Source organism: Brachybacterium horti (assembly GCF_054777615.1).
The window spans coordinates 16,238-73,401 of record NZ_BAAHAM010000005.1; the positions used below are offsets into that span (position 1 = coordinate 16,238).

At 67.6% G+C, this 57,164-nt stretch carries 52 protein-coding genes (1 of these 52 cut by a window edge); 10 read left to right on the forward strand and 42 right to left on the reverse strand.

Annotated elements, in window-relative coordinates; translation table 11 throughout:
* From ACYVAP_RS15585 to ACYVAP_RS15620, 8 genes are all read right to left on the reverse strand, one after another.
* The coding region (locus ACYVAP_RS15585) for a hypothetical protein (protein ID WP_498861411.1) at nt 1-216 on the reverse strand (216 nt) is incomplete at its 3' end.
* 11 nt (nt 217-227) lie between these two features.
* Nucleotides 228-476 carry a hypothetical protein gene (locus ACYVAP_RS15590; RefSeq protein WP_498861412.1) on the reverse strand — a complete coding sequence of 83 codons (249 nt, stop codon included), beginning with the start codon at nt 474-476 and terminating at the stop codon, nt 228-230.
* Between the two features lie 16 nt (nt 477-492).
* Nucleotides 493-849 (reverse strand): hypothetical protein, encoded by a 357-nt coding sequence (locus ACYVAP_RS15595; protein ID WP_498861413.1) that lies wholly within the window; start codon nt 847-849, stop codon nt 493-495.
* Between the two features lie 111 nt (nt 850-960).
* A complete protein-coding gene (locus tag ACYVAP_RS15600; RefSeq protein ID WP_498861414.1) occupies nt 961-1,362 on the reverse strand; it encodes an antitoxin HicB in 402 nt (133 codons plus the stop codon).
* Between the two features lie 51 nt (nt 1,363-1,413).
* Nucleotides 1,414-2,346 (reverse strand): CPBP family glutamic-type intramembrane protease, encoded by a 933-nt coding sequence (locus ACYVAP_RS15605; RefSeq protein ID WP_498861415.1) that lies wholly within the window; start codon nt 2,344-2,346, stop codon nt 1,414-1,416.
* A gap of 5 nt (nt 2,347-2,351) precedes the next feature.
* Nucleotides 2,352-2,648, reverse strand: coding sequence for a hypothetical protein (locus ACYVAP_RS15610; protein ID WP_498861416.1), 297 nt, complete (start codon nt 2,646-2,648; stop codon nt 2,352-2,354).
* Between the two features lie 64 nt (nt 2,649-2,712).
* Nucleotides 2,713-3,105, reverse strand: coding sequence for a hypothetical protein (locus ACYVAP_RS15615; RefSeq protein WP_498861417.1), 393 nt, complete (start codon nt 3,103-3,105; stop codon nt 2,713-2,715).
* A gap of 237 nt (nt 3,106-3,342) precedes the next feature.
* Nucleotides 3,343-5,787 carry a hypothetical protein gene (locus ACYVAP_RS15620; protein ID WP_498861418.1) on the reverse strand — a complete coding sequence of 815 codons (2,445 nt, stop codon included), beginning with the start codon at nt 5,785-5,787 and terminating at the stop codon, nt 3,343-3,345.
* Nucleotides 5,788-6,375: 588 nt separating this feature from the next.
* Here ACYVAP_RS15620 and ACYVAP_RS15625 point away from each other — a divergent pair.
* The 3 genes from ACYVAP_RS15625 to mobF all read left to right on the forward strand — a co-directional run bounded on the left by ACYVAP_RS15625 (nt 6,376) and on the right by mobF (nt 11,532).
* Complete coding sequence (locus ACYVAP_RS15625; protein WP_498861419.1) at nt 6,376-6,711, forward strand: thioredoxin domain-containing protein; 336 nt, start codon at nt 6,376-6,378, stop codon at nt 6,709-6,711.
* A gap of 634 nt (nt 6,712-7,345) precedes the next feature.
* Nucleotides 7,346-7,831, forward strand: coding sequence for a hypothetical protein (locus tag ACYVAP_RS15630; RefSeq protein WP_498861420.1), 486 nt, complete (start codon nt 7,346-7,348; stop codon nt 7,829-7,831).
* Nucleotides 7,822-11,532, forward strand: a complete 3,711-nt coding sequence (mobF, locus tag ACYVAP_RS15635; RefSeq protein ID WP_498861421.1) for a MobF family relaxase — start codon at nt 7,822-7,824, stop codon at nt 11,530-11,532. The genes ACYVAP_RS15630 and mobF overlap by 10 nt, the downstream gene beginning before the upstream one ends.
* On the opposite strand, the gene ACYVAP_RS15640 is transcribed toward mobF, so the two are convergent.
* From ACYVAP_RS15640 to ACYVAP_RS15740, 21 genes are all read right to left on the reverse strand, one after another.
* Nucleotides 11,522-11,992, reverse strand: coding sequence for a hypothetical protein (locus tag ACYVAP_RS15640; RefSeq protein ID WP_498861422.1), 471 nt, complete (start codon nt 11,990-11,992; stop codon nt 11,522-11,524). The genes mobF and ACYVAP_RS15640 overlap by 11 nt on opposite strands.
* 54 nt (nt 11,993-12,046) lie before the next feature.
* The gene (locus tag ACYVAP_RS15645; RefSeq protein ID WP_498861423.1) at nt 12,047-18,451 is read right to left on the reverse strand and encodes a helicase-like domain-containing protein; all 6,405 of its coding nucleotides are present in this window, start codon (nt 18,449-18,451) and stop codon (nt 12,047-12,049) included.
* A 26-nt stretch (nt 18,452-18,477) separates the two neighbouring features.
* Entirely contained in the window at nt 18,478-19,005 is a 528-nt protein-coding gene (locus ACYVAP_RS15650; protein WP_498861424.1) for a hypothetical protein, read from the reverse strand.
* Nucleotides 19,006-19,957: 952 nt separating this feature from the next.
* Nucleotides 19,958-20,374: a hypothetical protein gene (locus ACYVAP_RS15655; RefSeq protein ID WP_498861425.1), complete on the reverse strand. Its 417-nt coding sequence runs from the start codon at nt 20,372-20,374 to the stop codon at nt 19,958-19,960.
* Between the two features lie 107 nt (nt 20,375-20,481).
* On the reverse strand, nt 20,482-22,368 hold the full coding sequence (locus ACYVAP_RS15660) for a hypothetical protein (protein WP_498861426.1): 1,887 nt from the start codon (nt 22,366-22,368) through the stop codon (nt 20,482-20,484).
* A complete protein-coding gene (locus ACYVAP_RS15665) occupies nt 22,365-23,006 on the reverse strand; it encodes a single-stranded DNA-binding protein (protein WP_498861427.1) in 642 nt (213 codons plus the stop codon). The genes ACYVAP_RS15660 and ACYVAP_RS15665 overlap by 4 nt, the downstream gene beginning before the upstream one ends.
* Before the next feature lie 142 nt (nt 23,007-23,148).
* Complete coding sequence (locus tag ACYVAP_RS15670) at nt 23,149-23,850, reverse strand: hypothetical protein (RefSeq protein ID WP_498861428.1); 702 nt, start codon at nt 23,848-23,850, stop codon at nt 23,149-23,151.
* Nucleotides 23,850-24,248 (reverse strand): hypothetical protein, encoded by a 399-nt coding sequence (locus ACYVAP_RS15675; protein WP_498861429.1) that lies wholly within the window; start codon nt 24,246-24,248, stop codon nt 23,850-23,852. Before ACYVAP_RS15675 ends, ACYVAP_RS15670 begins: the two co-directional genes overlap by 1 nt.
* Nucleotides 24,245-26,161, reverse strand: coding sequence for a type IV secretory system conjugative DNA transfer family protein (locus ACYVAP_RS15680; protein ID WP_498861430.1), 1,917 nt, complete (start codon nt 26,159-26,161; stop codon nt 24,245-24,247). Before ACYVAP_RS15680 ends, ACYVAP_RS15675 begins: the two co-directional genes overlap by 4 nt.
* Nucleotides 26,162-26,177: 16 nt before the next feature.
* Nucleotides 26,178-27,620: a putative type IV secretion/conjugal transfer ATPase gene (locus ACYVAP_RS15685; RefSeq protein WP_498861431.1), complete on the reverse strand. Its 1,443-nt coding sequence runs from the start codon at nt 27,618-27,620 to the stop codon at nt 26,178-26,180.
* A gap of 136 nt (nt 27,621-27,756) precedes the next feature.
* The gene (locus ACYVAP_RS15690; protein WP_498861432.1) at nt 27,757-29,295 is read right to left on the reverse strand and encodes an SCO6880 family protein; all 1,539 of its coding nucleotides are present in this window, start codon (nt 29,293-29,295) and stop codon (nt 27,757-27,759) included.
* Nucleotides 29,296-29,377: 82 nt separating this feature from the next.
* On the reverse strand, nt 29,378-30,301 hold the full coding sequence (locus ACYVAP_RS15695; protein ID WP_498861433.1) for a hypothetical protein: 924 nt from the start codon (nt 30,299-30,301) through the stop codon (nt 29,378-29,380).
* A 6-nt stretch (nt 30,302-30,307) separates the two neighbouring features.
* A complete protein-coding gene (locus tag ACYVAP_RS15700; RefSeq protein ID WP_498861434.1) occupies nt 30,308-30,574 on the reverse strand; it encodes a hypothetical protein in 267 nt (88 codons plus the stop codon).
* Between the two features lie 87 nt (nt 30,575-30,661).
* Entirely contained in the window at nt 30,662-31,246 is a 585-nt protein-coding gene (locus tag ACYVAP_RS15705; RefSeq protein WP_498861435.1) for a hypothetical protein, read from the reverse strand.
* Nucleotides 31,246-31,899, reverse strand: coding sequence for a hypothetical protein (locus ACYVAP_RS15710; protein ID WP_498861436.1), 654 nt, complete (start codon nt 31,897-31,899; stop codon nt 31,246-31,248). Before ACYVAP_RS15710 ends, ACYVAP_RS15705 begins: the two co-directional genes overlap by 1 nt.
* 421 nt (nt 31,900-32,320) lie before the next feature.
* Entirely contained in the window at nt 32,321-32,653 is a 333-nt protein-coding gene (locus ACYVAP_RS15715; RefSeq protein WP_498861437.1) for a hypothetical protein, read from the reverse strand.
* 77 nt (nt 32,654-32,730) lie between these two features.
* Nucleotides 32,731-32,910, reverse strand: a complete 180-nt coding sequence (locus tag ACYVAP_RS15720) for a hypothetical protein (protein WP_498861438.1) — start codon at nt 32,908-32,910, stop codon at nt 32,731-32,733.
* A 620-nt stretch (nt 32,911-33,530) separates the two neighbouring features.
* Nucleotides 33,531-34,451: a replication initiation protein gene (locus ACYVAP_RS15725; protein ID WP_498861439.1), complete on the reverse strand. Its 921-nt coding sequence runs from the start codon at nt 34,449-34,451 to the stop codon at nt 33,531-33,533.
* On the reverse strand, nt 34,451-35,194 hold the full coding sequence (locus ACYVAP_RS15730; protein ID WP_498861440.1) for a hypothetical protein: 744 nt from the start codon (nt 35,192-35,194) through the stop codon (nt 34,451-34,453). The genes ACYVAP_RS15725 and ACYVAP_RS15730 overlap by 1 nt, the downstream gene beginning before the upstream one ends.
* 133 nt (nt 35,195-35,327) lie before the next feature.
* Nucleotides 35,328-36,467 carry a hypothetical protein gene (locus ACYVAP_RS15735; RefSeq protein ID WP_498861441.1) on the reverse strand — a complete coding sequence of 380 codons (1,140 nt, stop codon included), beginning with the start codon at nt 36,465-36,467 and terminating at the stop codon, nt 35,328-35,330.
* Nucleotides 36,464-36,673 (reverse strand): hypothetical protein, encoded by a 210-nt coding sequence (locus tag ACYVAP_RS15740; RefSeq protein ID WP_498861442.1) that lies wholly within the window; start codon nt 36,671-36,673, stop codon nt 36,464-36,466. The genes ACYVAP_RS15735 and ACYVAP_RS15740 overlap by 4 nt, the downstream gene beginning before the upstream one ends.
* A gap of 218 nt (nt 36,674-36,891) precedes the next feature.
* On the opposite strand from ACYVAP_RS15740, the gene ACYVAP_RS15745 reads away from it, so the two are divergent.
* From ACYVAP_RS15745 to ACYVAP_RS15770, 6 genes are read left to right on the forward strand one after another with little or no spacing between them, the layout of a single operon-like run.
* Nucleotides 36,892-37,467 (forward strand): ParA family partition ATPase, encoded by a 576-nt coding sequence (locus tag ACYVAP_RS15745; RefSeq protein ID WP_498861443.1) that lies wholly within the window; start codon nt 36,892-36,894, stop codon nt 37,465-37,467.
* Between the two features lie 50 nt (nt 37,468-37,517).
* Nucleotides 37,518-37,748: a ribbon-helix-helix domain-containing protein gene (locus ACYVAP_RS15750; protein ID WP_498861444.1), complete on the forward strand. Its 231-nt coding sequence runs from the start codon at nt 37,518-37,520 to the stop codon at nt 37,746-37,748.
* A gap of 16 nt (nt 37,749-37,764) precedes the next feature.
* Entirely contained in the window at nt 37,765-39,048 is a 1,284-nt protein-coding gene (locus ACYVAP_RS15755; protein ID WP_498861445.1) for a D-alanyl-D-alanine carboxypeptidase family protein, read from the forward strand.
* 29 nt (nt 39,049-39,077) lie between these two features.
* Nucleotides 39,078-39,995, forward strand: a complete 918-nt coding sequence (locus tag ACYVAP_RS15760; RefSeq protein ID WP_498861446.1) for a hypothetical protein — start codon at nt 39,078-39,080, stop codon at nt 39,993-39,995.
* Nucleotides 39,996-40,046: 51 nt separating this feature from the next.
* Nucleotides 40,047-40,838: a hypothetical protein gene (locus tag ACYVAP_RS15765; protein ID WP_498861447.1), complete on the forward strand. Its 792-nt coding sequence runs from the start codon at nt 40,047-40,049 to the stop codon at nt 40,836-40,838.
* A 30-nt stretch (nt 40,839-40,868) separates the two neighbouring features.
* Nucleotides 40,869-42,386 (forward strand): MinD/ParA family ATP-binding protein, encoded by a 1,518-nt coding sequence (locus tag ACYVAP_RS15770; protein WP_498861448.1) that lies wholly within the window; start codon nt 40,869-40,871, stop codon nt 42,384-42,386.
* Nucleotides 42,387-42,879: 493 nt separating this feature from the next.
* On the opposite strand, the gene ACYVAP_RS15775 is transcribed toward ACYVAP_RS15770, so the two are convergent.
* Both ACYVAP_RS15775 and ACYVAP_RS15780 read right to left on the reverse strand, forming a co-directional pair.
* A complete protein-coding gene (locus tag ACYVAP_RS15775) occupies nt 42,880-45,633 on the reverse strand; it encodes a DNA methyltransferase (protein ID WP_498861449.1) in 2,754 nt (917 codons plus the stop codon).
* Between the two features lie 46 nt (nt 45,634-45,679).
* Complete coding sequence (locus ACYVAP_RS15780; protein ID WP_498861450.1) at nt 45,680-46,246, reverse strand: recombinase family protein; 567 nt, start codon at nt 46,244-46,246, stop codon at nt 45,680-45,682.
* Between the two features lie 275 nt (nt 46,247-46,521).
* Between ACYVAP_RS15780 and ACYVAP_RS15785 the strand changes: the two genes are divergently transcribed.
* A complete protein-coding gene (locus tag ACYVAP_RS15785; protein ID WP_498861451.1) occupies nt 46,522-46,932 on the forward strand; it encodes a helix-turn-helix domain-containing protein in 411 nt (136 codons plus the stop codon).
* 53 nt (nt 46,933-46,985) lie between these two features.
* Here the strand turns inward: ACYVAP_RS15785 and ACYVAP_RS15790 are convergent, their stop codons facing one another.
* The 11 genes from ACYVAP_RS15790 to ACYVAP_RS15840 form a co-directional block, all read right to left on the reverse strand.
* Nucleotides 46,986-47,843 carry a hypothetical protein gene (locus ACYVAP_RS15790; RefSeq protein WP_498861452.1) on the reverse strand — a complete coding sequence of 286 codons (858 nt, stop codon included), beginning with the start codon at nt 47,841-47,843 and terminating at the stop codon, nt 46,986-46,988.
* Between the two features lie 24 nt (nt 47,844-47,867).
* A complete protein-coding gene (locus tag ACYVAP_RS15795; protein ID WP_498861453.1) occupies nt 47,868-48,062 on the reverse strand; it encodes a hypothetical protein in 195 nt (64 codons plus the stop codon).
* A 13-nt stretch (nt 48,063-48,075) separates the two neighbouring features.
* A complete protein-coding gene (locus ACYVAP_RS15800) occupies nt 48,076-48,429 on the reverse strand; it encodes a hypothetical protein (RefSeq protein ID WP_498861454.1) in 354 nt (117 codons plus the stop codon).
* 423 nt (nt 48,430-48,852) lie between these two features.
* Nucleotides 48,853-49,431: a hypothetical protein gene (locus ACYVAP_RS15805; RefSeq protein WP_498861455.1), complete on the reverse strand. Its 579-nt coding sequence runs from the start codon at nt 49,429-49,431 to the stop codon at nt 48,853-48,855.
* A 90-nt stretch (nt 49,432-49,521) separates the two neighbouring features.
* Nucleotides 49,522-49,809, reverse strand: a complete 288-nt coding sequence (locus tag ACYVAP_RS15810; RefSeq protein ID WP_498861456.1) for a hypothetical protein — start codon at nt 49,807-49,809, stop codon at nt 49,522-49,524.
* Between the two features lie 32 nt (nt 49,810-49,841).
* Nucleotides 49,842-50,399 carry a hypothetical protein gene (locus ACYVAP_RS15815; protein ID WP_498861457.1) on the reverse strand — a complete coding sequence of 186 codons (558 nt, stop codon included), beginning with the start codon at nt 50,397-50,399 and terminating at the stop codon, nt 49,842-49,844.
* 26 nt (nt 50,400-50,425) lie between these two features.
* On the reverse strand, nt 50,426-50,929 hold the full coding sequence (locus tag ACYVAP_RS15820) for a hypothetical protein (RefSeq protein ID WP_498861458.1): 504 nt from the start codon (nt 50,927-50,929) through the stop codon (nt 50,426-50,428).
* 23 nt (nt 50,930-50,952) lie between these two features.
* Nucleotides 50,953-51,507, reverse strand: coding sequence for a DUF6349 family protein (locus tag ACYVAP_RS15825; RefSeq protein ID WP_498861459.1), 555 nt, complete (start codon nt 51,505-51,507; stop codon nt 50,953-50,955).
* A 22-nt stretch (nt 51,508-51,529) separates the two neighbouring features.
* On the reverse strand, nt 51,530-51,829 hold the full coding sequence (locus ACYVAP_RS15830; RefSeq protein WP_498861460.1) for a hypothetical protein: 300 nt from the start codon (nt 51,827-51,829) through the stop codon (nt 51,530-51,532).
* A gap of 102 nt (nt 51,830-51,931) precedes the next feature.
* On the reverse strand, nt 51,932-52,324 hold the full coding sequence (locus tag ACYVAP_RS15835) for an antitoxin HicB (RefSeq protein ID WP_498861461.1): 393 nt from the start codon (nt 52,322-52,324) through the stop codon (nt 51,932-51,934).
* Between the two features lie 208 nt (nt 52,325-52,532).
* Nucleotides 52,533-57,164, reverse strand: the 3' portion of a protein-coding gene (locus tag ACYVAP_RS15840) for a helicase-like domain-containing protein (protein ID WP_498861462.1). It continues 411 nt past the right edge of the window; 4,632 of the gene's 5,043 nt are visible here — the last part of the coding sequence; the start codon falls outside the window, past its right edge; the stop codon is at nt 52,533-52,535.

Genomic DNA, 57,164 nt, shown 5'->3' on the forward strand with positions numbered 1-57,164 from the left:
GGAGTCGGGGTGGGCGGCGTAGTAGTCGATGGTCTCGCTGAGCGGGCGCCGGCTCGCGTGCGGGATGCCGAAGCCGCTGAAGCGAACGCGGAGGATCTCGTCGGGGTGCGGGCGCTCGGGCACCTCCGGGTGCTCCTGGGTCCCCTCATTGGAGGCCCAGGGGCGGTACCGGGCGATCTTGCCGGTGGCGTCCCGGAGCAGTTCGCTGTAGGGCATGACGGGTCTCCTTAGATCGAGTCGACGATGAAGTGGGCGCCCAGCTCACGGGCCTTGACGTGCGCCATCGTCGGGCCGTTCGCTGCGCTGGTGGCGATGGTCCGATCGCACTCATCTCTCACCTCGACGCTGTGGGTGAGGTGCTCTTGGATGCTCGTCCTGCGGGGGAAGACGAGGGCGTAGGGGTGGGAGGCGCGCTCTCCCCGGCGGAGGCGCGCATCGTGCTCCGCGCGGGCGATCAGCGGCAGGATCTCGAACATCGTCGTTCTCTCCTCGTCACTCGGCCGAGGGCCAAGCGTCTGCGGGGATGAACTCGCGGGCGGCCTCACCCCAGGACTCGATCGCCAGCCCGAGCGTCTCGGCGACGGTGTGGGGAGCGTGGCCTCGACGCGCGGCCCGATCCCTCTCCGCCCGATCCTCTGGGCTCATGCGGAGGACGTGCAGTGCATGCCGGCGCCGGAGGACCATCGACTGGCACGGCTCACCGTCGTCGGACCAGCCGTGATAGGTCCGCATCCCCCACATCGTGCTGTTGGCGGAGTACCCGCAGGCAGGGCAGGTGAGTGGACGACAGACGTCAGCGATCTCGAACAGGTCCAGCTGCTCTTGGAGGTCGATCCCGGTAGCGCTCATGTCGCGAATCTAGCCCCCCTGCATTCTCGCGTCAAGGGGGGCTGAATCTCTTGGCGGTGGGACAGCAGAAGGCCCTCGCGAACATGGTCGCGAGGGCCCTTGGGGGAGGGGTCAGCGGGTGCCGCCCCCGATGCCTGCTTCCTTGAGGAGCTGGGAGGCTCGAGTACGCGAGATGCCCAACAGTCCCGCAATGTCGGCGCCCCGGTAGTCGGCGGCGTCCAGGCGGGCCACGAGAGCTCGAGCCTCACGTGCTGCCGCCTCCTGCATCTGGGACGCAGCGCGGGTGGTCTCCCGCGAAGCGCGCACCTCCGCTCCAAGCTCGACATCGGGGGGCAGGATCGTGACCTCCCAGTCGTCATGGGTGACTCCGGGCTCCACGGCATCAAGGAACTCTCGGACGCGCCGTGCCGCTCTGTCGAGCGTGGCGACCTGGACGGCGGGGGAGGGGTGACCGGGGATCTCCAGATCCCACCCCAAGCCCTGACGTGTCGCCATGACGGTGACTTCGGTCATCGTGCTCGCTCCCTCATGTCGTCCATCCAACGGTTGCAGTGTAGCCCCCCTTCACCGTTGCGCCTGGGGACGGCATCGACGGCCCTCGTGCGACTCCTGTTGCGAGTCGCTCGTCAGCTTGCGACCGATGAAGATCACCCCGAGCGTGAACCCGACAGCGACCAGGGTCCAGCGCAGTGCTGCCACCCCCAGGGCGAGATGCTCACCGAGGCCGACGCCGGCATAGGCGCGCAGGACCTCCTCGAGCCCGCCGAGGCCGTTGTAGAGCCCGTGCGCCAGCACCAGTGCGAACAGCTGCCCGGTGGTGCGGTAGATCGCGACCATCAGGGCCGCCCAAATCGTCAGGCCTGCCACGATGGGAATCCCGTAGTCCAGGTGGAAGGCGAGGCGCAGGGAGATACACGTGGCGTATACGGTCGCCCAGCCGTAGCCACCTGCGCGCAGGAGAACCACGGGGACCAGGAGAACGGCGACCTCCTCCATCGGTCCTGCCACCACGCTGTGCACCACCGCGAGGACGGCAACCACCAGCGGGCCCCCTGTTGTGGTGTCCCGGCTCAAGGCGGGACCGATGACGCCGGCGGCGGCGGCGTAGCTCCCGACGGCGAAGCTTCCGGTGATCACCGCCATGACCGCCGGCACCAGGATCCATGTGGACCGCCCCGGGCACGCGAGGATCACTCCGAGGGGGAGGAGGTTGCCGTGCGTGCGGCGATGCGCCGACCGCACGATCCACAGTGCGGCCACGCATAGGAAGGCCAGCAGCAGCTGGACCCACAGGTGCAGCAAGAGCCAAGTCAGGCGGTCGTCGTCCGAGCGCGGCGGCTGCCCGGTCGAGACCCCCCACCCCATCAGGCCCCACACTGCAGACCACACGGCCAAGCCGTACCCCGCGAGGTACACCACGATGACCAGCGACCAGGCGAGAACGGGATGAATCAGCCGCGGCGTCACCCGGGGTCCGCCGAGCACGCTGCTCTGCACGACGCTCAGAAGACCTCCCCAAGGGCCTGTACGTCAGCCCTCGCGAGGGCGCTGGCGCGCCGTGCCGCTCGGTCGAAGTTCCTCAGCGCCGTCGCCTCATCGTCGGTGGTGGAGTCGAAACCACCCTCGGCGTCGACGGGGAAGCACTCGAGGTCTCTGCCGTCGGCGAGATGGATCGCGAGCTTCAGCGCACGCATCTGGAGTCCCCGGGGGCCACGGATTGGGCGGACGCTCACGATCTGCTCGACGTTCACGAGCACGTGATCGTCAGCCGTCACGTCGGAGAGGCGGAGGAAGGTCATGTCGGAATCCTTGTTGAGGTGGGGGAGTGGGCGAGAAGGCCGGCAGTCGCGGCCCGGCAACGAGCTAGTCCCGCACCCCGAGATGCAGGCCCAGCGAGAACAGTCCGACGACAGCGGCGGCAACGACTCCAAGGAAGAAGTTCCCGAACCCGTCGGCGAGGCTGAAGGCGAGCATGCCCCACCATGCCGACACCAGCACGCTCGCGAGGACCCCCACGACCGGCAAGGCGAACAGTGCGTTGCCCAGGATGAAGGCGATGATGGCGAGCCCGATGACCGTCGGCCCCGAGAGATCGGTAGCGACGTAGACCAGAACACCCGCGGTGATGACGACCGCAAGGACCTCGAGGGCGACGACGCCCCGACTGGCCCGCCGCGACCGGTAGCCCTGGATCGCGTCGGCCCCGAAACGCCGAGCCTCGGCGCGGCTCATGGGCTGGTACTGGTTGCTGGTCATGGTGAGGGTCCTTCCTCGGTGCATCCCACCGTCTCAGGCAAGCATCACACGAGACCCAGCATGTGGTCACGTGGTTTTGTGGTTTTGTTTCGGATCGAGGAGGGGCTGGGCGCGTGATTGCCGTACCCGACAGGCGCGTCCCCGACCCCCGAGGACCGGGCGGCAGTAGCAGCCCGGTCCCGGTTCGGTGGTCCCGTCGGGGGAGGGATAGGAGGAGGTCAGGTCTCGATATCCGGCTCAGGACCAGGACGGCGTACCGGCGCTCGTGGGGCCCTGCGGGGGCAGCTGCGCCACAGCGTGCGGATCTGTCAGGCTCGTCGAGGGCGCCACCCGTCGCTCACTCTCAGCCGGAGCCTCCCGGCCACCCTGCGCGGCTTCGAGTGCCGCCTCGAGCCCGGACATCACACGGGACACCCCACCTTCGCTGATCCCGAGCCGCTCCTGCAGCGCGTCCGGCTCGATGCGATTGCCGATGGTGTCGTCCAGGATCAGCCCGTCGGCGGAGGACCACATCGCCGAAACGTAGGAGTCCAGGTTCCCGTCCAGCCGCTCGACCAGCGCCTGCCCCGGCGCGTTAGGGATGTCGTAGGAGACGACCAGGCCCTCATCGAACCCCTTCATGGCCTCACGCCACGCCCCAGCGAACCGGACCGCTTCGTAGGTCCGCGGCGTCGGAGACTTTCCGGGCTGCGTCAACGCCCGCTGCACCGCCGACTCATTGAGTCCACTGACCCCGTTGGTCTCCTGCACCTTCGCCGGTGTCGGAAAGTCCGGCACCCGGAACCCCTGGTGCCGGAGCGACCTCAGCACCTCCGCCGGCGCCTCCGACGGCACCGGCACCACCGCACGGTTGAGTGCGTCGAGGTACAGGTACTCCTCCTCGTAGGACCCGGGCGGTGTCCCTCCCGACGTGAAGCCGTGCAGGTACGAGTCCGACTCCCGCACCGCGTTCCGGACCGCGGTGTACTGGCCGGTGTCGAGCAGCGTGTGGAGATGCGCCGTCGTCTCGATCCACGCACCCAACGCTCGCTCCGGCGTGACCGTCCACTCCTCCTCTTCATCCGCCGCTGTCGCCGGGATGAGGGCTTCTGCGTGGGCGATCAGCGCGGCAGCGCGGTGCGGAGCGGCGGCGTGCAAGGCGTTCACCAGCAGTGGCTCCATCGCCTCGAGCTGCACATCGGTCGTCCCCAGGATGTCCGCCGCGATCCCCATGCCCACATTCAGTTCGCCGGCCTCGTCCCAGGTGACGAACTCCAGAGCGTCTTGCTCGGGTGCTTCGAAGGCGCCGATTCGGTCACCGATCTGCAACGGGCGCTCGAGATCGGACGGGGAAAAGGCGACCTCCTCGATCATCTCCTCCAGTCCAGCCTCCTTCGCCTGCGCGGCCCACTGCTCGGTGAAGGCTTGCTGCGCGGCGTCGAGATGCTCTTGCATGCTCCCGGACGGAGCCTGGCGACGCTCGTACTCCCGCACGAACGTCTCAAGATCGGCCTCGTGCGCGTCCACGTTGAGGCTGGGGTCCTGGGCGCGGGCGGCGATCACCTCCGGGTCGCTCTCGGGGTCGTACGTGGCCATCTCTGCCTCCAGGTTCTCCTGCATCTCGCGGTCGCGCGCCGCCTCGGCACTCGCCTCATACGCGTCCGCCTCACGAGCGGCTTGTTCCATCAGCGCGGCAGTCAGCTCCGTAGCGACACGGTGGTAAGTGTCGCCGATCGCAAGCTCTTCCTCCCACGGTTCGCGCGCAGCGTGGAACGCGATGCGGAGCGCGGACTCGGCTTCGCCGAGCACCTCCTCATCGACCGCCGCAAGCTCTGCGGCCCGACTGCGGGGGATCCTCTCCCGCCGGCCCTCGTCGTTGATCCAGTCGTACGCGAGATCCCCGGTGGACTGGTGGCGCACCTCGACGAAGTCGACGAGCTCGGCAGCGAGGGCCTCTCGGGAACTGCGGTACCTGACCAGATCAGGATCCACGCCTGATACCTGCGCCTGCCGCTTCCACTCGGCAGTGAACACGCCTTCAGCGCGTCTGGATGCCTCGAGTTCGTCCTTGTAGATCGCTTGGAGCCGTGCTTGCAGCGTCGCGACTCGCGCATCCACGGTGTCGGCCCCCTGCGCATTCGCTGCCTGAACAGCGCTCAGCACCGTCTGCCATGAGTCGTAGGCCAGAGTGGGTGGCTTGTACCCCGTGGCGCTGTATGCGGCATCCATCCACTGCGCTTCGCTGACGAACAGGTCCCGCTGCTCCGGGGCCGTCATGTCGATGGCCCCGGCGCCCCAGAGCGCTCCGTAGACCTTCTGCTCGACCTCGTTGCCGTGCCGCATGAGCCACTCCTGACTCGCGCGCGCCACATCGAGCTCGAGGTGCATCTCTCCGGCCGCGAACCCATGGCCCTCGGCTGCCACGGCCTGCGAGAGATGCATCTCTGCGAAGGCCTGCGACTGGTGGATGGAGGAGCGCACGTACCCCGCGGCGTCCGCGAGCTGCTCCGGCGTGAGGCTACCGTCCATCACCCGCCGATGATGGACGTCGTCATCCGGGAACTCGAGGTAGATCGCGAGGCCATCAGCCAGGTAGTCCTCCCCTCGAGTTCTCGGGAGACCCACTGGCCCCCCGAGGACGTCTCGCAGTGACTGCGCAGCTTCACGGAACTGCTTGAGGTTGTCGTAGACGGTGGTTGCCATGGGAATCTCCGTTCACCAGAGGGGGAGTTGATCTCGGTCGGTGGTCAGCAGTCCTTGCGCTTCGATCGCGTCGGGTCCTTCGCCGGCGAGTAGGGCTGCGCGGATCGCGAGAGCTCGCCCTCGTGCTCCGCGTGTGTCCCGCAGGGGGGATCCGAGACGGTGACGACGTGCGGCCCACTCGTTGCGGTTCTCTCGAGGTGTCGATGACCGCCAGTGGGCGGGGCGCTGGCACAGCGGGTTGTCGCACTCGTGGCCGACGAGGGCGGGCACGTCCTCGCCCGGATGCGCGATCGCCCATCCGAGCCGGTGCGCGACGATGACCCACCCCGGCTCGACCCAGAACCGTCCATGTCCGTTACCGGAGATCGCCCCCACCCACCACCAGCACGGCGACTCCGGGAAGGTCCGGATCTTGGCCTGGTAGCGGCGGCGCACGTGCTCGTCACGCGCCGCCGCGGCGACGTCTCGAGTGCTTCCTGTCATGCCCTTTCACCGGGGTGAGGGACTACGTCGCGGGTCTTCTATAGAAGGCTTCGAACGGGCAGTGCTGCATCGGTGGAGGGGCATCCCCAAGGAAAGGAGATTGTGATGACTGCGACGATTCAGGTGTGGGTGCAGGATGCTCCGGATGCGCATTGCCCGCAGTGTGAAGTGACGACGGACTTCCTGGAGCGGAACAAGATCCCGTTCGAGAAGCACGGACTGTCGGAGGCGACCCCCGAGCAGATGGACACGTTCCGGACGATCGGCCTCAGCGCTCCGGTGGTCCTTACCACCACCCACGGGAACTGGGCCGGCCTCCGACCCGAGAAGCTGCGTGAGGTGAAGAAGTCCTACCAGACCTCGAAAGCGGCGCCGCCGGGCGCTGGGCCTGCGATTCACCAACTCACTCCCACCGCCGGCGCTACCGGACTTTCGATGTGAGTGTCTTCCATCGCCCGCCCAGAAAGGGCCCTGCATCGGAGAGGTGCAGGGCTCTTTCATGTCGGCACCCCCGACCCGCGCCCCCTCACCTCACGCTTGTGCGGCCCCCTCGGTTCAGTCCGCCTTCCATCTCGACGTGCCCGCCCACGGCACCGAGCGGGCGCCCCGGGTTGTTGCGCTAGCACCGCGCGCGGCAGTCCTCGCGTGCACAGCACACGAGTCCCAGCCAGAAACGCCGGCCTGAACCCCCGAACCCCACAGGAGCCACCGCAGTGCACCACCACGACGACCATCCGCTCACCCCCAGCAGAGACCGACACCAGACCCCACCCGCATCATTCCCCCACACATCACCCCGCCCCATCCCACAGCACGCCGACCGCCACACGCCAACGACCACCGAGGCAGCCCCCAACAACGCACCTAACACCGACCCACACAGCACCCCCACCAGACCCCACCACAAGCAGCCGATCCAGCACCCACCATCATCTCCAGCACCCACGAGACGACCAGACATCCCGACAGCACGACACCCCCACCCAGTAACCCAAAGCCGACGGACCTCTGGCACCAATGCGTCCCCGGGGGGACAGAAGCGATCCGGCGCAGGGGCGGCTTCCGGTGAGGAGGCATGACGACGAGAGCCGAGACGACCTGCCCGATGTGCGGTGAGGACCTTCCATCGGGAAGGGACCTGTACTGCTCGGCACGATGCCGCGAGCGGGCTAAGAAGCAGCGTCAGCGGGCGCGTGCGGGAGGCGAGCACGTCGGGGTGCCGACCTCGGGCCGGCGCCGCGACGTCGAGGAGATCGAGGATCAGGCGATCCTCGCTCGCGCCAAGCGTGACGAGGCGCAGCGACAGGAGCTGGCGACGGCGCAGAGGGAGGCCGCCCGACTGGCGGCCGAGCTTGCGGCGCAGCGTCGTGAGGCCGCGAAGGCGCGCAAGGATCTCGGCAGGGAGAGGGCGGCGCGGCAGGGACTCGAGCGGGAGACCCGCTTCATGTCCGTGGCATTCGCCCGCACCGCGACAGCGCATGGGATCGCCGCTCAGGTCCCCCCGCCGATCCGAGCGCGCGTCTCTGCCTGGCTTCCGGAGAAGGAGAACCCGTGGCACTGAATGTGACTCGTATCAGCTCAGTGGATTATTTGCAGTCCACCGTAATGGTGGGCGATGCGAATGTGGGCGCGTCCATTACGGGGCGCGGACTGACCGCCTACTACACCGAATCTGGTAATCCGCCGGGGCGATGGTATGGGTCTGGCCTTTCAGGGGTGAGTGTTAGGCGGGGTGATGATATCGGCTCGGATGATGCCGTCTCTGTGTGGCAGAAGTTCAGGAATCCGCGAACGAACGAACGTCTCGGAAAGGCACCGCTCTCCGAGCGGAAGCAGGGAGTGGGGGCGAACGACAATCAGCTCGGAGAGGCCTCGGAGCAGGCTCGCCGTGATGTCGCCGGATTTGATCTGACGTTCACCGTTCCGAAGGACGCAAGCATCTTGTGGGCCTTGGGGACGCCGGACATCCAGGCCCGGATCGCGGCTTGTCACGAGCGGGCGCTGCACGCGACTCTCGACCATCTCGAGGACAACGTGCTGCAGTCGCGGGCCGGGCACGGCGGCGTGGCGGCGGTCGCCGTGAAGGGGCTCATCGCCGGGCAGTGGGACCACTGGGACACCCGTGACGGGGAGCCGCATCTGCACTCGCATGTCGTCGTCTCGAACCGAGTCCAGCGGGCAGCTGACGGGAAGTGGGTCACCATCGACAGTCGGTCGCTGTTCCGCTCGACGGTGGCCCTGTCGGAGATCCACCAGAACCTCTTCATGGATGAGCTTCGCCGCGAGTTGGGTGTGGAGTGGGTGGAGCGGGAAGGGGTGACATCCCGGGCCGCTGTGCCGGACATCGTCGGGATGCCGGCGGAGGTGCGCGAGGCCTTCAGCTCGCGGGCGGCGGCGATCGACCGGGAGCTTGCAGGGCGGGTGGGCCGCTTCCGGCGTGAGCGTGACCGGGATCCTTCGCGACGGGAGTTGCTGGACCTCAAGGCACAGGCGTGGAGGGCTACGCGGAAGCCGAAGAGCAAGCAGGTCCAGCCGCTCTCTGAGCGCTGCGAGCAGTGGCAGAACCGCGCGCAGTCCGTTGTGACGGATCCCGAGGCGCTCGTGGCGGGGTGTCTCGATCGGGGCCGCGATGTAGAGCTGTCCGGTGAGCTCTCCGGAAGCGTCCACGACGTGCTCGTGGCCCTGACGGTCGACTCCCTGGGCCAACGACAGCGCCCCGCGGACGGCGATGAGTCACCGGCAGGACCAGATGCGGAGGAGGACGCGGATCACGCGCGGCGTCTGCTCGATGTTTCCGCGCGTGTTCTCGGGGAGCTCGCGCGTGAGCGGTCCACATGGACTGCGGCGAACGTACGGGCCGAGGCCGAGCGGGTCATGCGGATGGTGCGTGCGGCCTCTCCGGACGTGCGGGACGCCGCCGTCGCCGCGATCACTGACGAGGTGCTCGAGCAGAGTGTCCAACTGACGCCCACCCGCTACCGCGTCGACACGGACGACGCGCAGGTCGCCCTGCGCGGGCGCTCGGTGTTCGACGACCTCCATCGCGTCCAGTTCACGAGTCTGGACACGCTGGCTCGAGAGGAAGCTGTCCTGACGGCGCTGCGCACCCCCCATGTCCTTGATGCACCGGGGGCAGAGGAGATTGAGATGCTGGTCAGCACCTACAACCAGGCGCAGATCGCCCACCGAGGACATGGACTGGCTGAGGACCAGGACGCTGCCGTCCGGGCGATCGTCGCTGCCGACTCTCGCATGTCTGTCCTGCTGGGTCCGGCGGGCACGGGGAAGACGACGACCATGGCGGCTGTGAGGGAGGTCTGGGAGCAGCTGCACGCGCCAGGGAGCGTGATCGGCCTGGCGACCAGCGCTCAGGCCGCGAGTGTGCTCGGCGAGGAGATCGACGCGCCGGCGCACACCATCGCAAAGTGGCTACACGAGAGCACGACAGGCCAGCAGGCCCGCGCTGACCGCATCGCCTCGCTGACGACAGCGCTCGCGGAGCTGGGCCCGGAAGAGCAGGCCCGGGCCGACGCCATCCGCCGGCAGATCGCCCGACACACCACAGCCACCGATGCTTGGCGGATGCGCGCCGGGCAGCTGATCGTCGTCGACGAAGCGTCGATGACGTCGACCGTGCATCTGCACGAGCTCGTTCGGCAGGCTGACGCCGCCGGCGCCCGGGTGCTCCTGGTCGGCGATCACCGCCAGCTCGACGCCGTGGAGGCCGGCGGGGTGCTCGGACTGCTGGCCGAGCAGCCTGAGGCCCTCGAGCTCACTTCCGTGTGGCGCTTCGCGGAGTCCTGGGAGAAGGACGCCTCCTTGGTGCTGCGCCAGGTGCGGGACGATGACCAGGCGGCGGAGCTGGTGGACACCTACGACCTGCACGGCCGCATCGTCGCCGGGGAGGACGAGGAGGTGGGGGACGCAGCCTTCGCCGATACCCGCCTCGCTCTTGCCGAGGGCCGCTCTGCGATCCTCATCGCAGCGACCAACGCCGTGGTCACAGACATCAACGAGCGATTCCTGTATGCCCGCAGGCACCTGGGGGAGGTCGATGCCAGTCGAACGGTCCCGCTACGAGGACACGCGGACGCGGGCATCGGGGAGCGCATCCTCGCCCGGCACAACGACCGCACGCTGCTTGATGAGCACGGGGACTTCATGCGCAATGGGACGACCCTCACCGTCGAGGCGATACACGCCGACGGGTCTGTCACGGCTATCAGGGACGGCTCCGAGGCACGGATCAGCATCCCGGCCAGCTACCTCGTCGCGCACACGGAGCTCGGCTACGCGACGACCGCCCACCGGGCGCAGGGCGTCACGGTCGACGAGGCCCGCCTGGTGCTTCCCACGACCGACTCGATCCCCGCGGAGCTGCTCTACGTGGGGATGACCCGCGGGCGGCACCTCAACAGCGCCTATGTCGGGCATGAGCCCGAGGAGGAGTCCGCGGGCCCTGGCCATCTGGTGGCCGCAGCGGAGGTGCCGACGTGGAAGGGGCGTCTGGTGTCGATGATGACCACGACAGGCGGTGAGCAGTCGGCGATCGCCACCCGCGACCGTATCGCCGAGGAGGCGAACACTCTCGAGCGGCTGCGCGCCGAGTACGAGTACCTCTCAGGTCTCGAGGACGTCGAGCCGTTGGTGCGGGTACTGGTGACCCGGCATGGCATGGACCGTACGGCCCTCGAGGAGTCGCCCGTGCTCGGCAGCTTCGCCGCCGCCTACCGGGCGGCCCGAGCGTCCGCCCCGGCTGCAGCCCACGCTGATCTGGTGCGGTCCGTCACCGGCATGGATGATGCTGATGACGAGGCTCGGCTTCGTGTTCTCACGGCTCGCCTGCGGAGTCACGTCCCCGCCCTCCCTGCCCGAACCCCGGGCACCGTCGCCGGACTCACCCCCCGCTACACCGGCCAGGATGCGGCTGTCCTCGACCTCGCGTCACAGGTCGAGTCCCGCATCGACGCACGTCTCCGTGAGATCGCGCGCAACGTCTCGGCCGCCCCCTGGGCAGGTGAACTCCGGGCCGATTCCGCCGTGCAGATCGCGGTCTACCGGGACCTGTACGGCATACGAGGCGAGTCCCCCGTGCTCGGTAGTCCTCCCAACGTCCGGGACACTCGTCAACGGGCACACTTTGACGCCCTGCTTCCCCTCGTCACCGGGCACGGCAATGCGGGGGCGGCGGAGGGCCCCCGGATCCCCACGCACGTGGCCCCGTCCCACGGGCACCGTCCCGTGCCGGCGCCTAAATCTTGATCTTGCCCCTCAGGACGCCCACGGCGACCGCGATGATCACGATCGCGGGGATCCACCCCAGGGGGATCCCCGCGAGGAATTCGGAGGATCCGTCGATCGCCTTCGCCACGAACATCGACGCCAGTGCAGTACCACCCGCGAGCAATCCCGGTGCCACGCCAACCCGCCAGGCGAGAAGTCCGACGATCGCCGCGGCGACCACGAAGACGATGTTCGCGATCCAGTTGCCCTGCGCGTCGCTCGCGCTCAGCGCGCGGTAGAACCGGAGCTCGGCAGGAACGACCGTCACCAGCGCCCCGGCGGCGAGGAGCAGCGCGCCGCTCCCCCGTTCGACGGCGATGCCCGCGATCAGGCAGAGCAGCAGCCCCACCATGAGCAAGAGGCCGTGCCCGATCGCGGCCCCCACCGTCATCTCCAGCACGTCCGGCGGCGCCTCCATCAGCTTCTCCAGGTCATCCATCCTCGGATCCTCCCGTGCTCATGTGGTTTCTTGGTCACCTGGTTTCTTGGTCTTTCATCGCACACCAGGACCGCTCCGTCGTTGATCAGGACCGTTGACCGGCGGAGGGGTGACTGTGGAGCGAGGAGTGTTGCTGATCGTCTTGTCCGCCGCCGGCACGTCTTGCGACATGCGGGAGGCCTCATGCCCCCCGGTGAGGTCGAACTGTGCAAGCACCGGCCCCACCTCGCCGTCAACCTTGACCAGGTCTTCGGTTCCGACCCGCAGTCCCCGCGACTTGTCACCCAGCTCCACCGTGGTGGAGCGCCACGTCTCCGACCTCCCGGGGATGCTCCTGGCCTCCTGTCGGAGAACCCCTGCGACCGGCACACCCTGGCTCCGCACGATCACCGTTGCACCGACGTGCTCGCTCAGTTCGCCAGCGGGAATGATCGAGACTCCGTCGATCGGTGTCCCCTGGTGTTGTGCGAGCCGCACGCGCTCCGGCGGGGTCAGCGCGCTGATGGCGCGGTCCTCCACGTTCACCACGGCGTCGGACTTGATCTTCCCCGTCTGCACAGTGCCGTCATCCGTGACGTAGCCAGTTTCCGCAGAGCGCGTGTACGCATCCGCCGGACTCACCACCGTCACCACGCGGTCCGTCTTCGCGTCCCGGTCGATCTCCTTGATCCGGACTCGATCTCCCTCCCGCAGCCTGTCCACTGCGATCGGACCATCGACGCCGACGGCAGCAAGCTCGTTCCCGCTCACCCTGATCGGGTCCTCAGCCTGAACGCGCCATCCTCGGACCGAGACCAGCTGGCCCTCCAGCATGGCCTGGCGCATGGTGCTGTCGACCAGCACCGCCCCGGCCATCTCCGGATGTGCGGTGTAGGCCTCGTCGACGGCAGCAGTGATGATCTGGCCCTCGTACAGCGCTCCCACAGGGAGCATCGTCTCGGCTGCTCTGCGGGCCTCCACCTGCTGGGGCGTCCAGCGATCCCGCACGATCACCACACCCCGTGGCACGACCCGCGCGTTCGCTGCGGCTGGATCCACGACGCGCACCATCTGCCCTTCCCGGGCGCCCGTCTTCTCGACCACGGCCTCAGCAGGGACCAACTCTCCTGCAAGCTCCACTGCGACGAGCACCGCGGTCCCGTCCTGCAGATCACGCGGGGCCACCAGGGCATCTCTCTCACCGAGGTCCACGCAGGCCTGTTCCCATGCGTTGAACGACGATCGCAGACGCGAGGCCAGCTCGACCTTCTCGTACGGGCGCAGGAACTCCTCCTCCTCGCCGCCTTCGGCGACCATGTACAGCTCGGTCCGGTCATCACGGACGAGCGTGTACTGCTCCTTTCGACCACGGATCCTGAACTCGTCCCCGACCCGCAGGTCACGCGCGGTGGCCGGAAGCGGAACCTTCCCTCGTATCTGCGATCCGAAGACCCGCTCCGACAGCTCTTCGTCGCTGGTCATCCCGAGCTCGGTGTCGATCTCGGACAGTCGCAGCTCCGCACTGCGCAGAGCGTCCGCGTCCGGGAACCCCTCGTCGGTCTCGACAAACGCTCGGATCTCTTCCGCCGTGGTGTTCCATTCCGCGATCCGGCGCCGCTCTTCCTGGATTCGCTCGGGAAGCTTCTCGAGCTGGTTGGTCAGGCGCACGCCGATGTTGGTCTTAGCGAGCACGTCCTGACTCGGCTCCATGTCGAAGCCGACCTCGTAGGCATCCCGCGCATGGACCCTCCAGCCCGTGCCCTGCCGGGCTCCCACGAAGTCGATTCCCTGGACGCGCACGACGAGGGGGTTCTCGCCCGCGTCGATCGCCGGCCCGGCGCTCCGGAGCGTGCGCCGGACTGCCTCCGCGAGCTCCGTCGCCGTCTCCGGCTGACTGCCGTCGACAGCCTCGACACCGGCGGCCGGCTGGACTGCGGCGAGAGTGTTCTCCAACCGTGGCAGCCCCTGCTCGGAGATGCTGATGTTCCTCTCCATCGTGCGCAGCCGGCCCCGCGCGGCGCCGAACTCGGTGCGGTGGACCGTCTCGAGACTCTGCAGCCGCATGATCTCGTTCAGCACCTCGACACGCTCCATGACCAACGGCGAGTCTGCGGCAAGTGCGGCCAGGGTCCGCGCCATCTTCTCCATCGACTCGTCGTCCTGCTCCACGGTGCGCTCCGTGGAGGTGCCGCTGGTGACCTGGGCGATGAACGCAGACTTCCGCTCGATCGTCTGCCAGGACATCACGTCCACCGTGCCGGTGGTGATGTAGGTGTGGATCTCCACTTCGCCGTTGGCATTGCCCTGCCGGATCAGCCTCCCCTCACGCTGCTCGAGCTGATCCGGCCTCCACGGCACATCGACATGATGCAGGGCCACGGCACGTCTCTGTACGTTGACTCCGGTCCCCATCTGCTGGGTTGAGCCGATCAGAACGCGCGTCCGCCCGTCACGACACCGTTCGAACAGGCGCGCCCGCGCGTCGTCGCTGTCCGCGTCATGGATGAACGCCACCTGCCCGGGGTCCACGCCACGCTGCTCGAGATCCTGGCGCAGGATCTCGTACAGATCGATCACCGCTCCTCCCGGCACCCCGTTGTCGAGGAAGATGAGCTGCAGGCCGCCGGTCAGCGGCTCTTGCACTCCATCGGCTGCGAGATACACGTTTCCGCTTGTCCGCGCGTGGATCTCTGCCACCACATCGGCGACCTGTGCAATGCGCCCACCATCCTCATCGGCGTCCATGCCTCGCATCCGCGGGTCCAGCGCGACCAGCTGCCCGTCCTTGATGATCTTGAGCATGTTGTCCTTGTTGGTCGGATCGCGCGTCTCCGCGCGCTCCTTCAAGGCCTGCCCGTACTCCTTGACCTGCTCGGACGCCGAACGGGTGTGGACCTGGCGCGCCCCTCCGACGAGCTCCGGCAGACCACCCGACACGACCCTCGCGACATCGTCCTTGGTCACCGTCGACATGAACACTCGGCTGGTGGACATCAGCTCGGGCAGGTTCGCGAAGGACCGCACGCGATCCTTCACCCTCCATGTCACGCCATCTCCCGCGATCTCGAGGCCCTGCCCGGTACGCGCGAACGCTCGAGCCCACTCCCTCAGCGAGTCGATGCCCTGCGCTTCCAGGACATCGGGCCGCAGGTAGCGCTGCATGACCCACAACTCGGCCATGTTGTTGGCGACGGGGGTTCCCGTGGCAAAGTCCACCACGTGCGGCACCATGCCTTCACGCCAGGTGCCGTCGCGCTTGGCGACCTCGATCCGGTGATCGCGCAGCACATGGATCTTCATGTCCAGGTCCGACGCGATCTGCGAACCCACATGGTTGAGGTCGGTCACGTCGGAGGACCGCGAGAGGTTCTTGTACAGGTGCGCTTCGTCCACGATGAGGTGGTCGCACCCGGTCTGCTCGAACGTCATCCCGACGTCCTTGCTCTCCAGCAGCTTCTTCGCACGGTTCTCGAGGGTCTTGATCTGCCCCTCGAGCGCCTTGATTGCGAACCGTGAGCCGTCCGCCCCAGCGAGGTCCGCCTTCGAGGCCCTCAACTCCGCAACCTCGTTCTCCACCCACTCATGTGCCAGCGCCGGCGCGACGCCCATCAGCTTGAATGTCGACTGGGGGACGATGACGATGTCCCAGTCCTGGCCCGCCGAGCGCGCCATCCAGGTCTGCCGCCCCAGCGGGCTCAGACCGGTGGGGACCGAGAGGATCTTCGCGGAGGGGTACCACTGGCTCGCCTCGCGCGTCACCTGGTCGACGATGTGGTTGGGAACGACCATCCACGGCTTCCTCGACCTCCCGGTGCGGCGCAGCTCCATTGCGCCCATGACCATCGTGCCGGTCTTCCCTGCGCCGACGACGTGGTTCAGCAGGGTCGCCGGCGAGTTGAGCATCCGTGCGACCCCCTCGCGCTGGTGGGGGTGTGGGGTGAACGCCGCGGACAGCCCCGGCAACTCGAGAGATGCACCGAGGGTGCTGAAATCCGCTTCCACCAGCTGGTTGAAGGTCCGGTTCCACTGCGTCTCTACTCGGGTGCGCAGCCCCTCATCCGCATGGACCCACCGCTGGAACGCCGCCGTGATCTGGTCGCACTTCTCTCGCGCGGCCGCCGTCTGCGGGCGGTCCAGGACCATCTTCCCTTCCTCGTCCCGGTAGCGGATCTGCACGGGCTTCTGGTTCATCACCGCCTCGAGCAGCTGGGTGGGCTTCCTATCCCTCGTCCCGAACCGGAACGCTGCTTCGGTGGAGAACGCGGACGCCGGCGGATGACTGATCTTCCACGTATCCATGACCTTCTCGAGCTTCGCCTCGACGTTGAAGGTCTCGCGCGCGAACCTCGCGTAGTCCGCCGCGTCCAGGACGTTCACGCCCGGAACGAGGTCGATCTGCTCGATGGCGATCCACTCCGGCTGTACGTCCCGCAGCGCGGTCACGTTCGACGAGAACCGCTCATCGGTCGCAGCAGCCTCTTCCGCTGCCTCCAGCTTGTCCCTCACCGGCCCGGACAGATACAGCGCCGCCGGGACCAGGTCACCCGTCGCCGGGTCCTCGAACGCGGCGCCGGCCAGCCTGTCCCGCGCGGTGTCGTCGTCGATCCCCAGGAGCGCGGCGACTCGAGGGATCTCGACCCTCTGGGCCTCATCCATCGAGATCGCGATGGCTTCGTCCACCGTCTGCGCGTGACGCTCCTCGACCCGGCCAGAGATGATGTCCTGCTCGAAGATCCGCGACTTCCTGGCCACCTGCGTGTCCTCATCGAACACCTCAAGCCCGAGCACCGAACCCAGCCCCGGATCAGAACGCAGTGCCGACAGATGCGGCTGCTTCTTCTGGATCACCGTCAGGTCCTCGATGGCCTCCTGCTCCCAATCCCCACGCAGCTCCTCGCTGGGAGATGCCTCCTCCCGCTCACTGCGGTCCATCCAGTCTGGGAGCGCGCGTCGCCACTCCTTCTCTGCGCCCTGCACGTGCTGCTCGATCGAGGCCGCATTCGGGCGCCGCTCGTTCAACGTGAACCTATTGATCGGACCGTACGTCCCCACGTAGTCGTCGTAGGCGACGTTCAGCCGCGCACGGCTCTGCTGTCGATCCCCTGGCGTGGATGTCGCGGAGGACTGCATCCTCAGCACCAGAGCAACCTTGTCGCGCACGTCCAGCAAGGACCGCGTCTCCTCGACGCTGCCCCGCCGGACCCTGACCTCCGTCCAGTCCGTCCCGTCCCATGCGACGAACGGAGAGTCAACCTCGAGCCCCTGGATCGCGGCGGCATCAACGATCTTCCCGACGTCGGGCTGCAGGTGCTCCGGCAGTCGCTCGTACAGCCCGGGCGAGGCCTCGCCCTCACGCAAGGACAGCGGGGTATCACGCTCCGGCACCACCACCCCTGCCATCTGCAGCTGTTCCGTGAGCAACCGCTGCACCTGAGCGCCCAGAGCCGGCCCGTGCTCGCCGTCGACCTCGAGGACAGGGCCAAACCGCCCAGTGCGAATCGCCTGGGCCCCCGCGACCCGCTCCGGGTGCCGCGCGAAGAACTCGTTGACGACGACTTCATCCGAGTCCCGGTGCGCAACAACCCGACCCCAACCCAGCTTCTCGAAGTCAGGCACCGCAACAGGTTCGGGGCGCTTCTGGAACACCAGGATGTCGGTGTTGACCTTGGTCCCTGCAACGCGAGAGAAGGCGTCGGTGGGCAGTCGCACCCCCGCGACAAGGTCACCGCGCTTGGCGAGCTCGATCCGCGCCCGCATCCCCTGCGAGTCCATCGTCCATCCGCTGGTGACGACCGCAACCAGCCCGCCGGGCCGCACCGCATCCAGCGACTTCACGATGAAGTGGTTGTGGATCGCGAGCTGAGCGCCGTTGTGCAGCGGGTCGTGAAGCGTGAACGACCCGTAGGGCACATTCCCAATCGCCGCGTCGACCATCCCCTCACGCACAACTGTCTGCTCGAAGCCCTCGTTGCGGACCTGCGCCGAGGGATACAGGTAGTGCGACAGGCGCGCGGTCAGGGGGTCCAGCTCCACGCCGATCATCTGCACGCCCTCGGGGGCGCGGCCCATGAAGTTGCCCGAGCCCGATCCCGGCTCCAGAATCGTCGCGTCGCCCGTCGCCCCCACTCCGTCCAACGCGCTCCACATAGCGGTGACCACGCTCGGGTCGGTGTAGTGGGCATTCAGGGTCGTCGCTCGGGCCGCTCGGTACTCCTCCCCCGTCAGAGCCTCCCTCAGCTGGCGTGCTTCGTCGCCCCAGCCGTTCTCGCCACTGAAGGCATCCGGGATCGCACCCCACCCCGACCATCCGGCAAGCACCTGCTGCTCATCGGCTGTCGCGGGGCGACTTTCACCTTCGAGCCTCCGCAGCACCTCGATCGCCGCAAGGTTCGCACCGAAGCGTGCCTTGCCGCCACTGGGCACGTTGACCTCGCTCGAGGGCCGGTAGTCCTCCCCTTCGATCGTCGCGACGGGCCGCATGAGGACCGGCCCTGCAGCGGCGCCGCCTACTCGCTCCGGCTCTCCAAGGTCTCCAGCTGCATCTGCAGTCGGGTGATCATCCGGTCCACCGAGTCCAGATTCGGGGTCGCGGGCTGCCTCGTCAGCTCGTCCCGCACTTCGATCATCATCGCCAGCAGCTTCGCCCCCCACGCTTCGTCGCTCTCCGCGAACACGACCTTCGGACTGTGCGAGGGGTCCGTCGCCGGCCAGGTCACGTCCTCGACCAGGATCCTCGTCGACGACTCGTCGGCCTGCAGCACTCCCCACAGCCGATCCAGCAGAGTCCAGAACCGCTCCGGCACCTGCTCTCTCCCCTCCGGAGGGAAGATCCACGAGATCGCCCCCAGCGGGCTCGGATGCGTCCCCGGCACCGCTGGGTCCGCCTCCGTCTCGGGGACCGGCAGCCTCCAACGATCCTTCCGCGCTGCCCACGCTTCCACGGTCTGCTCGTTCTCCTGCGCCTGCCTCTCGCTCCGCGCTTGCGCGGCTGCTTCGTTCAGGATCGACTGCTCCTGCTCGTCGCTCAGCGTCATCGGGTACCTCCTCCACGTCGGTGACGGTGGCCCGATCCCAGCGGAGGACCACCTCTTGCATCGCTCTGCGGTCCATCCCCATCGCCCGAGCACCCGCGACCACGTCTCGCCGCAGCTGTTCAGCCGCTCGAGCATGGGTCAGCCGATCAGATGTCGCAAGAGCCTCCACACAATCCTGCGGCCAGTTGCCGGCCACGACGCCGGCAGCGGCGCCCTCACGCCACCAGCCACCTTCCACTTCAGCAGCTCGCCCCAGGCGCGCCCCGATCGCTGTCGGCATGCTCCGCTGGGTGTCTGCATCGAGCACGTACCCCGACCATGTGGACGCGTCGACCCATGCGACCCCGGGTCGCACCTCGACGACTCGAGCGATCGTTCCCCACACGCTCAGTCCATTGACTGAGAGGTCCGCGGCCGCTGTGGGGACTGCCGGAACGGCGGGCTCGGGAGCGCTGTCCGACGTCAGGTCGAACAGCGCATCCAGATCGAGCTTTCCCTGGTGTGACATGGGACCGTTTCTCCTACTCACAGGCGCTAGACGGCACTCTTTAGAACCACACCGTCATGCACGCCCGCTCGGGAGGCTTCTAATCCTGCCGGGATACCTCTGCCCCTCGCGGGTCCAGCGCGATGGCCCACGACAGTGCCTCGCGGGGAGCCCTCCTGATCCACCAGGTTGCCCCCGTGTGCTCTCTGGCCGCTGGCAGAACCGTGCGGACCCACCACTGGCGGGCCGGCCCCGTACCCCACGGGGCAGGACGCGGGCCGCTCCCCTGGTCATCGGCCACAAGCGCACTTTCGATCAGGCGCAATGCTTCTGCTCGAGCGATCAGGCCCACCTCGACCTCCCCACCCGACTCCCCATGCAGATCGGGAAGATCCAACCTGGCCGTCATGGCGAACGCTTCATCTCGCAGAACCCGCCGACGTGCACGCCGCTGCTCACTCTCGCTCACGCCGCGCTCGTCGCGAACGCCTCAAGAACGCCCCGGAGCTCCTCCTGCAGCTCAACCACGCCGAGGATCCCCTTGCTCTGCGCAGCAACGATCGCCACCTCACCGATCCGCGACAGCAGGGTCGCAATCGGCTCGCCCGTCCCCGCAGGGAGATCGAAGTGAGCGTCGATGTCCTGCCCAAGCGTCTCCCAGTGCGTCGTCTGCCAGCCCAGGCTGAGCACCCCGTTGCCCTCGTACGCCAACACGCCCTTGAGCAGGGTCAGGCGCTCCCGCGCCTCGCCGACCTGGAGGTCCATCCGCACGGAGAGGGTCTCGTCCTCACCCTTGAGGTCGATCTGCAGATCGCGCACGAGCGGAGCCACAGGGAGCACCGCGCCAAACACGCGCTGGGGTACCTGGTCCTCGATCGTCATGGGAGTTCCTCCTCGCTGGGTATCCGGACAGGCTACGTGCCCCCGGGACAGAATCCCAGGGGCACGCACCTACTAAACCATATGTGGTCACATGGTCACATGGTTTGTTAGTGGAACCTCGGCCCGTGCGACGGACCCGTCGGGTCAGGCAGCGGAGGCGTAGCTGAGTGCGACGGCTTCGAGGGGCCCGGCGACGGGCTGAGGTCGGACATGCTCGCGGCACCGTCCATCTCCACCTCGTCCGATCGCGTCGTCATCGCCGAGTCCGGCGTGCTCTTCCCCGGCTCCGCACTGTCTCCCACCGAGGTCCAGCCATCCTCCGCCGACTCGCGGTGCTGCTGAGTGCCGGCCACAGGGCCGTCCTTGCTCATTTCAGCTCGGTCGGAGACGAAGGTGCCGGTCTCGCGGTCCGTCCATCCCCACGTACCCGTGGGCTGGCCGTTGTCGTAGTGTCCGAGGGCGGTGACGGCGCCCTTCTCGTCCATCCACACGGACGGAACCCCTTCGGGGTGCGTGGTGGGCTGCTGCTGATCGTCTACCCAGACGACAGCCTCAACGCTTCCGTCAGCCCGCTGCTTCTCGATCAGATCGACATAGGCCTCCTGCCCGGCAGGCTGGGTCCACACCCCCGGGTCCGCAGCAGCGAGAGACGCCTCGCGGCGCGCAAGTAGCTGTCGCTCGTACTCCTCGTTCTTCGCGAACAGCGACCCGGGCATGTCCTCTCGAGCGCGGCTGATCTCCGCAACAGGATCGGCATGGGGATCAGCCGACACCGGAACGAACAGAACCTCCGAATCCGGCTCGGGAGCGCCGAACTCCGCCTGCAGCTCCTCCCACACCGCGGGAGACACCTCGTCCCTGGCGATGCCAGCCTCAATTGAGAGGCCGTCCTCAGTCGGACGGATCTGCCCACGCTCCTGGCCAGGTGAGGGGACCTCCCCGGCAGGCCCGATGATGGCCTCTTCGCCGGCAGCGCTGCGGATGTACGCGAGGTTCGCGGACTCCTCCCCGTAGACCGCAGCACTCACGAGCTCGTCGGGGGTGACCGATCGCCACGCGCTCACAGCGGGATCGACGCTGACGTCCAGATCGTTCCCGTGCCCCTCCACGGGGATCACCAGCTCTCCATCCTCGACCTGGGCACCTAGCGCCTCGACGTACTGCTGCACGTCCTCCGTAGCCTCATCGCCGAAGAGGGCCGCCGCCCCGACAGCGTCCCGCATGATCGGAAGTCGGATCTCGCTCGTGAATCCAGCCGCATCCTGCGGCGCCGGAGTTCCCTCCGAATGCTCGGCGGCCAGCTGTTCCTGGACGACCGCGATCCGATCCGCGAAGAGGATCGTCTGCTCCTCGGTGCTCAGACCACTGCGCCGCACCTCCGCGAGCTCACCCTCCAGCGCCTCCCCTTCAAGGTCATGCCACGGCAGATTCTCGAGACCGGTCCGCTCGACGATCGCCGCCGCGTGATCGACCGCCACCCCATCCACATCCACCATTCGCTCGGCCGCAGCCCGGTACACCTGATGACGCGCGATCGAATCCTCCATGAGGAACTCTGCCCCCGGGCCCGCATCCTCGAGGGTGCGCTTGATCCATTCCCGGTGACGACCTTCGACCGCCATCTCAGCCATGTACGTGCGGACCTTCGGTCCGGCAGGAGTCAGCGGATCGTACACGGACCACGACGCAGGGGCCTCGTCTGCCAGCTGCTCAGCAGACTCCTCCCCGTCCAGCTCCTCTCCGTCCAGTTCCGCATCGTCCAGCTCTTCCCCGTCCAGCTCCGCGGGCTCTTCCTCAGAAGGCTCCTGCAGGTCCTCCGGATCCTCCTCGAGGACATCATCGGAATCCGAACCGGGACGCTGCGGTGCCTGGCGCGGCACCGCGCGCCGCTTACGATCGCGCACCTTCTGACGAGCGACGCTCACCGCCTCGAGCAGCGTCTCGAGGTTGTCCATCGCCGCTTCGAGCTCACTGGGGTGCTGCGTCTCGGTCATCGCAGACCCGCCGATCCCGAGCCCGGCTCGACCGTCGGCGGCCACACCACCCCAGCCGCCTGGGACGGCGGCATGCGCCCTGCGTCAGATCCGAAGGCCCAGGAATCTCCACTCCCCTGAGACGTCCTCCCGATCTCGCTGGAACCCCCCGCATCCTGCGGGATCGTCTCCCGCGACCCACTGCGGGCCTCGCCTGCCGCCGGCGTTTCTGCGCGGGACTGGGGTCCGGTCCCCGGTCCCGCCGCCGAAGGGCCCTCACGCCCGGGCCCCTCGGGGACCACCACCGACGTCAGGATGAGGTCGGGCGCGATCATGCTTGCCCGGACCTCGTTGCGCGTCTGGGCGACGAGCGCACCGTCGGGGCCCTCCACCACACGGACGTTCTGCTCGACCTCTCCCGAGACCACCACCGGCAGCCCGGGCCGCAGCGACGTCTCCACGTTCTTCGCGAGAGCACCGAAGGCGGAGACCTGGTACCAGTCCGTCCGGACTCGCTCCCAGCTGCCTTCATCGTTGACCCGGTCGACATCCACCGCGAGGGAGAAGTTCGCCCACGGCTTGTTGTTCTTGCCCAGTCCGCTCTTGATCTCTTTACCGATTCGCCCCCGCTGGGACTCCATCCGATGCGTCACGCTCATGACGAACTCCTTCCGTGAGTTGCCTTGTCACCGCCCCCCACGCCACCCCAGAACTCTTCTACACACGACACCCGGGGTAGTCGCAGTAGCCCCCGAGACCCGTCGACGGGTCTCGGGGGCTACTTGCCGTTCTCCACACGGCTCACCCGTCCTGCGGGGCCGACTCCTCCTCGCCCGGCGCCTCGAGAACCTCCGAGCGCGTCGGCCACTGCTCCGGCGGCCTGTACGGCTGCTCGCCCCCCGTCAGGGCCTCCCACTCGTCATCCTCGATCACTGTGGGCACCCCACCCTGGGCACGGGGCTCGGCGTGCGTCCAGGAATCGCACTCGTTGTACTCGCTCCACGCTGAGGCGAGCCGGGCCCGACTCGCCTGCAGCCAGTAGTGGAAGTTGTTCGGTCCGCTCCCGGAGTCCTCCTCTGACCAGGAAAGGTCGTACAGGTGCCGCAATGAGACCCACTCCTGCACGATGTTCGGGTGCCGCCACCAACAGGGCTTGTGGTCCGAGCCGATCCGGAAGAGGTATGTCACCACCATCCAGTCGACGAACTCGCGCAGTCCCTGCCACTGGCGTGCGATCTGCTCCCGGCTCGCCGTACGCCACGGGAACACCCCGGCGCCGTCCTCCTCGGCCAGCATCGCCTTGGCTGCTTCGAGGTCCGGGCCCGGCTCTTCGGCCTGGGGCCGCACATCCGGAATCTCCGGGCGCACCGGCACTGCAAGGGCGTTCACGGCTTCGTCTTCCACCAGGTCGCCACTGCTGGTCTTCCAGATTCCGTCGAGCGTGGCCATGTCCTCCGCTGACATGACCTCGTCGTCGGCCCAGGAGTCTCCGATCTGCACCATCACTTCTCCCCTTCGTTGCTGAGCCGCACGGCTTCGACCAGCACACGACGCTGGATCGTGCGGATGATGGCTATCGTCGCTGCCCGCCGTGAGGACCCTGCCCAACCCGGGTCACGGTCCATCAGGTGGTGGACCCGTTCGTGGCACCACGCGCACAGCACCATCAGGTCCTCATCCGCCTCCTCTGCCCGCCAGGTGCCGTCCTCGAGCTGACTGACTCCGTCGTAGGAGACGTGGTGCACGTGGGCGTTCTTCTCCGTCAGCAGCTCCCCGAGGCATTCGCAGCGGAGCTCTCCACTGCGCCGGAGGAAGCGCCGCCGTCGTGCCCACCAGACCGGCGACTTGAGGTAGCCCGATCGGTAGCCGCCATCGACGCGCTTGCGCTGTAAGCCGCTCATGACTTCCCCTCGTCCGCCGTGGCGAGCTCGTTGACCTCGTCCTCACTCGCCGCCTCGATGCTCTGCTCTTCCTGATCGCTGAGTCCGAGCACCGGGAACACCTCCCCGCGCTCACCGCGGATCGGCGAGCCGCGGTGCTTCTTGTGCCAGCCGATGGACTCCTTGACCATGTCCGAGAACTTCCGCTCACTCCAAGGGATCAGATCTACGTAGATCGCGCGCGAGCGTCCTGGCAGCACCAGCACCGTGTTCTCCGGCAGCCGCCGAATCTCCGAAGGGCTGATACCGGCGATCCTGTTGCGGTTATCTCCGTACCCGGTCTCTCGGTCACCGCCCCAGCTTTCCGTCACGTACTTCTCGGTGCGCTCACCCACCAGCGTCGCGATCTCCTCGAGGTCCTTCGCGATGGAACCACCGCCGAGGATGACCTTCCGCGTGGCCGCCTCCCATACCGCCTCCGACCCATCTGCTCCCCAGCCGGCGCGCAGCTGCGCACGAGACTGGACCACCGGGATGACCTGGATCCCCTCACCGGACCCTGCCGCCATCCACGAGGGCATGGCGGGCCACGGGAAGATCTGCGCGATCTCGTCCAGCATCATCTTCACGGGAGGGTCCAGGCGCTCGCTCGGAGCCTGCATCGCCTTGCGGTGTGCGGTGTCGGCGATCGAGTCCAGCAACAGCGCCATCATCACGCCCAGGCCCGCGCTCTTCCTTCCTGCCGGCTGCAGGGGGGATATCAAGTACAGGGTGCCGTTCTCATCCAGGAACCGGTCGATGTCGAACGCCTCTTCCACGCTGCGGGCGTCGAACAGTGCGCGCGCCTCCGGGACGTCCACGGGACCCAGCGAGGAAGCGACTCCGAACCACTCATGCGCCAAGTCCTCCGGCGGCTGGTTCAACGTCGCCTCGAGCCCACGGTCCCACCTCAACGGCGAGTTGACCTCACGGAGAACCTGCACCGCCTCCTTCGCCGCTTGCGGCGACTTCGTCCACTCGTACAGCCGGTCCAGGCCCACATTTCCGACCGCTGCCGCGTGCAGCAGCACTTGGAGGATGCCCACTGCCTTCGTCGCGAACTCGGCGTTGTTTCCCCCATCGCCGGCCCCGAGGCCCGTGCCCTCGATCAGCCGCTCGGCCCGTTCCTTCGCCACCGTGCCGTCCTCACAGCCCAGGATCGGGGACCAACGCAGTGTCGACTCGCGCCCAGTCACGCCATCGGGGTCGAACACGTAGACGGGGCCCTTCTTGCTACGAGCAAGGATCGTCGCGGACATGTTGTCGCCACGAGTCGAGGTGGTGACCACCGGTCCCGGAGCGGACACGATGTCCGAGATGATGTAGCCGTAGCCCTTGCCCATGCGGGGCGGGCCGATCAGCAGCACCGGATCCTCCATCGACAGCCACGCGGGGATCCCGTGCGATGTGCCCAGTTCGAACGCCGCGTCGCCGGGCTTGAACTTCTTCTTCACCGCCTGGGCGTGCTCCGGGCGCACCTTCCGGCCGCGCTCGATCGCCTTCTTCGCCCCCAGCGCCTTCGAGACCTCCGCGGGGCCCGCGACGACCTCCTTCCGCCTCAGGATCGACCGTCGCAGAGCCTTGTCCGAGAGCCGGTACGCCTCGACCTTCGCCCAGATCACCATCCCCAGGATGATGATCACCAGCAGCACCAGGATCGGTGTCCCCACCAGCAGACCGGTGCCGAGCTGGCATCCGTCGCTGGTGCTCCCGATGAACCCGCGCAGGTCCAACGTGACGAGGTTCCCGATCATCGTGATCAGGCCCCCGTCTTCACCGCGCGGCCACTGCCCGCACACGATCAAGGTCGTGACCTTGGACGAGGACGCGATAGCGAACAGTCCCCCGAACACCAGGATCGCGAGCCCGACGATCCTCTGCTTCTCGCTCAGCACTCCCTTCATGGCGGACTCACTCCCCGCCACGGTTGCTGCTGGTGTTCATCACGTCCCACTCCGGGCGGGTCACGAGCGTCTTCACAATCAGGCTCCGTCGCCCGATCTTCCACAGCGCTTCACCCTGATCCAGCGACAGCGCCTTCTGTGCCTCTCGCGCAGTCAACTTCAGCGCCTCACTGGTCGCGTCGATCGTCGCCTCGCTCTGGCGCCCGATGATCTTGATCTGCGCCTTCGACAGCAGTCCGAGCGCCTGGTTCCGCTGAGCCGAGCCCTCCGCCCCAACCTGGTTCAGGTCCGTGATCTCGTGCATGATCATCCACGGCGCGAGCCCCACCTCACCAGCCAGACGCTGACGCTCATCCATCAGCTCCACAGCTCGAGCATCACGCATCTCCGACCACCCCTCTTCGTTGATCACGTACCAGTACCCCGAGTCCTCCGCTCGGACCACCGAGTCGATCCAGAAGCTGGTGCACGCCGACGCGACTGCTCGAACATTCCCCGGCTTGTTCAGCAGCGTCCGGGTGGACATCACCAGCATTGGCGCACCCACATCGAACTTCACCGAGGACTCGTCATCGAACATTCCGGCGAGGTCGCCCGTCACGGCTCGCTGCAGATTCCGAGCCAGCGACCGCCCGGCGACCTTCACCTCCTCGTCCTGCTTCCCCTCGTCCAGGGGGTTGCGCAGCCGGTAGATCAGGCCCTTGATCGTCGGAGTAGATCCGCCGCGGCTCAGCTCCGCGAGCGCAACGTCCAAGGCGTTGTGCTCCTCGTCGGTCATCAGCTGCCCATTGCGCATGATCGACACGATCGCCACTAGCAGCTGCTGCTGGCGCGTTGACACCTCCTGCCGCCACTGATCGTCACTCAGGCCTGACGGGCGGAGCCCCGGCTCCAGAGGGTTGATCCGGTCTTTCCCCGTCCCCGAACCCAACCGGAGGATCTGTGACCCCGGCACCGTCTCGGCCACCTTCGTCCACTCCTCCTTCGGGTCCGACGCGAGCGCGACATGCCGGCCCTCGGCGACGCCTCGTCGTGCGCAGACCTTCGCGGTCATCGACTTCCCCGCTCCGACCCCGCCGACCTGCACGATCGACGTTCCCGTGATCCACCCCAGGGTGTAGAAGCGCCAGGGGTCGAAGTGGAACCAGCCTCCGCCTGTCACGTCCCTCCCGATCCGCGGTCCGACCACTCCGGACCCCGCATCCGCCAGGAAGGGAATCGCGGCCTGGAACCGGGCGGTGGTCGCCCGCAGCGCTGGCAGGTGCAGCTCTCCCGAGCCCACCGTGCCATGACCGATCGCCTTCCTCTCCTGCGGGAAATCACCCGCCCCGGCGACTACCCCGCTGGCAAGACGGCCCTCCCCGAATCCGGCCTCGATCACCTCTTGATGGCGGCGCCGCCGCGCGCGACGCCGCTCCTTGCCCTTGCTCTCAACGATGAACGGCGACATCCTCAGTCCTCACTCCCGGCCGAGGTGGGGGCCAACGCGGCGTGGTGCGCGATCACTCTCTTCAGATCCATGCCCCGACCCATCGACATCCTCATCTCCATAGCCTCGTCCCACTTCTGCTGCCGGTCATCGCCCATCACAGTCCCCATCCAACGGGCAGAGAGGAGGCAACGAAGCCCTCCCACTGCAGGTGCTTGAGCCGCTGTAGGTCGAGATTCGGCGCTGCGGCGTGCATCTTGTCCTCGTTCACGGCCAGCTCGTCACGATCCCGACCCGACACGCGCACGTACCCGACAATCCGCATGGACACATGGCCATCGGCCAGCTCGTTCTCTCGCTCCTGGAGCTCCGGCACCGCACGACGATCCAGGATCGAGGTGCGTCGCTGCAGCCGACGGTTGATGTCGAACTTGGACTCGATCGAGTCCAGCGACTTCCCGACCTGACGCAGCGCCGCCCCGGTGCTCTCGGTGGTGAACACCTGGGTCACCGTCATCGGGAAGTCTCCCGTGCAGATCAGGTCCTGCAGGAAGCCCAGCGGCACCTCTGTACGGGGCCACTCGCTGATCCAGAACGTCGAGTGCACGCCGCCGTTCGTGACCAGCACTTCGGGGTCCGCGTCATCCACCAGCAGTGCCACCCCGAGGTTGAATCGGTCCTGGTCACGGTCATCGACCGTTCTCGCCAGGATCTCCGTGGCATCCAGGTCGATCGCGAGCCGGTTGACGTCACCGAGCTGGGCCGGCGTCAGCCACTCCGAGTGCGTCACCCCCGTCTCCTTGACCCGCTCCCGGAACCGGTCGATCTCGCCAGAGAGAACCTCCGCCGCACCCTGCAGACCGCCCCCGTAGGAACGGATCTGCTTCTGAGCCCTCGGGACGGACACAGAGATCGCCAGCAGCGTGTCCCGGGACACCGCCGACTTCTGATCCTCGGGACCCCGCAGCTTCCCCTCGCCGTCCACGAACTCCCGGCCCGTGAACACCGCGTTCATGACGTTCTCGCCCCAGGGATCGTCCACTGCCCGCTTCTGCACCACACTCTCGTGCGCCTTGCGGGCGGCAGTGGTCTCCGAGGGGATCGTCCGCGCCATCGTCACCACACGATCGACGGCGGGGGCTCGCGAGATCACCTGGCAGAGCTTCGCGAACCCGTACGCCCGCTCGGACCGGTCCGAGTCCGACGCAAGGTCCCATCCCTGGGACTCACACCTGATCACCGCGGTGGCTCGTTGAGCGCGTGCGTCGTAGGTGATCGCCCCACCCCACTTCGTGGCGTGCACGCTCAGACGTATCCCCACGTCGCCCGGCAGCTCCATGGTGCCGGCAGGCACAGGAGCCTCCGACGTCCGCCAGCGCGTCTCGCCGAGGATCACCCGGGTCCTCCACTTCGTTGCGCTCCAGATCCGGTACATCAGCGGCCTGCCCTTCCAGGTGATCGCAGCGATCACTCCCACCGGCACCGCCACGATCGCCCAGAGTCCCGCCAGAGCGAGCTGTTGCAGCATGAGCAGCCCGACGACCGAGACGATCACGACCCCCACCACCACGAACTGTGGGAGCTGCAGCCCCCACATGAACCCTCCGCGCTCGTGCTGGGGGAACTTCACCCGTCGCGCCGCACCCGTCCCCGTGGACCGTGCCGTCGTCTCCTCATGCACCTCGACCACGTTCATCGCCTCTCTCCTCTCACAGTCACCACGGACGCGACGCGTTGCAGCCGCTTCCCCAGCTGCCCTCTGTCCGTCCTCATGTCGTTCACCGGACGACCGACACGAGCGCGCGCCCGCCTCGGGCAGCTCCGGAGGCCGCGTTGGTCATGACGGCCTGCCCCTGTCCGCCGTAGGACGCCGCTGTATCCGCGCCCATGAAGCTGAACAAGCGCAGGGTGATCACCGGAGCGAACGCGGCCATGGCCATCGCGACGATCCCGACCAGCCACTGGAAGATCCCGTCCGACGCCGCAGTGAGGTCCACTGCGAGCACGAGCATCCCGGCCGCGATCGGCTTCGCCATGACCAGCGCGGCGACGGCCTGCGCCCACTTCCCCGCCCACACGCGGATCGACACCATTGGCAGCGCCATGAACGCGAGAGGCGAGAACCCGACCAGGCAGATGATGGCGAAGTTCCTGAACGCCAACATCAGGGACAGCAGCAACGCGGCGAGGGACGAGACAGCCATCATTCCCACGATGAGGAATGCCTTGCTTCCGGTCTCCTCGAGACCGTTCAGAGGTAGATCCTCCAGCCCGGTGAAGAACGCTCCGACGAGGTTGCTTGCGGACTCACTACCCGATCCGAGGATCCCTACGGTCAGCCGGTCGGTGGCGCCCGTGACGACCACCGTCAGCCACACCGCGACCAGCGTCGTCGGCCAGGACAGCAGGCCGGCGAAGAACGCGGAGATCGCCTGCCGAATGTTCCCGGAAGCGACCGACATGATCATCTGCACCAGCACCAGCGCGACGACCACCACCAGGAGCACCAGCCCCCACCGCGAGGTCATCATCGTTGCAACGGACCACTCGTTGTCCTCGATGGTGCCCGCGTTGCCAACGAACGCCGAGGACACCATCAGCCAGGCGAACGAGGACATCGTGTTGGCGAGGTACACCAGCATCGAGTCGAGGATGTTCCCCGCCTGGCACGTCAGATCAAACGTGCTGCAGTTGCCGCCCATGGCCGGTCACCACACCAGCGCGCCGCTGGCCCAGCCCACGAGGCCCGCCGCAACACCCACACCCGCCGCGACGCCGAGGACCACGAACAGTGCGCTCACGGTCGACTGGGACATGGCCTGCGACCCGCTGATCTTCGCGAATCCCAGCACCACGGCAGCGGCCACGAACGCGAGGACACAGAGCAGAAGTGCGACCGCGAGCACGCCGCCGAGCAGGTTCTGGATCTGCGGCATGAAGGGGAAGTAGCTCCAGTTGATGGGGATATCAGGCATTTCAGCTCTCCTCATAAAGCGATCGGTGGGCCCCCGGTTTGGGGGTCCCACCGATCACCGGGAACCGAGGCTGAAAGCCTGTCTCTTCTACTCTCCGCCGCAGCCGGGGCCCCAGGCCGCGCTCGTGATGTCACTCTGCGCCCCCGCCCCCGGGCCGCAATCAGGTGCGTCCTCCGGCGGTGTCGTCCCCCCGCTGGTGGGCGGCTCCGTCGTGGGCTCCTCAGTCGTGGGCTCCTCAGTCGGGGTCGGGTCGCTCGTCTCCTCTTCCTTTTTCTCCGCGCTGGAGTCGCCGTCGCCCTGGACGTCCTCGACGCTCCACTGCTTGGGCTTGTGTCCGTTCACCTCGACGTCAGCCTGTTCCCCGCCGCTGACCGAGACGGATCCGAAGCCGGCGCCGCCGTCTTCGCTGCTCTTGATGCTCCATCCGATGGTGGAGACCAAGCAGCCAGCCAGCGCCGCCGTCGTGAGGATCCCGATGATCCGCTTGAACGCCTGGGTCTTGCCCATGTGTGTGAAGGCCGCCGCTACCAGCCATACCGCTAGCACGAGCACGAGCAGCACGAAGAACACGGCGAGCAGCGAGCCCGCGATGTCGGTGAACTGGTCGAGGTAGTCGGCCCAGTCCTGACTGATCCGTACCCGCGCACCCTCCGCGATGATCTGTCCGTTCATTACTTCTCCTCCGCTCCCCAAGTTCGACCCGCCCACGCGTCCTCCACGCGGTACTCCTGGATGGTCTTCGTCCCGCTGCCCTCCTCGAGCTGCACGTCCTGCATCTCGAGCCGTACCGCCATCACCGAGGGCTCGTCGTGCGCCTTCTCTGTTCCGTCCGCCATGATGTCTGTGACCTCGTACTTCACCGTCAGCTTGGTCGGATCTCCGATCTCATTCAGGACATCCGTGACGTTGACCTTCCGCCCGACAACGCCGTCGGCGACATCCCCTCGGACGGCATCCATGCCGGCGTCCAAGCTCGCCTTGAACATCGCATCCGTGACCGTGGGCCGGATCCGCGAGAGCCACGCGTCAGGAAGCTGCTCATCGGGGGACCAGGTGTTGGCCTCGATCACGAAGTTACGGGCCACATCGCCTGGCTCGTTGTGGCCGTAGGAGCCTTCCGCGTTGGGGACCGGCTCGGCGGTCATCGCCCATGTCGGCTTCACGGTCGTCGGCTCCGTCGCCGTCGCTTCCTCACTCGCTCCGGAGCCCTTCCCCAGGAACAGGCCTACCCCGACGCCGATCCCAGCGACCAGCGCTACTACCGCACACGCGGACAGCACCAGCGGCCAGACCCTTCGTCGGTTCCTGCTGTACGGCTGCCTCATCATGCACCTCTCTCGTCTGTCTCCCGCGGGTCAGTATCCCGTGACGCCCCCGCATCGCTCGAGGGGTCCAACAGTCGCGCCCACTCGACAGCAGGCCGCGGAGCTCGTCGAGCCCACCACGCTGCACTCGTCTGTGCGGCGGCCGCCGGCAGAACGATCTGCGACCACCAGTCCGGTGCCCACAGCGAGCCCCAGGGGGCGCGGCGCCGCCGCTGCGCCGACAGGTTCACAAGGTCCCGCTCGATCACCACCAGTGCCCGATCCCGCGTCAGCCACCCCACTGCACGACTCCGCGGTTCCTCAGCTGTCAGCTCCGGAAGACCCCACTCCGACGCCCTCAGGACCGCATGGGCCAGCGCTGCTTCCATCGCCGCCCGCCGCTCTGGCGGAAGGGCCTGGATGTCACGAGGCACTCGCACGTTCATGCCGCCCTCCCCTCCACGACACGAAGCCGATCCTGCACCTGCAGCTCGAACGCGTGCAGTCCCTCAACCCCGCCGGCTTCAACCGCGATGGAGGCGACGGCACCGCTACGCATCAGCAGCCGCTCCATGTCCTTCCCGTCCGCGACCGGAACCTCGAACCTCCCCGCGATGCTTCCCGCAAGGCAGCCGCGTACATCCAGACCCCCGAGGGTCACCATCCACGGGTCCCACGTGCCCCTCGGCACGCCGAGCATCTCCACCTGACTCCCTTCGTCGTCGCCTCCCAACCACGCTCGCACGCTCAGGGTTCCGGCATCTTCGAGGCTCATCGCGAGGCGCTGCACCACCGGCGTGCTGGGGAGGACACAAGCAAGGACACGGGCGCCGGCGCCCGCAGGAAGGACGTTCATCGCCGCACCCGCTTCCCCGCCAGGATGGAGCGTCGCATCCGCTCCCGGATCCGGTCCTGCTGCTCCGTGGTCACCAGTTCCCAGTGTGCCGCTCCGGGGCCGGACTCAACCCAGACTCGAGACGCTTCCTCCACCTCAGCATCGTCGACGTGCAGTTCCGCCTTCTGAATCGCCACGTTCCGCTCCCAACCTCGCTCCGGCAGTCTCGTACACCCCACTCACCGGATCACCTCCGCCCGGATGCGCACATCTCTAAGAACCACACCTCGACGGAACCACCGACCCCGGACCCAGCTGGGACCGCCAGCGGCTCTCGGAAGCCGGGGACGCGCCTGCCGGGTACGGCAATCACGCGCCCAGCCCTCCTCGAGACCTCCCCTACCCACCTTCCAGCCGGCGGCGCTTCGGGATCGCCAGCCCCCGGCTCCTAGTGAAGTAGTGAAAATACTGGATAGGTAGAACCGTCCGTCGTCCCTGATACCCCCGTTCATGCAGGTCAGGCGACACATCGTCGTTGTGGACAACTTCCGATCTGAGGGCAAATCAGCGCAGACCTGAGGGCAAATCAGCGCAGACCTGAGGGCAAATCAGCGCAGACCTGAGGGCAAATCAGCGCACGTCATCAGCTCCTCTGCCGCCATGAGGGCAAATCAGCGCAGCCTGACCTGCACAAACACATGGGCGTGACGTGGGTCACCTCCGAGGTGAGGGTAAATCAGCGCACGCCTGACCTGCGTAAACACAGACGCGCCCCGGCAGGTGCCGGGGCGCGTCTGTACGCAGGGTCGGATCAGGGCTACGTCGAGCGCCCTGGGCGACGCGGGATCGACGGCTCCCCAGGGGTGAGGGCGACCCCCTGCGGGCCGATGCTCAGACCGGCGGCCGGCCACAGCTCCTGGATCCGATCTACGGTCTTGGCGATCTCCTTCTTGAAGTCCGCCCGCCCTCGAGCTGTGTCGGGCACTTCCGGGCCGAACTGCCGCTGAGTCTGCTCCCACGAGAGGGTGAACTCCGATCGCAGCGAGAACTTCTTCAACGTCGCCCAGAGGTACATGTCGATCGCGCGTGGGCGGCCCAGCGCCTTGAGGATCCCCAGGTCCACCGGGATCGGATTCTCAGTCACCTCTCGGAAGAACCCGGGCGTCAGCTCCAAGTACGGCTCCGTGAGGGCCAGCTGGTCCGGGTTGGGGGTGATCCAGAAGTCCATCGAGTCGAACAGGCCGATGTTCTTCACCGACGCACGCTGCTGACGGGCGCTCTCCGACGCCGGATCGTAGATCTTCTCCACCGTGATCGTCGTCGCTGCCAGGCGGTATAGCTGCTCGTGAAGGATGCTCAATGATCCTCGAGCACCCCCGTTGGCTCGCCCGACAACGCCGATGTCCCGAAGGAACTGCTGCATCGACGCACCCAGTGGAATCCGGCGTGCCTCATCCTCGGGCAGGTCCCGGCGCTTCACCGCCTCCGTGCACAGATAGATCGCGATCAGTCGCGGATACTTCCCGTACGGGAGGCCGTTCGCCGACATCGCCGTGACACGCAGCGGACCGGACTGCCGCACCACCTTGTCGACCTCCTGCCGCCGGTAGGGGAAGAGGGTCTGCAGCAGCAGCCGCGTGGTGTAGCCGACCTCCTGGTCGACCAGCTCGCCACTCCTCACCAGCTCGAACGCAGACCCGTCCGCCGGATCACTGATGCCGTCATCCTGGAGCGCCATCACCGGTTCACCTCGCCTTCCGCATGCATGACCCGATGGGCCCGCACCTCATCCATCACCTTGCCGATTCCGATCGGCTCACCGATCTGCCCGCACACCGAACAACTGACGAGGTAGCCGCCCATGACTAGCTCCGGAGCTACGGCAACCTGCTCGGGCAGCGGAGGAGGAAGGGGAGGCATCTCCGGTTCCGGTTCGACGCCAAACATCTCCACCGGAAGCCCCGACAGCTCCGCGAGCTCCTCCCGGGCCTGTTCCCGGGCCGCCCGCCCCCGCTCACGCTTCCCCGCCATCTCCACCAACGTCTCCCACTTCTTCATGCCCCCCACCTGAGACGTGATCCGATCGCGAGCCGTGTCGATCAGGTCCAGGAAGAACTCGTCATCGCTCGTCACCGGCGACGGAGCATCCACGAATGCGTGGATCAGCGGAGACCCGTCCTCATACTCGACGAACCGGTCCCGGTTCCGCGCGAACTGCCTGGCACGCTCCAGCAGGATGTTCCGCGCGAACCCGTTCACCCATGCCCCCAGCGGCACTCGCCCCACCTCGGCGAACTGGGGCAGCTTCCGCAGAACCTGATCCGCGAGATCGCTCATGACCTCGGCAACCGCATTGGGATCACCCACAGCCTTCACGACCATCGGCTCCTGGCTCGTGATCGCGGCACTGACCACGTCATGGCCAGTCGTCTCGATCGCCTCGCGAATCTCTTCGTCGGTGTAGCGGGCCCCCTTCGCCATCAGAGCCTCCCGGGGAAGTTCAGGGGGCGCAGGTAGACTTTCCGAAGGCTCGTGACTCGGTAGCAAGCTGATGAAAGCGGCCTATCCGGCGTGGCCCCGTTGCACCGGGGCCACGCCGTCCTCGTCCAGGGGCTCATCGCTGCCTCCCCTGTCGCGCCTCGACCTTTCGCGTCAGGTCTTCCCGGTACGACTCCCGATCCAGATCCACTCCGTGCGCTTCCGCCGCACTGACAAGACGTAGCTGCGCCTGGTGGGCCCACTCCGCCGCGCGGCCGAGGTCATCGTGCAGGAGCTGCATCGCCTCATCCGGAACGCTCTCGTAGTCGAACTCGAGCGCCATCCACTCCGTCCCCTCGCCGGCCACATTAGCCAGCGACGGTGCAAGGATCGCCGACGTCTCCGTCCGCTCCTCGAGCCACGCATCCGCGTAGACCACCGACTCGCTGAGGAACTTCAAGCCCTCTGCCAGGGCGCGGGCACCATTCCGAGCGCCCGTCTCGAGGCGCTTCCGATCGCGCTCCACGATCTCGAGGTTCGCGCTCTCAGCCAGCTCCGCCCTGGTGAGCTGGCCCTTCTCGAGCCGCTTCACCTCGGACGCGGACAGCTCCGTCTTCCAGCCCTGCACCATCCGGTCGTCGTTTGAGATCGTCTTCTGAGTGACGCCGATCGAGTCGGCGATCTCCTCCTGCGTCCATCCCTCTGCGCGGCGCTGTGCCACCAGCAGTGCACGATCTGCCATCTCCGCCGGCGTCGCCCGCTTCCGCTGTCGCTCCTTCCCGTCCAGCCCCTGCATCTTGGGAGAGGGCGCCAGGTCGACAAGCGGAGCGCTGCTCGCGGCCTCGATCTTGGAGGGGCCGCTGGGTGCCGCCACCCTAGTAACTGTTTCATCTGAGACAGTTGCTAGGCCGTCCCGGTACACCGTGGAGTGACTGATCCCCAGCACATCGCCGATCGCGCGAGTGGAGAGCCCCTCGACGATGAGCGCCTCGACCCTCGCCCGGCGGGCGGTGATCGAGTCGAAGAACCGCGCTCCGCTGAACTCGGTCTGGACCAGCTCATGCCACGAGGCGTATCCGAGTGCGACCCACACTCGATGGCGGTAGGCGGATCCGACCAGGCTCCCGAAGTCCTCCTTGTCCCGCTCGAGCTCAGCGGCCCGCTCAACCAATCGGGCGCCGCGCTCCTTGATCTCGTCGACCAGCTCGCGGGCCTGATCCTTGTCCGCAACCCAAACGTCGGGCTCGCCCTCATCAGGGGCCACTACCTCGCTCATAGGTTCTCTCCCGCCTCGATCGCCGCGCACCAGTTGCGCACGATCCGTCCACCCACCTTGACCTGCCCGCCCGTCGCCTCCGCCAGCTCTACAGCGACCGCGTCCCACGACTTGGAGCTGACCCCTTTGCGCTGGTCCATGCACCACTCGTAGAGGCCACCGTGATCTTTCAGCAGTAGGTCTGCCAACCTTGCATTCGCGCTCATGTCCGGAACACTAGAGGCAGTCTCGGAACTTTTCAACCGTTGTCCGCCTCGCGCGCGCCGCACGGGTTCTCCACAGTCGTTCGGCCAGGCCGTCATCGATCAGAAGCCGCGATCCCTGCGTCGTGTCGCCCGGTAGCGAGCTAAAACCACGTGACCATGCGACCCTGTGACCACGTGACCACGTGACCCCAGCATGGCGGTCAGAACGAGAGGCAACCATGAAACTGTCCATCGCGAATACCAAGGGCGGGGCGACGAAGACGGCATCAACGATCATGCTCGCCGCTGTCCTTGCCGAGCTTGGGTTGACCGTCCAGGTGTGGGATGCGGACACGCAGGGATCGGCGACCGTCTGGGCTGAGGATGCCGCCGAGGGCGGGACCGCACTCCCCTTCGACGTCATCGCCGTCAACGCCCGCACGGTCCGCCGGACTGTCCCTGCCGGCGTCGACCACGTCATCATCGACACCCCTCCCGGAGACGCTGCGATCGTCCAGGCCGCCATTGACACCTCCGACCGTGTCCTGCTCCCGACGCAGGCGTCGCCGGAGGATGTCCGTCGCACCTGGCTCACGCTCGACGCCGCAATGGGCTCCGACCCGGCGGTGCTCATCACTGTCGCCGAGCGGAACACCCGCGAGTTCCGCGACGCGTGGACTGCTCTCAAGGACGGGGGTGCTCCGCTGCTGGACACGGTCATCGACAAGGCCACTCGCTTCAAGCGCGAGACCGGCCGCCTGCCCCGGGAGACCTACGGCTACGAGAACGTCGCCCGCGAGCTGGGCCTGATCTGACTGCCGCTACCCCCTCTTCTTCCACCCCTCACGCTCAAGGAGTTCCAGCCATGACCAGAGACCCCTACGCCCGCCGCACCACCAACCGCCCCTCCGTTGCGGACACGTTCCGCACTCCGACGCCCCCTGCTGCTGAGAAGAAGGTCAACACCTCGGTGTGGATGTCGGTAGAGACACGAAAGGCTCTGCGCATCTGTGCTGCCACCCATGGCACCACGTTCTCCGCGCTCATCGAGGAGGGTGCGCAGACCGTCCTGCAGAAGTACCGCGAACAAGAGTGAGACGAGAGGGCCCCTCGTGAAGAAGCTGATCGCAGCCGTGCTCGCCGCAGCCGTGGTGGCTGCCGTGGCACTGATCGCTGTCCCCTCCGTCCTCATCGTCGGAGTCTCCACAGTGCTCACCGGCAGCCAGGTCAGCGGCACCGGCGGCACCTGCGTCGAAACCGGTAGCCCCTCGCTCGCGGTGGACCCCTCCAAGATCCCCGAAAGCGCCGGCGGAAAGAACCGCGAGCAGATGACGAACGCCGCGATCATCATGCAGGCCGGAGAAGAGGCCGGACTCGGAGAGCGAGCGCAGCTCATCGGCATCATGACCGCGATGCAGGAGTCCCAGCTCATCAACCTCCCCGGAGGTGACCGAGACTCCGTCGGCCTCTTCCAGCAGCGTCCCTCCCAAGGATGGGGGACGGTCGCGCAGCTCTCGGACACGTCGTACGCGGCGCGGGCGTTCTTCAACGGCGTCGACGCCGCCAACGGAAGCCATGTGCCCGGTCTGGCCGACATCGCCGGCTGGGAGTCCATGACCCTCACTCAAGCCGCCCAGGCCGTGCAGGGCTCCGGATACCCCGAGGCCTACGCCAAGCATGAAGCCGACGCGAGGGTGATGATGGCTGCCCTCGCCGGCGTCTCCCTCCCCGAGGCCAGCAACGACCTCACCAACAACGCCATCGGCTGCGACGCAGGCGAGCTCCTCCCCTCCGCCTCGCCCGACGGACTGCCCACCCAGGCCCAGCTCAAGCAGCCCTCAGCACAGGTCGCCTGCCCCGATGGCACTGCAGACCTCGGCGTCAGCGTCGGTGGCGTCGACGGCAAGAAGGTCCCGATCCGCCTGTGCTCCATCCCCGGGACGGTCTGCACCGGAACCGACTGCCGACAAGGCTCCCTCAACGGAAAGGCTCGAGGAGAGGTCGTCGTCAACAGCCTCGTCGCCCCCTACTTCATCAGGTGGCTCGGCGAAGTCCGCGCCGACGGCTACGACCCCCAGTTCAGCTCGAGCTTCCGCTCCTGGGAGTCTCAGGTCCGCATCTCCCGCGGCGGCTCCAACGGCAACGCAGCCAAGCCCGGCTACAGCAACCACCAGATGGGCTCCGCCATCGACATCAGCGGCCTGCCCGGCTCCTACAACAGGAACAACTGCGCCGGCACCACCGACGACGGTTCCTGCAAGGCCTCCAGCTCTGCGTGGGAGTCGTACTGGTCCCACGGCATCTCCAACGGCGCAGCGTTCCACGACGAGGAGTTTTGGCACCTCGAGTGGATCATCACCCGCGCCGACCAGCGCAACATCCCCTTCATCGGCTGACCCCGCACCCCTCGGAAAGAGAACGACCCATGTCGCTACGATCTCGCCTCTACCTGCTCGGCGCCCTCGCCGGCGCAGTCATCGTCGGCATCGTCGTCGCCGCGCTCATCAGCTCCGCCCTCAGCGGCGGAGGTGGCCCCCTCGGCGCCGCGACCACGCCGCCCACCGCCACCACCCCGAGCGCCACCACGCCCCCCGCGGACGCGGCGACGCCGACGGAGGGAGGCGGCACCGCCTCCTCCTCCGATGCTCTCGAGCCGGGCATCCAGCAGGACGCCGCTGACTTCCTCGCCGCCTACACCAGCGACTCCGATGATCAGGCCTGGGTCGAAGCGCTCACCCCGGTGGCCACCCCAGAGCTGCTCGCCTCCCTCGTCACCAGCGACCGCGACTTCGCCCGCAGCCTTGCCGGCACCACCGTCGGCGATCCCCAGAGCTCAACCGTGCCGGTCCTGAGCGGCGGGGACACCATCGCCAAGATCCACCTCGTTCAGATCGCCGAGGATGACGAAGGCGCCATCACCGACGCCTCCCCCTGGCAGGTCGACTACATCGACTTCACCGATCCGCCCGAAGGTACTGCGCTCCCCTTGTCCAGCATCAGCGACCGTGAGATCTCAGCCGCGCTGCAGCCGGTCCTCGCCACCGTCCTCGCGCAGCCCGGCGGACTCACCGACGAGGCTCGCACTGCCCAGATCGCCGACGCCTTCACCGATCCCAAGGAAGCCGTGAAGATCCCCCGCGGAGCCGGCTCCGACAAGCGCATCACCATGGGCAACGTCCACGACGTCCAACTCGCCACCGACGAGAACGGCAACCTCACAGCCACCGTCACCGTCCCCTGGCAGATCGACGGTGACCCGCTGGCCCAGTGGACAACCCTCACCGTCACTCTCTCCCGCGACGACGCAGGCAGCTGGACTGCCGTCGACGCCACCAACAGCTGACAACCACACGACCACGTAACCACTTCTGGTTACAACCACAGGGAGGGAATCATGGCCATTCTCGAACGGCTCACCGCCGCTGGCAGCGCCTTCGTCCGACTCGGCGCCCCTACCGCCCGAGCAAGGAAGAACGACCTCACCTACGGCCCCGCACTGGCGCTGGGCTACCCCGCGCGCGGCAACGGCTGGTACCGACCCTGGGGCCGGATCGAGACCACCATGGTCAGCACCCGCAAATCCCGCCGCACCCTCTCCGTGCAGAACACAGAGCGGCACATCGCGATCCTCACCAGCAAGGGTCTGACTCCAGAGATTCTCAGCTCGGGGACGTGGCGCCACGCCCGGAACCTCCGCCGCGGGCGGATCACCGATGCCTTCGGACTGCCCTTCGCGGCCGTCCTCATCGTCGGCGCCCTGCTCCTGGGGACAGTCCTCCACCCGATCGCGTCACTGCTCGCCGCGCTACTGCTGGTAGCCCTGGCGATCGCCGCCGGGATCGTCGGCATCCTCCGCTACCGCGGACTCGCGGAGCAGGCCGATGCCGACCTCGCTGCAGCAGGCCACACCTGGCGCGAGATCGAGCTCGGCGAGGACGACGCGATCGCCCGCCTGGTGCAGTCCCTGGATGCCCTCTCCTACTCCTGGGAGCAGGAGAAAGTCTCCGAGAGTGTCTGGTCGACGGCGCGAGAGCTGACACTCGCCGTCGCCGAGGAAGCCCGGAGTGGAGCCCTCATCGACGACGACAATCACGAGCTCCGCACCGCTCGTGACTACATCGCCGCCGCCCGCCAGCAGATCGCGACAACGGGCCGCGCCGACGATCTCACCCCCAAGACCACCTGACCACGAACCTGAATCAGTAGGAGAAGAGCCATGAGCACCGCCACCATCACCATTCAGTCCAACGGCAGCGGCACCATCACGATCGACGGCGCAACATCCCCGATCAGCGCCGCCGGGGTCCCGGCCGCCAAGGCCGTCGCGATGAGACAGGTCAAGCGCCATGCCGCCCGCACCGCCGCGCCGGTGAACGTGCAGGTGCATGAGCCCGGAGGTAGCAGGCACCTTCAGGTCGCCGTGGATGGCAGCATCACCCAGCCGGCCCAGACCCCCCTGACCCCCGCCGTGACGAACCCGCCATGGACCCAGGACCAGTCGGACGCCGCAGACAGTGAGCCGACAGCGGGTAGCCCCGCCGAATGGGCTCCCGTGCTCGAAGAGATCGCCGTCTCGCAGGCAAGCGTGACGACCATGGAGGCGCGGGGGAGCGGCGTGCCCTCTCCCGCACCGTCCGCCCCGATCGCTCAGGCGGAGGAGTCACAGCCGACCGCAGAGGCCGACCCTCGCTGGGCCGACATCTCTCAGCAGCCCGCCACCCAGGGATTCCGCGGAGCCCTCAACGGCATGGGCCTCAAGCTCGCCCCCACCGACACCGAGCTCGCGCAGCGCCGCGAGACCCTCCGCGAGGACATCGCCCGCGAGGAGCGCGAGCGCCTGGCCGACGAGCAGCTCGCTCAGGAGGAGGCCGTGCAGGAGACCCGTCGAGCCGCCCGCGAACGCGCCGCTGCCGAGAAGGAACGTGCTGAGCGGGCGATCATCCAGACCAGCTACGACGAGTCCAAGACCGTGACCGCCGCGAACGACAAGGGCGGCGTCGGCAAGACCACGGACATCCTCTGCCTCGCCGCAGCCGCCGGTCGCATCCGAGGTGGTGACGTCATCGCCTGGGACGCCAACGAGACCCGCGGGACCATGGGCTTCCGCGCTCTCAAGGACCGCCACAACCGGTCCGTCGTCGACTTCCTCGAGGAGGCCGCGCAGGACTTCACCACCGTCGAGGGCTCCAAGCGCACCACCCTCACCCGCTACACCCGCGGCCAGGGAGACAACAAGTTCTCAGTGCTCGCCTCCGACGAGTCCCGCAGGAAGCAGGACCAGGTCGACGGCGACGCCTTCCGCACTGTCCACGAGATCGTCGGCCGCTTCCACTCCCTGATCTTCGTGGACACCGGCAACAACCACGAGGTCAGCCACTTCAAGGCGGCCCTCGCCGCCACCGACCAGCTCGTCGTCCCCGTCTCCCCCGGCGAAGACGGCGCCTACGCCGCCGAGCTCATGCTCGACCTCTTCATCGGCTGGGGCTACGGGGACCTCGTCAAGAACGCCGTCGTCCTCCTCCACGACTCCGCCACCCAGCACGGCGACGCCCGCGCGATCGCCGCGAAGTTCGAGAACCGCGTCCGCGCCATCCTCCCCATCCCCTTCGACCCCATCCTCGACGCCGGCGACGAGATCGACTTCGACGCACTCAAGCCCGCCACCCGCGCCGCATACCAGACCGCCGCCGCAGCCATCTCCCACGGGCTCGCCGACACCCAGGCTCAGCGGTGACGACGACTGGTGGCTCAAACTCCAGCGGGGCTGACCCGTCGATGCACCGCAGATCAACGTTGCGAGCATCCGTACTCATCCAGCGGGCCTAGCTCGGGCAGCTCGAGGCACCCCAGCAACTCCCGCCGGCCGCACTCCCGGCACTCCCACGTCCGGTGCCCAGGACCGAGCGTGTCCGTGCGACACGAGCACGCCATCCACCCCACCAGGAAGCGCCGGCTCCCGCACGCGCACTCCCGCGGGCGCTGCTCAGCCCAGCCCTCGGCAGAGCGCACCAACGGCGGGATCAGCCGCATCCCCCCGTACTCCTCGATCACCTTCTCCACGGCACCGACCCTAGATCTCGCGGCAGACATGCAGCCCGCCCATGGCCAGGGAAGAACGGGAGGGGCTGGGCGCGTGCCTGCCGTACCCGACTCGGCGGCAGGTTGTCCCAGCATCAACGCGCGACCCAGCGACCGGAGGGACTGTGGTCCAGCCGCGAACATCCTGACTAGGCGGTGACTCCGGTGAGCTCGGCGTAGCGCTTGAAGAGGATCTGCTGGCGTTCTTCCTCGGTGTGGAGAGCCTTTCGTGCGCCGAAGGCCTTGTCGACGACACGGTCGAGGTCGTCGTGTGCCTTGATGAGTGCCGGCTGCATGGCCAGTGGGTTGTAGTGCTCGGCGAGGGATCGTTCGGGGTGCAGCGCACGCGCCTCAAGGACACCGTGACCCGCGTCGATGATCTTCTGGCGCACGTCCTCGGAGACTTCAGGGAGTGGCAGGTTGTTCCACACCACCGTCGCCGAGAAGCGGAGACGCGATTCAAGAGTCCCCCCAACGGCCCGCTGCCATGCGAGGAACATGGAACTGCTGATGATCGCGAACAGATAGCCACTGGGGTCCTCAGCTGTGAAGTTCGCGTTACCTGCGATCACGTCAGGATCGAAGTGTTGCACGGTCGCGTAGCGGCGGGTTTCGGAGAAGTGCGCGGGGATGCAGATATACGGGACGTCTGGCTGTCGGCGTTCTCCAAAGAGGGCAGGTGTCGAGGCTAACTTGTGAGTCGCGGCGCGCCTGGATCCTTCTCGATAGACCTTGACTGCGGCGATGCGTTCGCGGATGTATGTCGATCGAGATAGGTCCTGCGGGTTGAGATCTTCCATCCACAGACACCACCGCGGTGAGTCATGAAGGAGTTCACGGGCGCCAATGAATCGTCGCAAGTAGTGTTGCGCAACTGCGTCTTCCTGGAGTTCTGTGTAGGTCGGCTCGTCCACCAGGAGGTGTCCGCCGTCGTTTGGCATGGAGCCGTACTGCACACGCGGCAACTCGCGGCTGAGGGGCGTCGAGCGTTTCTGGACGTAGAAAGTGGGGGCATCCAGGAGGTAGGGGTTGATGTTCTGGGCTGGCCGCTGCTGCGGTTGCCCCTTGGGAGTGTCGTAGACGTAGAGGGCTGCTGGGGTCTTCTCGCGTTTGTCGAAGCCCATGATGACGCAGTGGACGGCGGCAGCGTCGGGTGCCTCGGAGGTCCAGGCGAAGGTCTGGTGCGCGAAGCGGATCCGCCAGCCAGCATCGAACAGCGGCTTAAACAGAGCGGCGACGGGCTGGCCTTGGGCGATGGAGTTGGTAGAGACGAACGCGAAGCGCCCACCGCGGGTGTATTCGAAGTAGTCGGCGGCCTTCTTGTACCAGCCGGTCACGTAGTCCAGGTACCCGTCGTAGAGGGTTGCCCACACGGTTTTGAGGTCTCCGGTCTGGTCCACGGATTTGGTCTTGTGGCCCACGAACGGGGGGTTTCCGACGATCACGACTTGAGGTGATGGGGGGATGATCCGCGTCCAGTCGGTGCGCAGCGCGTTGGTGACGTGGATGGATTCGATCTTGTCCAGGGGAAGAGGGTCTGGGGCTTGCCCGAGGGCGAGTTCCATCGCCTGGTTGGCCTGGTGATCGACCAGGTGCAGCGCAGTGGAGGCGATGCGAGCTGGCCACTCCTCGATCTCGATGCCTGCGAAGTGGTCGATGGTGACGGGCAGATCTTCTTTGAGGAAGAAGGCCGTGGGCGATTGCCAACTGGTGTCGCCGAGCGCTTGGAGGCGCTCGAGGATCTGGAGGTCGAGTAAACGTAGTTCGCGGTAGGCGACGACGAGGAAGTTCCCGCATCCGCAGGCGGGGTCCATGACGCGAAGCTGGCCGAGGTCGGAGCGGAGGCGCTTGAGCTTGGTGGCGTCATGCAGGCTCTCGGCGAACCGTGCGCGCAGTTCGTCGAGGAAGAGGGGCTGGATGGTCTTGAGGATGTTGGTTTCGGTCGTGTAGTGCTCGCCGAGCTCGCGGCGGGCCTTGGCGTCCTTGACGGCTTGGAACAGCGACCCGAAGATCGCGGGGCTGATCTGGGACCAGTTGAACGCGCACGCCTGGAGTAGGAGGTCGCGCATGCCCTTGTCGAAGGAGGGGATGTCGGCGTGTTCGGCGAAGATGCCGCCGTTGACGTAGGGGAAGCGAGCGATGAGGTCGTCGAGGTTCCGTTGACGTCGGCCTGCCTCGCGGTTCATGGCCTGGAACAGCATGGCCAGCTGGGGGCCGAGGTCGCTGCCGTCGTCGTTGGTGCGGCGCTCGAGGAACTCGTAGAACAGGTCTCGCTCCCACACGCCAGCGTCATCGGCGTACAGGCAGAAGAGGACGCGGACGAGGAACACTGACGCTTCATGGTCGTCGTACCCAGAGTCCGAGAGCGCTTCGTACAGGTCGGCCATGATGCGCGCGGCCTTGACGGATGCGATCTCCTGCTCGCGATCACCGAAAGCCATCTTCTGGTAGCCGGCAAGGAAGGCGAGGGCGTCGATGTTCGCCGGCAACTCGTCGAGAGTGAAGTCGCGCGTATCCTCCCCCTCGGGAGCTTCGATGTCCAGGACGCGGAATCGACTGAAGTCGCTGGCGATGACGAATCGCGGCGTCTCGGCGTCGGGGAGGTCGTCGAGGTAGTCCAGAGCCTGTGCAACGGCGGCCTCGAGGTCCTTGCCCGTCGACTTCATCTCAATGGCGCAAAGGCCGGGCACGAGTGCGTCGATGTACCCACGTCCGCCGGTCGAGGACCGTTTGGCTCGCTTCTCGTAGAGCGCCGCCTTGGTTGCCGTGATGCCGTAGACCTGTAGTAGGTCACGGATGAAGGACTGCCCGCTCTGGCGCTCGTCGCCGGGACTGTCTCGCCACTCGATGGCGAACTGCGCGCCGCGCCGTCGGATCTCGTTCAGTGACAGCGACTTGGCCACGCATCCCCCTCATACCGTTCAGATGGGATGAGCGTACTGGGCGGATCTACTCGCTGAGGTACCGGTACAGCGTGGATCGGCTGATTCCGTGCTCACGTGCGATATGTGCTTTCGGGATGCCTTGGGCTGCCTGGTCACGCATGGCCTGGATCGCGGCGTCATCGTGGGTTCGAGTCCTGCCCTTGTAGATGCCGCGGGCTTTGGCGATCGCGATGCCTTCGGACTGGCGCTCGCGGATCATCTCGCGCTCGGACTGGGCCACCGCGGTGATGATGTGCAGGATCAGGCGCGTGGTGAGGTCGCCGCCGTCGGGCCGGATCGTGAGGCCCTGGGATACGAACTCGACGCTGACGCCCTTCTGCTCGAGCTCCTCCATGATCTCGAGCATGTCGCGCAGGGAGCGGGCGAGCCTGTCGATCGAGGCGACTGCGAGCGTGTCTCCCTCGCGCACGTAGTCCAGAGCCTCGCGGAGCTGCGGGCGTGCGGAGGCGGTCGCGGCGGACTGGTACTCGCGATAGGTCTTGTCCGCGTGGCCGATCGCCTCGAGCTGCCGGTCGAGGTTCTGGCCGGCGGAGGAGACTCGGACGTAGGCGACGCGCTGCGTGGTGGGCATGAGGTGATTGTGTCGCAGTGAGGTGGGCGACCTGGGGAGCGCTACAGATGTGTCGCAAATCCGGCACCGCACACCCTATTGAGAACCGTGGCTGCAGTTCGCTCCGGGTGTTGCGTTGGGGTATACCCCAATGGGGCACCGGAAGTGGTTCGCCGCCCTCATGTCAAGGTGTCCCCGTCCCCGGAGAAGGTTTCTGGATTCCCCCCGGGGGCCGCGGGCGGCGTGCGTGTGGTAGCGCCGCCGTCCGCACCGTGCATATGGAGAGAGGGATTGGATTGTCCGAGAGCGACGACAGTACGAAGACGCTGGGCGAACACATCGCTGCACGCCGCCGCATGCTTGGCTGCACCCAGGAGGAGCTCGCGGTCCTGCTCCACATCACGCCGCGGACGCTCAGGGACTGGGAGCATGACCGAAGCATCCCGGCGTCCGGGCATCACCAGCTCATCGAGCTGGTCTTGCGATGGGGCGCCGAGATCTGCGACATCCTCGAGGGTTGGGAGCCGTGGGAGAGTCAGGCCCGCCTGAAGTCGGGCCACGGTCCGAGCGAGTTCTGGGAGGCCCCTCCGGGCCGTGAAGAGAGCTGGCGGCGAGCCCGAGCGAAGGTCGAGGCTGCTCTCGAAGCCATAGAAGAGCGGCGGGATGCGGCGAAGCACTCCGGAAAGAAGGGCGTGAAGACCACCTAGGGCACGCCGCCGGCCCGCCCCCCATCAAGCGGGGACGGCCCATGCTCAGGGAACTACTCCGGATCGGCGTCCGCCGCCTCGCGGCGGGGCTGGATCGCTCCCGGCTGCGCCAGAATGCTCTCCACCTCCTCGGGCGTCAGCTCCCTGGGCGGCTCGTTGCTCCAGACAGGCATCAGCCCACCCTCTGCCTCCGCGCCGGAGCCGATGCTCGTGGATGACTTGGCACTACCTTCCCCACCCCTGAGCGACGGGCGAGGACTGTCCCGCACCTTCAGCACTGCCTCGGCCATCACACGTCGACCATCGTCCCAACGAATGAGGGAAATGAGAGTCGCGCCCAGAACGGCAATGATCCCGCCGACGGCTAGTCCACCTCCCGCAAGGAACCCGCCGGCGGCTAGTTCACCCCCCGCAAGGAACCCGTCGGCGGCTAGTCCACCTCCCGCAAGGGTTCCAAGAGCTCCGACCATGGCGGTCACCAACGGGACGCCGGTTGCGACATCGTGCCCGTTCCACGCATGTAGCGCTGCACGCTTCTCAGCGTTGCCCTTGACCCCCGGTAACCCCAGACCCTGGAGATAGCGGTCGGCCTTCCCCCATCGCTTCTTCTGCGCCTCAAGCACCTGCGTTTCCGCGGAATCAGTCGTGTCACCCTCTTCCTCGGCGCTCGAGGGCGAGAGCCCCACAGAGGAGAGAACCTGCAGGACCTCGAATGTGTCGGGTCCGAAGAAGTCATCGCGGAGTGGCCTGATGCCGACACCCTCACCGGAGGATTGCGGCTCCACCACGCCGAGCTGATAACCCGGGGAGTCGGGATCGGAGGACACGCCGATGACGATGCATACGGGGCCGCCATTGCCGCCGTCTGAGCGCAGGCGGACTGGGGAGCCGACGGGGATCTTGTTGGACATGAGGGCCTCTTCTCGGGGCGGGGGTCAGGAGAGCAGTGCGGTCCAGACCAGCACGGTACCGACTGCGACGGCGGCGGTGCCGGTGAAGACGAGGCTGCGACGTACGGGACTGCGGTGCCAGGAGCGGGTCCCGTTCCGGGAGGCGTCGAGCCATGCGGCGCCGTTGACGACCAGGGCGCCGGCTCCCGCCACGAGGAGGAGGAATCCGATGGTGGTCATGGCGGACCGGGGCTCAGCGCTTGCCGAGGCGGCGGCGAACGGTGGCGCGGGCGAGGCGCGTCTCCTCCGAGATGCGCGTTTCGCTCATGCCGAGGGCGGCCATTCCGCGCACCCAGCCGGTCAGCACGTGGTCGGCGTCGCGGGCTTCGCCGGCGGCCGCGGCGAGTGATCCCTCCCGGAGGATGTGCTGCAGGATCGCGCCGAGCGCGGCGTCGTCGTCGGCCTGGTTCGCGGCAGTGTCCATGTCGTCGCGCGAGGCGATGTGGGGCTGCTCGTAGTAGGCGTCGGCGGCGAGCGTGAACTGCGCGCGCTGGGACTCGGTGAGCTTGTCGAGTACGTGTCCGAGCCAGTCGGCATAGGCGGCCATGCGGGTCCTTTCGTCAACCTGTCTCGAACAATACAGCCCGGTAGTTCTCGAGACACTGCGGGTGGGGTGAGCCCTCACTCGAGGGCGGCTGGCGCGTCGGTCGACGGGGGTAGGGTGCCGGTCCGCGGCGGCGGGAGGAGGTGAGTGGAGCGATCACGGAGGCGCTGGTCATGGGCATGGGGCTGGTGACGGCGGTGCTGGGTCTGGCAGCGGCAGTGCTGCGCCTGGTGGAGACGCTGGCTGCGCGTCCGGGGCGCCCGCCCGGTCGACGGGCGGGCCGGCATCGGCGGGAGTGACAGGAAGGGCCGACCCTCAGGGGCCGGCCCTTCCTCTGCTGCTGCACTACGTGGGGTGGTCCGTCAGCTCGCCCTCCCGTCCCTCATGTATTCGCGAAAGGCACCGAGCGGGGGTCCTCTGTGGGACTCATCGGCTTTCGTCCAGCAACCGCACAAGAGCCGCGCGTGCCGCGTCAACGGTGGCCGGAGTAGTCCGGGGGCGCAGTGCGGGAATCGTCTGAGCGATCGCACTCGTGAAGGCGCGGTCATCTATCTGCGCCCGCACAAAGTGATCGGATGCCTCGTCCATGAGCATCAGCAGGTGCCCCTGGTCGGCGTTCAGCTCTCGTGACGGATGGGCGACCAGCACCAGCGGCGCGCCTTGCGGCAGCCCCAGCCGGGGCCGGATCAGAGCGCCGCCCACAATGGACAGCGTCAGAGCGAACAGCACCCACCCGAGGAGCGCGCCGACCGTGGCATACAGGCCCACCGACTGCTGCATGAGAGAGCCTGCAAGCCAGCCCAGCACGGCCCCGGGAATGATCCCCAGCGGTCCCGCGGCCGGCCCTGCATCAAGATCAGCAATGGCAAGTCGGTGCGCATAGAAGCGGGGAGTCCCGGGGACCACGACCACCACATCGTCACGGCCTACTGGCCGCATGTCGTGCCCCCAGGCTCGTGCGGTCGGGCCGGAGTAGCTGCGCTCACGCAGACTGTCGAGGTTCATCGGAGAACCCTTCCTCTGGTTGGTGCTTGTTGGTTGCGGCGTGGCTCTCGTCCGAGGTGATCGTTCGTCACGGGTCGCCCCAAACGTCGACTAGAGGATCGCCGCGATGATCTGCGCGATCAGGACGAGAGGGACGCCGACGATGAGGAACAGGCGGGTGATGCGCTTCTGTGCGGCGCGCGACCGGACGGGGTGTTCGCTGAGGATGACGATCGCGGACACGCAGAGACCCGCGACCAGGATCGCCGCCACGGCGTCGGCGACGTGCGCGCCGCTGGCGCAGTAGATCCCGTAGGCCAGGAAAGCGAGGGCCAGCAAGCCGATCAACACTCGGATGATGCGGTGGTCGCGAGCGACGGGCGTGTCCGAACGAGTCATGACGGCATTGTCCCTTCCCTCTCCGACATCGCTCATCGCACCGACACGATCCGGTAGGTCGCGACCAGGCTGATGACGACGGCGAGGAAGACGGCCCCGAGGGCAAAGCCTGCGATGAGCTTTCTGAACGCTGCCTGCCCGTGCGACACCATCCATTCCTGGAAAGGCGGCGCCTCGACGCCGGAGTTCCCGGCATCGCCGGCCAGCTGCTCGAGCAGGGGCAGGCCGAAGAAGTACAGGAGGATCGTGCCGATGAGCGCCAGCACGACAGGCCCCAATCGTCGACACATCGAGAGGGCCATCTCCTTGCGGAGGTACGAGGTGAGCTCGGCATGGCGCACCCGGCCATTGGCGAGTGCGGCGAAGATCAGGTCGAGGGCCTTGTACCGGGAGCGTCCGGGGATCGTGGTGCGTCCGGCGCGGATGTCTCGGGCGAGCATCCCGAGCTCGCCCCCGCAGAGGCCCGTGAGCGGGGAGTAGGCGAAGGAGAGGTGCTCGAGGGCGGCGATGATCTCGTCGTCACTCTGCCCCTCGCGGAGGGTGATAGTGCCGATCTCGAGGGTGTCGTCGGTGTCGCGTCGCGTGTTCATGGGGACCTTCCGTGTCGTGGTCGGGATCAGGCGGTGGCGTTGAGGTAGTCGAGGAGGTCGAGCTGCACGGGCTGCTCATCCACTTCGAGGGCCGGCCCTGCCCCCTTCACCCGGACGGGGACGGTGCCGCCGGGGTAGAGCACGTGGGCGATGTCGCGGTACTGCGCGCCGCGGACCCAGCCAGTGCCGGGCCTGTGCGGGGCTGCCGGGCAGTGCTCAGGGCCTCGGCATGCGGTCTCGGGGTCCGGGTCGGGGTCCCCGCACTGGAAGTGCCGGAAGCGGGCGACCTCGTCACCGGAGATCGGCTCCCCCTCGGAGTCGGGGTGGGCGGCGTAGTAGTCGATGGTCTCGCTGAGCGGGCGCCGGCTCGCGTGCGGGATGCCGAAGCCGCTGAAGCGAACGCGGAGGATCTCGTCGGGGTGCGGGCGCTCGGGCACCTCCGGGCGTCCCTGGGTTCCCTCATTGGAGGCCCAGGGGCGGTACCGGGCGATCTTGCCGGTGGCGTCCCGGAGCAGTTCGCTGTAGGGCATGACGGGCCTTTCGTGAGGTGGGGTCAGGCGGCGGCGGGGTCGGGAAGGTCGTATCCGCCGTAGGGGCTGCGGCTCTGGACGGGGCGGGTGGCGTGCTGGGTGCGGGGCGTGAGGATGGGGGCGCCGGGCTGGGTCCAGTGCTCGGGGCGGTCGGTGTCGGCTCCGAGAGGGAGTGTGCGCCAGCCGGGCCAGCAGTGGTCGTGCATCTCTTCGACGGCGCGGCGTTCGGAGTCGTGGACGGCGCTCCAGGTGCGGCACTGTCCGCACCAGGCGCGGTAGACCAGGCTGCCGATGCACTCGCAGCCGGCGCCGTGGTGGTCGCATCGGAGGTCGGCGCAGATGACCTCGATCGGGTGGGCGCCGCGGGGGGTGCTCCGCCAGATGACGTGCCACATGTGCGAGCGGCGGCTGATCCCCAGGGTTCCTTCGTCGAGGTCGGCGCGCTTCAGTTCGAGCTCGTAGGCGTTGAGCACTTCCTCGAGGCTCCAGCGAGTGCTGGTGTGGAAGTGCCGGGGTGCGGATCCGGCGGAGTGCTCGTCGGCGAGCATGAGGTCCAGGACGTCGAACAGGTCAGCCATGGCCTATCTCCTTCGTGATCGCTTAGGCGAGCTTCTGCAGGGCGAGGGCGGTGTACTGGGTGAAGATCGGCTCCACGAGGAACGCCGCCGTGTTGGTCGCGTTGTAGGCGATGTGCAGGTTGCCGTCCTCGGGGCTGTGGGCGAGGAGTTCGCGGATCAGGACTCGCGCGTCGGCGAGGGCGGTGCGGGCCGTGGCGGGGTCGTTGCGCGCGAAGGCGGCGCGGGCGTCAGCGAGGGCCATGCGGCTGTAGCGCCGGTACGCGGGGATCTCGGAAGGGGGAGCGGTCGGTGGCTCGAGGGGTGCTGTGTGGATCGTCTTCATGCTTAGAGTTTAGCCCTCCTAAATCCTTTGAGTCAAGGGGGTCTAAAGCGGCGCGGGAGTGGGAGTCTCCGCGCGGAGTGAGGGCGCCCTCGCGGGGCGTGCCTACGCTTCGGCGCGAGCCTCGGCGAGGAGCTGGGATACGCGGCCTCGTGTGATGCCGAGGAGTCCGGCGATGTCGGCACCGAGGTAGTCGGCGGCGTCGAGTTCGGCGACGAGGGTGCGGGTCTCGTGGGCGGCGCGCTTCTGGGCTTCGGCGGCGGCGCGCGTGGCTTCGCGCGTGCGCTGGATCGCTGCGGCTGCCTCGTCGTCGTCGGGGGTGACGGTGATCGTCCAGGTGGAGTGGTCGACGTCGGGGTCGACGGTGTCGAGGTAGTCGATGATCTGCTGTGCGGCCTTGTCGAGCGTGCGGACCTGGGTGACGGGGCCGGCGGCGCCGGGGATGGAGAGCTCCCACCCCCGGTCCCAGCGGGCTGCCGTCACCTTGATCTCGCTCATCCCAGCCTCCTTGATCTCATGCAGGGTGGATCCCCCACCCTTGCAGTGTATCCCCTCTAAACCTTCTCTTGTGGTCATGTGGTGGGTGGGGCTGGACCACGATCCTCCCGGTCGCTGGGTCGCGCGGTGATGCTGGGACAACCTGCCGCCAAGTCGGGTACGGCAGGCACGCGCCCAGCCCCTCCCGTTCTTCATGAGCCTCGGGTCGTCAGCGTCCGCGGTCACCCTCGGCCACGGGGGTGGGGGTTCGCCAGTGCTGGCGTGCTGGCGTGCTGGCTGGCTGGCGTGTTGGGGTGGTGGCGTGCTGGGTGGTGGGGTGTTCGTCGAGGCGGGGGCCTGTGGGTTCGTCGGGGGTGCGGTCGTCGTCGCGGGCGGCGATGCGCTTGTCGACGTCGGCGATCTGTTCGCGGGTGAGGGTGAGGAGGTGGGCGTGCTTGAAGGGTTGGCCGAGGTTGGCTTCGGCTTCGGCGAGCTCGGTCTCGCGGAGGGGGAGCTGCTTCTGGAAGCCGGCGGCGTCGCGTCCGATGGCGGTGATCTTGGCTTCGAGGCTGGTGATGACTCGGTGGTCGGTGGTGGCGAGTTCGCTGGCGGTGAGCTTGACGGCGTGGTTCTCGAGGGTGCCGGGGACGTGGAGGTGCACGAGAGGGTTGTGGGGTGGCTGGCCGCTGGTGGCGGTGGAAATGACGGTGGCGTGGATGGGGTGACCGGCGAGGCTGCCGATCTGTCCAAGGTCGGTGTCGCTCTGGAACTGGGATCGAAAGTTCGTCCCGCGGGCCCAGTGGGCGATCGCTTCGCCGGCCTTGGCGCGCTCGGTGTAGGTCTGGCCGTGGAGGTCCATCGTGAACTTCTCGCCGCTGATGTCCTGGGTGTGGGTGGCGATCTGGGCGAGGGTGTGGGCGTTGGTGCGCATGGTCTCGATGCCGTCGCGCATCTGGGGGATGCGGATGCGGAGGTTCTGCTGTTCGTTGCCGTGGGCGCGCTCGAGGCGGTTGAGGCGCTGGAGTTCGGTGGTGAGCTTGGTCTTCTCGATGAGGAGGGGGTTGTCGGCGGCGAGGGCGGTGATCTCGGCGTAGTCCAGGGAGTTCTGGCCGATGTCCTCGATGGTGCGCATGTCGAGGGTGCCGCGCATGATCTGGTTGATGAAGTTGCTCTTCCGTTCGACGGTCTGCCACATGTAGGCGTCGAAGGACTTCTGGGTGGCCCAGCGGTGCACGGACACCTCGGGGTTGGCGTTGCCCTGGCGGATGATGCGGCCTTCGCGCTGTTCGACGTCGGCGGGGCGCCAGGGGCAGTCGAGGTGGTGGAGGGCGATCGCGCGACGTTGGACGTTGGTGCCGGTGCCCATGGTCTGGGTGGAGCCGATGAGGACCGCGACGTCGCCGTTGCGGGCGTCGGCGAACAGGGAGGCCTTGTCGCGGTCGTTCTTGGCTTCCTGCATGAAGCGGATCTTCTCGGGGGGCACTCCCCCGTCGATGAGGCGCTGGCGGAGGTCGCTGTAGGCGTCGTAGTCGCTGTCGGAGGCGGCGTGGAGGTCGGCGAACACGATCTGGAGGGCGCCGGGGCTGGTGCCGCCGGCGTCGGTCTCGTAGTCGGTGTCCTTGGTGCGGTGGTAGGTGGTGGCGATGGACTCGGCGGCGCGGGCGACCTTTCCGGCGCCGGCGGCGGGGTCCTCGAGGCCGACGAGCTCGGGGCTGAGGGCTGCCTTGCGGCCGTCGGAGCTGATCTTGAGCATGTTGTCCTCGGTGGGCTGCACGAGGCCCTTGCGGACGGCGTCTGCGCGCGCTCCGAGGTCCTGGATGTACTCCAGGGTGGCCTGGGAGGCGGGGACCATCTCCATCTCCGGTCCGCGGTGGCCGTCGGGGCGGATGCGGAGGTCGGGGGTGGGGAGGTCGAGGTCGTCGGCGAGCTTCACGTCGGCGTAGGTGTGCATCATGCGCAGCAGCTCGGGGACGTTCTGGAACTGGCTGAACCGCTGGACGGTGCGGAACTTGTTGCCCTCGGGGGCCATCTCGACGCTCATGACGGTCTTGCCGAAGGTCGCGGCCCAGCTGTCGAAGGAGCGCACGCCTGCGGCCTCGAGGAGGTCGGGGCGCAGGTAGCGCTGCATGATGTACGCCTCGGAGACGGAGTTGGCGATGGGGGTGCCGGTGGCGAAGGTGGCCACGCGCTCTCCGTGGATGGAGCGCAGGTGGTCGATCTTCATCTTCAGGTTCATCGCGCGGTCGGAGCCTTGGACGGCGGCGCCGCGGATGTTCGAGGCGGTCTCGAGGTTCTTGTAGTCGTGGGCTTCGTCGATGCACAGGTAGTCGATGCCGGTGTCCTCGAAGCTGATGCCGGGGTCGACGGGGGTGTCGATGGTCTTCTTGAGGTTCTCCTCGGCGCGCTTGATCTTCTTCTCGATCTCCTTGACCGAGAGGTCGCTGCCGCTGGCGTTGGCTGCTTCGGCGGCGGCGCGGAGCTCGGTGGTCTCTTCGCGGATGAAGGCGGCCTTGTGCTCGGGGGTGAGGTCGAGCTTCTGGAACGCGCCGCGGGTCATGACGACGCAGTCCCAGTCGTTGCTGGCGATCTTGGCGATGAAGGCGCGGCGCTTGTCGGTCTTGAGGTCGTCCTTGCTGGCGGCGAGGAGCATGGCGCGGGGGTAGATCTCCATGAACTCGCGGGAGAACTGCTCAAGCATGTGGTTGGGGACGACGATGGCGGGCTTGCTGACGAGGCCGAGGCGCTTGAGCTCCATGGAGCCGATGACCATCTCGGCGGTCTTTCCGGCGCCGACCTGGTGGAACAGGCCGACGGCGGGTTCGTTGATCATGCGGGCGACGGCGGCGCGCTGGTGGTCCTTGACGCGGTTTTTCCACAGCTCGGACATGCCGGGGAAGGTGAGGTGCTGGCCGGCGTCGGAGTAGTCGCGCAGGACGAGGGAGTTGAAGGACTCGTTGTAGTTCTGGGCGAGGCGATCGGCGCGGTCGGGGTCTTCCCAGATCCATTCGGCGAAGCGCTGGCGCAGGGCGTCGGCCTTCTCGTTCGCGGCGGCGGTCTCGGTGGGGTTGAGGATGCGGCTGCCGTCGTCCTCGTTGGTGTCGTAGACGGTGATGGGGCGCTGTTCTGCCATGGCGACGAACAGGTCCAGGGCATTGCGGCGGCGCGTGCCCCAGGTGGTGTTGGCGCTGGTCATGGCGCTAACGCCGCTCTGCTTGCTGAGCCAGGTGCCGTCGCCGGTGGTCTCTACGGTGATCTGCCCGGGTCGGGCGCCGAGTAGTTCGGTGATGAACTGCTCGTGGTCAGTGGCGGGGATCCAGACGGCGCCGATCTGGGGCTCGATGTCGGCGGAGGTCAGGGGGGCGGGGATGACGGCCTGGAGGGCGGTGACGTTGACGCTGTAGCGCTCGGGGTCGGTATCGGCTGCTGCCTCGGCGGCGCGGAGCTTCTGGCGGACGTGGCCGGAGAGGTACTCGGCGGCGGGGACGAGAGTGTCGGTGGCGGGGTCGTCGTAGACGAGGGTGCCCAGTTCGGTGCGTGCTTCCTCGGGGGTGAGGTCGCGGAGGGCGGCGATCTGGTCGAGGTCGACGCGGCTGCTGGTGTCCAGGGTGATGCTGAGAGCGTCCTCGATGGTGTCGGCGCCTTGGGGGGTGTGGCGTGGGGTGACGGCGCGGTGCTCGAGGAGGTCGGCAGGGCGTGCTGTCTGGGTCTCGGGGTCGAAGCGTTCGAGGGCGGAGACGAACGGGGCGAACGGGTCGTTGCGGAAGGCCTTCGCGGCTGCCGGGTAGAGCGGCACCATGAAGTCCTTGCCGGTGCTGGAGGTGCGCCAGGACTCCGTGTAGCGGTTGATGGGGCCGTAGGTGTCGAGGTAGTTCTGCCAGGACGTGCGGAGGTGGTCGCGCTGGGCGGTGATCTCGGGGGTGTCGCCGCGCTGGCTGTTCTCCATCTGGAGCAGGGCGGTGCCCTGGTCGCGGAGCTCGAGGAGGGCGCGCAGCTCGCGGCGCGCGGCGGGGTTCTTGGGGACCTGGAGCGGCTGGGGCTGCCCGTCGATGTACTGGACGAAGTCGTCGCCGGCGGTGGCGACGTGCCCGTCCCAGCGGATCGACTCGGGGGCCGGCGCCGGGGTGGGTGCGGCTGCCGTTGTCGGGCCGGCGGTGGGCTGGGGCTCCGTGGCGGAGGGTGCGGGGGCGGAGAGGTCGAGGGTCTGGATGGTCGGCTCGGGCGAGCTCATGCCCAGGCCCCGCTGGAGAGCCTGCCCGGTGACCCGGTCCAGGGCCGCGGTGAGCGGGACGCCGAGGGGTTCCCAGCTGCGCTGTTGCACGCCGAGCTGGATGGATCCGCGCACGCCGTGGGTGCCCACGAACTCGCCGAGGACCTGGTCGGGGTTCTGGAGGAAGTAGTCGTTGGTGCGGAGGGTGAAGGTGCCGTCGTTGGCGGTGGCGGTGCCGGCGCGGAGGACGGGGACGTCCTGGGTGCTGGTGCGGAGCCAGGTGTCGTCGCGGGGGGCGTCGTTCTCGTGGCGCTTGCGGAACAGGAGCACGTCGGTGAGGACCTCGGTGCCGGCGGCACGCTTGTGGGCGCTGTTGGGCAGGCGGACGGCGCCGATGAGGTCGGCGCGGGCGTGCATGTCGCGGCGGGCGGCGGGGTTCTGCGCGTCCATCGTGTAGGCGCTGGTGACGAAGGCGGCCACTCCCCCGGGTCGCACGAGGTCCAGGGACTTGATGATGAAGTGGTTGTGGATCGAGTGTTCGCCGGCGTTGTGCGACTTGTCGTAGAGCTTGATGTCGCCGAAGGGGACGTTGCCGATGGCGGCGTCGAACGTGTCGTTGGGGATGCGGGTGTTCTCGAAGCCCTCGGCGCGGAT

Bases quoted from the DNA above. Each gene is read 5' to 3' on its own strand.
- ACYVAP_RS15630 (WP_498861420.1), top strand. From the start codon at position 7,346: ATGACGACGAGAGCCGAGACGACCTGCCCGATGTGCGGTGAGGACCTT.
- ACYVAP_RS15815 (WP_498861457.1), bottom strand. From the start codon at position 50,399: ATGAACACGCGACGCGACACCGACGACACCCTCGAGATCGGCACTATC.
- ACYVAP_RS15675 (WP_498861429.1), bottom strand. From the start codon at position 24,248: ATGAGCGGCTTACAGCGCAAGCGCGTCGATGGCGGCTACCGATCGGGC.
- ACYVAP_RS15750 (WP_498861444.1), top strand. From the start codon at position 37,518: ATGACCAGAGACCCCTACGCCCGCCGCACCACCAACCGCCCCTCCGTT.
- ACYVAP_RS15790 (WP_498861452.1), bottom strand. From the start codon at position 47,843: ATGTCCAACAAGATCCCCGTCGGCTCCCCAGTCCGCCTGCGCTCAGAC.
- ACYVAP_RS15685 (WP_498861431.1), bottom strand. From the start codon at position 27,620: ATGTCGCCGTTCATCGTTGAGAGCAAGGGCAAGGAGCGGCGTCGCGCG.
- ACYVAP_RS15710 (WP_498861436.1), bottom strand. From the start codon at position 31,899: ATGAGGCAGCCGTACAGCAGGAACCGACGAAGGGTCTGGCCGCTGGTG.
- ACYVAP_RS15590 (WP_498861412.1), bottom strand. From the start codon at position 476: ATGTTCGAGATCCTGCCGCTGATCGCCCGCGCGGAGCACGATGCGCGC.
- ACYVAP_RS15690 (WP_498861432.1), bottom strand. From the start codon at position 29,295: ATGAACGTGGTCGAGGTGCATGAGGAGACGACGGCACGGTCCACGGGG.
- ACYVAP_RS15835 (WP_498861461.1), bottom strand. From the start codon at position 52,324: ATGAGCGAGATCAAGGTGACGGCAGCCCGCTGGGACCGGGGGTGGGAG.
- ACYVAP_RS15660 (WP_498861426.1), bottom strand. From the start codon at position 22,368: ATGACCGAGACGCAGCACCCCAGTGAGCTCGAAGCGGCGATGGACAAC.
- ACYVAP_RS15645 (WP_498861423.1), bottom strand. From the start codon at position 18,451: ATGCGGCCCGTCGCGACGATCGAAGGGGAGGACTACCGGCCCTCGAGC.
- ACYVAP_RS15640 (WP_498861422.1), bottom strand. From the start codon at position 11,992: ATGGATGACCTGGAGAAGCTGATGGAGGCGCCGCCGGACGTGCTGGAG.
- ACYVAP_RS15795 (WP_498861453.1), bottom strand. From the start codon at position 48,062: ATGACCACCATCGGATTCCTCCTCCTCGTGGCGGGAGCCGGCGCCCTG.
- ACYVAP_RS15800 (WP_498861454.1), bottom strand. From the start codon at position 48,429: ATGGCCGCCTATGCCGACTGGCTCGGACACGTACTCGACAAGCTCACC.
- ACYVAP_RS15625 (WP_498861419.1), top strand. From the start codon at position 6,376: ATGACTGCGACGATTCAGGTGTGGGTGCAGGATGCTCCGGATGCGCAT.
- ACYVAP_RS15810 (WP_498861456.1), bottom strand. From the start codon at position 49,809: ATGACTCGTTCGGACACGCCCGTCGCTCGCGACCACCGCATCATCCGA.
- ACYVAP_RS15665 (WP_498861427.1), bottom strand. From the start codon at position 23,006: ATGAGCGTGACGCATCGGATGGAGTCCCAGCGGGGGCGAATCGGTAAA.
- ACYVAP_RS15730 (WP_498861440.1), bottom strand. From the start codon at position 35,194: ATGGCGAAGGGGGCCCGCTACACCGACGAAGAGATTCGCGAGGCGATC.
- ACYVAP_RS15760 (WP_498861446.1), top strand. From the start codon at position 39,078: ATGTCGCTACGATCTCGCCTCTACCTGCTCGGCGCCCTCGCCGGCGCA.
- ACYVAP_RS15670 (WP_498861428.1), bottom strand. From the start codon at position 23,850: ATGGTGCAGATCGGAGACTCCTGGGCCGACGACGAGGTCATGTCAGCG.
- ACYVAP_RS15650 (WP_498861424.1), bottom strand. From the start codon at position 19,005: ATGACGCTGAGCGACGAGCAGGAGCAGTCGATCCTGAACGAAGCAGCC.
- ACYVAP_RS15610 (WP_498861416.1), bottom strand. From the start codon at position 2,648: ATGACCTTCCTCCGCCTCTCCGACGTGACGGCTGACGATCACGTGCTC.
- ACYVAP_RS15740 (WP_498861442.1), bottom strand. From the start codon at position 36,673: ATGAGCGCGAATGCAAGGTTGGCAGACCTACTGCTGAAAGATCACGGT.
- ACYVAP_RS15765 (WP_498861447.1), top strand. From the start codon at position 40,047: ATGGCCATTCTCGAACGGCTCACCGCCGCTGGCAGCGCCTTCGTCCGA.
- ACYVAP_RS15600 (WP_498861414.1), bottom strand. From the start codon at position 1,362: ATGACCGAAGTCACCGTCATGGCGACACGTCAGGGCTTGGGGTGGGAT.
- ACYVAP_RS15705 (WP_498861435.1), bottom strand. From the start codon at position 31,246: ATGAACGGACAGATCATCGCGGAGGGTGCGCGGGTACGGATCAGTCAG.
- ACYVAP_RS15770 (WP_498861448.1), top strand. From the start codon at position 40,869: ATGAGCACCGCCACCATCACCATTCAGTCCAACGGCAGCGGCACCATC.
- ACYVAP_RS15735 (WP_498861441.1), bottom strand. From the start codon at position 36,467: ATGAGCGAGGTAGTGGCCCCTGATGAGGGCGAGCCCGACGTTTGGGTT.
- ACYVAP_RS15620 (WP_498861418.1), bottom strand. From the start codon at position 5,787: ATGGCAACCACCGTCTACGACAACCTCAAGCAGTTCCGTGAAGCTGCG.
- ACYVAP_RS15655 (WP_498861425.1), bottom strand. From the start codon at position 20,374: ATGACGATCGAGGACCAGGTACCCCAGCGCGTGTTTGGCGCGGTGCTC.
- ACYVAP_RS15715 (WP_498861437.1), bottom strand. From the start codon at position 32,653: ATGAGCCTCGAAGATGCCGGAACCCTGAGCGTGCGAGCGTGGTTGGGA.
- ACYVAP_RS15830 (WP_498861460.1), bottom strand. From the start codon at position 51,829: ATGAAGACGATCCACACAGCACCCCTCGAGCCACCGACCGCTCCCCCT.
- ACYVAP_RS15825 (WP_498861459.1), bottom strand. From the start codon at position 51,507: ATGGCTGACCTGTTCGACGTCCTGGACCTCATGCTCGCCGACGAGCAC.
- ACYVAP_RS15700 (WP_498861434.1), bottom strand. From the start codon at position 30,574: ATGCCTGATATCCCCATCAACTGGAGCTACTTCCCCTTCATGCCGCAG.
- ACYVAP_RS15820 (WP_498861458.1), bottom strand. From the start codon at position 50,929: ATGCCCTACAGCGAACTGCTCCGGGACGCCACCGGCAAGATCGCCCGG.
- ACYVAP_RS15780 (WP_498861450.1), bottom strand. From the start codon at position 46,246: ATGCCCACCACGCAGCGCGTCGCCTACGTCCGAGTCTCCTCCGCCGGC.
- ACYVAP_RS15595 (WP_498861413.1), bottom strand. From the start codon at position 849: ATGAGCGCTACCGGGATCGACCTCCAAGAGCAGCTGGACCTGTTCGAG.
- ACYVAP_RS15805 (WP_498861455.1), bottom strand. From the start codon at position 49,431: ATGAACCTCGACAGTCTGCGTGAGCGCAGCTACTCCGGCCCGACCGCA.
- ACYVAP_RS15695 (WP_498861433.1), bottom strand. From the start codon at position 30,301: ATGGGCGGCAACTGCAGCACGTTTGATCTGACGTGCCAGGCGGGGAAC.
- ACYVAP_RS15725 (WP_498861439.1), bottom strand. From the start codon at position 34,451: ATGGCGCTCCAGGATGACGGCATCAGTGATCCGGCGGACGGGTCTGCG.
- ACYVAP_RS15745 (WP_498861443.1), top strand. From the start codon at position 36,892: ATGAAACTGTCCATCGCGAATACCAAGGGCGGGGCGACGAAGACGGCA.
- ACYVAP_RS15615 (WP_498861417.1), bottom strand. From the start codon at position 3,105: ATGACCAGCAACCAGTACCAGCCCATGAGCCGCGCCGAGGCTCGGCGT.